Genomic DNA, 57,671 nt, shown 5'->3' on the forward strand with positions numbered 1-57,671 from the left:
CCAGTTGAGGATGTATTGTTGAAAGTTCCAGTAACACTGGCATTAAGCACTTATGACCAAAACCAACAGGCGCTGCGATACGAACACGCCCTTGTAATTCATTACCCGAGTTAGGGGCGCTTGTTTGAAACAATTCATCTACAGCGCGCAGGCGTTCTTTTGCTATCAAAGCAAATTTTTCTCCAACTAGGGTCACTTGTATGTGTCGAGTATTTCGATGAAATAAAAGCTCCCCTTGCAATCGCTCTAACTCCTTCACTGCTCGCGTCACTGCCTGAGGAGAAATTCCCAGACGGTTAGCCGCTTCTTTAAAGCTGCTAGACTCAGCAGCAGTACAAAATATCCGGAGCATTTCCAATCTGTTAAGCATCACAGTCACATTCAGGTTTGAAATGAATACATAAATATTATTCCAAAATATGGAATTGTGAAATTAAAATATTTCCATTTATTGATTTTTGAAGGTAAGAGATACTTTGCTTGTTATTTAGACAACGTCATTCAACTGATTTGAGGATATTAACTATGAGTAGTGTTTTAGCAAACAACATCAGCGGTAAGGTCGTTGTTATCACTGGTGGTAGCAGCGGTTTAGGCGAGACCACAGCAAGACATTTAGCCAGTCTTGGCGCATCTGTTGTTTTGGGTGCCCGACGCATCGACAAGCTTGAAGCTATTGCTGCTGACATACGCACAGCGGGTGGAAAAGTTGCGGTTCAAGCGACAGATGTGACTAGCCAGGACGAAGTGAAGGCCCTTGTAAATCTTGCACAAGAGCGCTTCGGTAAAGTTGATGTGGTTATCAATAATGCAGGGTTAATGGCGATTGCACCGTTAGCTGAGACTCGAGTTGACGAATGGGATCGCATGATTGACATCAACGTTAAAGGTCTGCTGTATGGAGTAGCCGCAGCGCTTCCGATCTTTCAGGCTCAGGGAACAGGCCACTTTATCAATATTTCTTCCGTAGCGGGTATCAAAGTATTCAGTCCCGGCGGCACGGTTTACAGCGGAACCAAATTCGCTGTTCGCGCTATTGCCGAAGGCTTACGCCATGAAGTTGGGGGTAAAATTCGTTCAACAATCATTTCACCGGGGGCAATCGAATCTGAATTAAAACATGGAAGTTCAGATACTCAGGGTGCAGCCTTTGTAAAAGATTTTTATCAGCAAAATGAAATTCCATCTGAATCTGTTGCTCGTGCTATCGCATACGCAATTGAGCAGCCTGCGGATGTGGATATCAACGAGATTGTTCTGCGCCCAACTGTTCAAGAGTTTTAATTCGTTTAATAAAAGACCGATTAACCAGCGGGTGATTTAACCACCCGCTGAATATTCAGTTTGTGAGGTTATTGATGACAACGTTAAACAGACAAATGCGTGCTTTGGTATTAGATAGCTATGAAGAGGGTACAGTATTCCGGGATGCCCTGATTAACTTACCCTCTCCATCAGCAGGTCAGGTGCAAGTAAAAATATTTGCAAGTGGAGTCAATCCTATTGATTACAAGATCCGCCAAGGTATCGCTCCTTATGCCATGCCGGAATTACCCGCAGTACTTGGCACCGATTTAGCTGGAGAAATTGTTGCTATCGGCGACGGCGTCACCGACTTTTCAGTAGGCGATGAAGTTTATGGTCTGACTGGCGGAGTGCGAGGATTGCAAGGATCATTGGCTGAATATGCCAACGTAGATGCTGAGTTACTTGCTCTCAAACCGAAAAAATTGTCCATGCGTGAAGCTGCGGCTTTACCTCTGGTTGCACTTACTGCTTGGGAAGGTTTGGTTGACAAGGCGAATGTTAAAGCGGGCCAGAAAATCCTTATCCAAGGTGGAGCTGGCGGAGTTGGGCATTTAGCCGTGCAAATTGCTAAGGCTTTAGGTGCCGACGTTTATGCCACTGCATCGACTGGAAAACAACAGCTGCTCAAGGCGCTTGGTGCCACGCCAATTGATTATCACACTGCAAGCCCTGCTGACTACATGGACGCATACACCCAAGGCAAAGGATTCGATATCATTTACGACACTGTCGGTGGCTCTGCACTCGATGCCTCATTAGGTATCATTGCACATTACGGCCATATTTTAAGCTGTGCTGCATTCAGCTCACATAACCTCGCACCGTCGTCAATACGTTCTGCAACATTGTCAGGGATTTTTGTGTTACACCCACAGCTCAGCGGAGAGGGACGCAAACATCATGGTGACATTCTGCGGCAAATTACGGCTCTTGTTGAAGCTGGGCAAATTAAGCCACTACTCGATCCGTTACGCTTTTCCCTAGACACGGCAATGGATGCACATAATGCCGTAGAGTTGGGGTCCATGGGTAAAGTCGTTATTGATGTAATTGCTTAAAAAGTCATTATTGAGGATGCATATGAGCCCAAGAAAACTAATTCGAACTGTTCGTTTCCATGAATTAGGTGGTCCCGAGGTATTAACTATTGACTCGCTGGCGAGTCCAAGTTTGCAGGCCACTGATGTACGTATTGCGGTCAAAGTTGTTGGGCTCAATCGTGCTGATGCCATGTTTAGGCGAGGCCGCTATATAGAAAAGGCTGCCTTCCCTTCGCGAATCGGCTATGAAGCATCCGGGATAGTCATTGAAGTCGGGGAAGAGGTAAATCATTTACGCCTTGGAGAAGAGGTTTGTATTGTCCCTCAGATGGGGCTTTCTCAGAATGGCTGCTACGCAGAAGAGATTGTCGTACCAAGTGAATATGTGGCACTCAAACCAGCAGGGCTAACCTTTGCTGATGGCGCAGCAGCTTGGATGCAGTACCTGACAGCTTATGGCGCTTTGGTCGAAATTGCTAACGTGCAAAAAGGCGATGCAGTACTGATAACCGCCGCATCGAGCAGTGTTGGATTGGCTGCGATTCAAATTGTGAATTCTCTAGGGGGTATCCCTATCGCTACAACTCAAACACGAGCTAAAAAGGCTGCTGTGCTCATGGCAGGCGCGGCCCATGTGATTGCAACTCAAGAAGAGCCGCTGCTGGATAGCTTGAGAAGCATCTTGGGAGAAAACAATTTAAAAATCGCATTTGATGCTGTCTGTGGGCCGCAGATAACTGAAATTGCTGAAGCAATGAGCCCTGAAGGAACAATAATAGTACACGGAGCATTAAGTCCCGAAACAACTCCTTTTCCCTTAAAAATAGCACTTCGTAAAAGTCTGACAGTTAGGGGGTATGTGTTTACTGAAGTTGTAAAAGACATCGAGCGCTTTCGCAGAGCAAAGCAATTTATCCACTCGGGTTTATCCGAAGGAACACTCAAGCCTGTCATTGATCGAAGCTTTAAATTTGAAGAGATAGTGGCAGCGCACCACTATCTGGAGTCAAATCAGCAGATTGGTAAAATAGTGGTCGAACTTGATTAACAGTTCGTGGCTTCCGCTAGTCTCTCAACTCAGTCAGTGACTGATAATAATTAGCGTGGGCTTTGTTGCGGAAATCGAATGAACTAAATCAGAATCTTACGATCAGATCAGGGACATTCATTCACTGACTTTGATTACATGCCGAAGCCTCGCTACAAAACCACTAACTGGCGCAAGTACAATATTTCAGGCGTGACAGATGCGGAAGTACTCCCAAATTTACTCAAACAAACACGCCGATCCATCAAGGAAATTTCGAGAGATGGCGCATACGATACAAGGGAGTGCCACAGGGCGATTAGGGTTAAGAAAGCGATACCTCTAATCCCTCCACGTGAAGGAGCCGCCTTCTGGGAAAAAGGTCATCCACGTAATCTGGCGGTTGGTTGCCAAAAGCTCTATGGTTCGAACAAAAAGTGGAAACGAAAATATGGTTACCACAGGCGTTCATTGTCGGAGACCGCTAAGTATCGCGCAAAACAACTACTAGGCGCTTCACTCACGCTTCGAAATTACAATGCACAAGTTGGGGAGACATACGCCATGATCAAAGCACTCAACAAGCTAACAGGGATAGGTATGCCCGAAACTCAGTATATCGTTTAAAATACAAACGATTTTGCTAGTATTCGCTCTCAAGTTGAATTCCGCAACAAAGCCGGTTGATTGCACGTGTTACGGAGATGCATCCCCATTATTACACGACAGTGGCTGATTTTGGTCGGGAATTTGCATGTTCAGTGGCGAGTAGCATGGCGGAATTTATTGGAAGGCTAGATAACCCAAGCAATGAGATTTGGACGATCAAACGGGACGATAAAATCCATCTGTTGCCATTGATGGTGAAGATCTTGGTCATAATCGAGCACATTTACGATGGTTCATTGCGGACGACTCTTTGAGAGGTTTCGGACTAGGTAAACAGCTTCTCAATTCTGCATTAGCTTTTGCCGATGCTCAGGGTTTCGTCCAAATCAACTTATGGACTTTCTCAGGGCTTAATGCAGCTCGATATCTTTACGAAAGTCAGGGCTTTGCATTGGTGGAAGAGAAACTAGGCTCAAAATGGGGTATAGAAGTCTTGGAGCAACGCTTCACCAGGTGCATATAAATGTGAATAAATATTTAAGGAGTCTCAATGACAGCTACAAAAGAAGAAGTTATCGCTTTCATGAAATCGGAGTTTCCACAAAGTAAATGCGTTGTGGAAGCAGTGAGCAACGGTAGAGCGACTGTATCTCATCATGTAGGTCAGGATGAATTACGTCCTGGCGGAACGGTTTCGGGGCCTGTTTTAATGAGTGTGGCTGATGTGGCACTTTATGTGGCGATACTTGGTAAAATTGGCATCGTGCCATTGGCAGTAACAACTAGCCTTAACATCAACTTCTTACGTAAGCCATCGGCAAATGAGCGAATCATTGCGGAATGTTCTCTGATAAAAGTCGGCCGTACTCTCGTGGTTGGGGAGGTTTCTCTGTACTCTGAGGGGGTGAGTGATTTAGTAGCACATGTTGTGGGTACATACTCTATACCGCCCTATACATCGAAACGAAGTGAGAATATTAAAACAATTAACTCTCTGAAAGCTTGACTCCGTTTAAAAGAAAAAAGGCAGTTATTTGAGGGGAAGATTAGTGGTTACCAATTGCCATCTTATATAAACGCCTACTTCAGGCCTGCAGCGGAGGCATTGCAGCAATTCGAGGCTAACAAACAAAGTCAGTCGGACAGCTAACGCTGTCGCTGCTTTGGGCGTAGAACGTTCGCCCCTTGTCTGAAGCGGACTTGCGCAAAAGTTATGTCCAACGTCCGCTAATCGCTCTTAGCTGCCTATTAAATGAAGTCCTAAGCTTTTATTTACGTCTTCTATTCGGCGCTCTTTGGCCTGTAATACGTTTTTTATCGCGATCTTTACGCGCTTTGTTGGTGTTTTTGCGGTTATCTTTAGGCGGCTTATTTAAGTCGGGTTCATAGCCTTCAAGCCATTGTGGGGCTAAACGCGTATCAAGCAGTACTTCAATTTCTTCAAGCAGCCATTGCTCATCTAAACTCACTAGCGACATAGCAAGGCCTTGCTCGCCAGCTCGTCCTGTACGGCCAATACGATGCACATAATCTTCAGCTATGTATGGCAATTCAAAGTTAATTACGTATTTAAGTGCCGGTATGTCTAAACCGCGCGCCGCTACATCGGTGGCCACTAATACACGCGTACTGCCTTCTTTGAAGTTATGAAGAGCTCGGTCGCGAGCTCCTTGCGATTTATCACCATGAATAGATTCGGTTTTTAAACCATCTTTACACATTTCTTTGGCAAGCTTATCGGCCATTTGTTTAGTGCGGGTGAATATAAGCACTTGGCGCCAGTTTTTCATGCCAATCATGTGCGATACCAGTTCGCGCTTTCTGTCTTCATCTACTGCGTAAATAACTTGTTCAACCTCTACAGCAGCAGAGTTGCGCTTATCAACTTCAATAAGTTCAGGGTCTTTGAGCAATTTTTTACTCAGCTCAAATACACTGTCATCAAAGGTGGCGGAAAACAGTAAGGTTTGACGATCGCCTGGGATATGACGCAGTATTCGTTTAATTTCGTCAATAAAACCCATATCAAGCATACGGTCTGCTTCATCAAATACTAACGAATCAACACTTGAAAGCACCACACTGCCCTTCACTATGTGATCAAGTAAGCGCCCTGGCGTTGCCACTATTACTTGCGCTGTTTTAAGTGCTTTGATTTGTGGGCCAATGCTTGCGCCACCATAGGCAAGTGCACCCTGAATATCACTACCAAGAGCATACTTTTCAAAGCTTGCAAATACTTGCTGAGCAAGTTCACGGGTGGGCGTTAAAATAACCACACGAGCAATGCCTGGTTCGTCTTTTTTAGAGCTGTTTAAAAGCTTATGTAATAGCGGCAAAACAAAAGCGGCTGTTTTACCGGTGCCAGTTTGAGCGCTGCCCATCACGTCTTTGCCCGCTAAAATTGGCGGTATCGTTTTGTGCTGAATGGCGGTAGGCGTAGTGTAATTATTTTGCTCTATTGCCGTTAATAGTAACGGGTCTAGGGCGAGTGATGAGAACGATGTGGCAGACATAAGCTTGGCTTTAAAATAACAAAGAACGCTATTATACCTGAGCTTAAGTAATAAAAAAGGCGCTAAATAGCGCCTAAGTAAAATGAAGTATTTAAACCGGTTTTAATGTGGCTTTACGTTCATTATAAAATGCAATTAAATCATCTACGGTGCTTTGACAGTATTCACGAATACCCGATACCACCATGTGTTTTTCACCAAAACCCACCTTTTCGCCGTTTTCTAATAAATTAAAGCGCAAGGTTATTTTGCCGCGTTTACCAGCGTATTCAAAGCTTGGCTCTGCAAACTCAAGGGTCGGTGATTTAATATCAATGTTATTAAGATTAATTATCATTGATTCATAAATAATCATAGGCCGCGCAGGATTTATCATTACCTCTTGCTTGCCCATTAAAGGAATAATTACATGCGGGAACGCAGCACCTGAGAACTCAACATAATTTTTTATTAAACTGTTTGTAAGTGTTGGGCATTTACTGGTTTTACCGTCGCGTTTAACCTTTAAAATTACTTTTTCACCATGGTTTACATCAAACTCTTCTCCAGGTTGTTCTGGAAAATTTAGCTTGGTGTTTTCATCAACCATACCGGCAAAGGTAAACTCCATTCGCTCACTAATGCCATAGCGGTCTAACACTAAAGAAAAAAGTAAGTCTCCTGGTGCGCAAAACTTTTTAGCGTCTTTATCATGAAGCGGGTTGTAGTCGTCGGCTACACATTTAGCAAAGCGACAACCTTGCTCACGAGAAATTGAAACATAATCAGCATGCTGCTGATAGTAAGGACTTAACATAGTGTGTTCACTGCTTAAACTGCTTATAACCTAGCTATACTACCAGAAAAAAAATCTTGAGAGGTCGAATCTGTTTAATAAAGGCGAAAAATGATAATTTGCAACTCGCTAATTAACTAAGTAAATTAGGCAAATACGAGTTTAAGGGATTAACTAATGAAGTATTTTTCTTTATTAATATGCGCGGTTTCATTTTTAACTGGCTGTAATAACGTTACTTACACAACCAATATCGACGACGAGGTTTTATCAGAACACGTTTCAAGCCACATTAAAAAACGTGGCCTAGAGCAGTTTTACAGTGTTCAGGACGCTCTCGATAGAGGTGCAAGCCCCCTTGGTGGAATAAAAGGCGAAAGCTGCGATGTTTCAGATGATACGCGAACATCCTCAATTAGCTATAACCGTTTGAAATCACAAGCTATAGAATCCCTTAAAAACAATGTGCTTTATTTAGGTGGCAATGCATTTACACTAGAGCAGTGCCAATCAGTATCCCGCTACAATTGTGATTTAGCCGTTATTTGTACCGGACAAGCCTATAATTATTAATAGCTCAAAATTATCTAATTGAGACTATAACGCTATGTAATTCGTTTTCTCTCATTTCCTCTATCAAACAACAAGCTGTATTTGCCAATGACTTTTTACTTTTTAGCTGCCGCTATTTTATGTGTTTTCCCGCAGTGTAAACTCACTGTATTTCGCCAACCATTATGGCAATACTTATTACTGCTAAGTGTTATTACTGCCTATTATCAACAATATATAAATTTAAACGCAGTTGCTGTTATAGCTGTTTATGTGGGATTGTTTCACTTTACGTTATTGGCAACCTCAGCGTTAAAACGTAATGTTCTAACGTCTTTATTTATAACAGCCTCACTCGGGTTAGCCTTACATTGGTTTGCGGGGTTTAATAACCTGCCTATCGTTGTTAATGAACAAGTCACCAGTAACGCAATTGCATTTACCCTGTATGCTAATTTTGATAAAGCATTTGCGGGTTTAATGCTGAGCGCTTATTTTTTTGAAAAAAATAAAACGGCAAAGCCAGTGACTATCGGCTACCCTGCTTTAATCATAATTATCACTATTTTAGCGGCGCTTATAACTGCTTTAACGTTAAACCTTGTTGAATTTGCGCCAAAAGTACCTGAATTTTGGTTACTATTTATAGCTATCAACCTACTTTTTACCTGCGTTGCAGAAGAGGCATTATTTAGGGGGGTGATACAAACTAAGCTTTCAAAACTAATAACCCCGAGCAGATTTGCATTACTGGCACCGGCTGTCAGTACTTGTGTATTTTCACTGGCACACTTTTCAGCGGGTACTCATTATATGCTTGTGACGGCCGTTGCAGGATTTGGTTATGGCTATATTTACTACAAAACAAGCCGATTAGAATGGGCCATTTTATGTCATTGGCTCGTTAACGTGTTTCATTTTTTCTTATTTACTTACCCTATGCTGGCAACTCCATCTTAAAACTACGGGTACAAAAAAGCCGCTTAAATAAAGCGGCTTTTGAATCTATATACGCGATTACGCACTTGGGTAATCGCGGTATGCGCGCTCTATTTTTTTAGCCTGCTTTTTAGAAATACCTAAATGGGCAAGCGCAACACGTAAACGTGCACGCGATAGGTCAGATCCTAAAATTTCCATTGCATCTAATACCGAGGTAGATGATGTTTTGCCGGTAATAGCCACAAATATAGGCTCTAAAAAATCTTTAATTTTAAGCTCGTGGAAGGTGGCTACTTCTTTTGCAATTGCAAAAATAGCTGGTTTTTCAAAGCTACGTAAGCCTTCTAGCTGCCATACAAAAAATTGTAATGCTTGGCGAATAACATCTTCGTCAGCTTTACCGGCTGTTAATAGCGCAGGATCGTAAGTCGGGATGCCGCCTACAAAGTGCCCTGCTAAATCAACCATGTCAGAGAGTGTATTTATACGCGTTTTAGCTTCTGGTAATACTTTAGCCAGCATGTCGCCATTAAATTTCCAGTCAACAAAACGCTGCATTAGCTCTGCATCAGTTAAGTTTTCACGGATCCACATACCGTTTAACCAGCTTAACTTGTCTACGTCGAATACTGGGCCACCTAGCGATACACGCTTCATGTCAAAGTGCTCAATCATCTCATTAAGGGTGAACTTTTCACGCTCATCAGGCATTGACCAACCCATACGGCCTAAGTAGTTAAGTACCGCTTCTGGTAAGTAACCCATTTCTTTATAGTAATTAATAGACGTTGGGTTTTTACGCTTAGACAGTTTTGATTTATCTGGATTACGCAGTAATGGTAAGTGACCTAGTACCGGTGCTTCCCAACCAAAATCTTCATATAGTTTTAATAACTTAGGCGCTGAGTTTATCCACTCTTCACCACGGAAAATATGGCTAATTTGCATATGGTGATCATCCACCACGTTAGCTAAAAAGTACGTTGGAAAACCATCCGCTTTTAATAGCACTTGCATGTCTACGTTTTCCCACGGGATCTCAATTTCGTCGCGTAGGTAATCGTTAAACTTAAAGGTACCTTCGCTTGGGATTTTCATACGTATAACGTACGGTTTACCAGCAGCTAGGTTTGCTTTAATTTCGTCTTCTGTATGGTTTAAGCCACGACCATCGTATTTAGGACGCAGACCTTCGGCCATTTGCTCTTCACGCATTTGGTCCAGCTCTTCGCTGGTTGCGAAACAGTAGAATGCTTTGCCGTCTTCAACTAACTGATGAGCGTATTTTTTATATAAATCACTGCGCTCAGATTGACGGTATGGACCAAACTCACCACCTACATCAGGACCATGATCCCACTCAAGGCCTAACCAGCGTAAGCTATCCATGATGGCTTGTTCAGATTCTGGTGTGCTGCGAACTTGGTCAGTATCTTCAATACGAAGTACAAATTCACCGCCTTGCTGTTTAGCAAAACAGTAGTTAAATAAGGCAATGTAAGCGGTGCCAAGATGCGGGTCACCAGTTGGCGACGGAGCAACACGGGTACGAATTGTCATGGTAATGTCTCTTTTAATAAGTGAGATGGTATGAAATACCAATAAATATTTTAAGCGGCTACTTTGTTTAAGTAAGCAATAATATCGTTTGATTCATAAAGCCATTTTACTTGGCCATCTTGCTCAATACGTAAACAAGGTACTTTAACTTTTCCGCCTTGCTCTAATAGCTCTTGGCGGTATTGCTCATCATTTTTTGCATCGCGTGTTTCAATTTTTAAGCCTTCACGCTTAATTGAACGGCGCACTTTTACACAAAAAGGGCATGCTTTGAATTGATAGAGCTTAAATTGTGCGGTTTGCTGATCAAGCTTAGTTTGCTCTTGCGGATCACGTTTTTTGCTACGCGGCGTAAAAACAAAATTAAAAAATAAGATGATACAACCTAAAACCCAGCGAACTAATTTCATCTTCAATACTCTTTACAACAAATTTAAGGTGCAAGATTTTAACACAAAAAAGCGCAACACTATAAGCGGATTATACGTTGCGCTATATCGTTAAAAAAGTGCTTAATTACAACACCACCATATCATCTCTGTGTAGCACTTCCACGCCGCTATCGTAATCAAGTAAATGGCTGATTTGATTAGAGTGTGCGCCTTTTATTTTATCGATTTCAAGATGACTAAAGCGAGTTAACCCCCGTGCAATAATTTGCTGGTTTACATCAATTAAGTTAATTAAATCTCCACGTTCAAACTCACCAATGGCGCGCGTAATGCCTTTAGCAAGTAAACTAGCCCCCTTAGATTGCAATGCATGCACGGCACCGGCATCAATTAAAATTTGGCCGCTACTTTTAGGCCCTGCTAATAACCATTTTTTTCGGCCATCTTTAGGGGCGGTAAGTTTTAAAAAACGGGTGCCTGGCAGTTGCTCGCTCATGCATTTTAAAATCACGTTTTCATCAGCGCCTTTGGCAATAATCACCTCAACTCCAGCTCTTCTGGCAATATCTGCTGCCTGTAGTTTGGTTGCCATACCCCCTGTGCCTAGATTTGTACCGCTGCCACCCGCAAGTTGGCGTAACTCATCATTAATATGAGTCACTTCGTCAATCAAGGTGGCGTTAATGTCGGTGCGCGGATCGCTGGTAAATAACCCTTGTTGGTCGGTCAGTAGCAGTAATTTGTCGGCATTGGCTAAAATAGCCACTAATGCCGACAAGTTATCGTTGTCACCTACTTTTATTTCGCTAGTAGCAACCGCGTCGTTTTCATTAATGATCGGCACTACATCATAATTTAATAAGGCATTGAGGGTATCGCGGGCATTTAAATAACGCTCTCTGTCGTCAACATCCGCGCGCGTTAGTAGCATTTGCCCCACGTTAACACCATACAACGCAAATAAACTTTGCCAAATATGAATGAGTTGCCCCTGTCCAATGGCGGCCAACATTTGTTTGTCTATTAATGTGCGCCCACAGGGTTTTAATAGCTGTTCGCGACCTGCGGCAACCGCACCGCTTGATACTAAAATAACGTGATGACCTTGCTTTTTTAGCTCACTGCATTGGCGAACAAGTTCCACCATATGTGCTTTGTCTAACTTATCGGTACCGCCAGTGAGTACGCTTGTACCTAGCTTTACAACTACGACCTGATCCCTTTGCATGTTTTTTACTTAGCGCAATAAATGATGCATTTATTTATACCAGTTCGGTATTTTTGAACAAGTAAAAAATATTCAATCACCCCCTCTGCATGCTAGGATCGCACTATATTCAACCGATTAAATTACACCTTATGCCTGCCAGTTTATGTTTAATTATTGCCACCTTTTTGTGGGGTAGCTCCTTTATTGCACTTAAATATGCGATTGCGATTTATGACCCTGCCTTGGTGATATTTTTACGTATGCTCACCACTTTACTGATTTCGTTATGTTTATGGCGTTACGTAATTCGCTTTGAATATTTAAAAGGCGATTGGAAGTATTTATTAGGTATGTCGCTGGCAGAGCCTTGCTTGTACTTTTTATTTGAAGGCCACGCAATGGAGTACACCTCAGCCTCTCAGGCGGGGGTTATTGTGTCTTGCTTACCTATTATTGTGGCATTTTTAGCGTTTTTCATGCTCAAAGAGCATATTAGTAAAGCTATTGTGGTGGGTTTTACGCTGTGTATTGGCGGCAGTATTTTATTGACCTTGCTCTCACCCAGCTCAAGCCAAGCCCCAAACCCATTACTGGGGAATTTTTTAGAATTAATGGCCATGGTGTGCGCGGCATTTTATACCGTGTGTATAAAACATTTAGCTAACCGCTATTCCCCTCTCACATTAATTGCTCTGCAAGGCGTGAGTGGTAGTTTGTTTTTTGCTCCGTTTTTATTATTTATTGACCTACCAAGCGAAAACCAACACGATTTAACCGCACTAATGAGCATTTTGTACTTAGGCTCTTGTGTTACTTTGGGTGGGTACGGCATGTACAACTACGCGATTAGTAAAGTGTCGGTGTTAACCGCAGCAGCTTATTCTAATTTAATCCCAATTTTCACTTTAATTTTGTCAGCCATTATTCTTAACGAAGTACTGACACTTGGCCAGTGGATCAGCATATTTGTGGTGTTTATAGGCGTAATGATAAGCCAACGCCATCAAGAACTAGTGGTCGATATTCCTAACGCTACCTCGGGTGAGGATATTTCAGCCGACACTAACCATCTTAAATCGGTACCCGAGGCCAGCGAATCAAAAGGGTAACAGGTCAGTAAATACAGCCCTGCTTGATGCAAAAAATCGGTGTTGTACTGATTAATCACCTCAACGTGTGTTACTGAATAATGCTGCACTTTGCCATTTTTAAGTTGTAGAGAAAATTGCTCCCCCACTTTAGCGTTTTTTAAAAACGCAAAGTGGGTATCGTTGTGGCCAGCAATAAGTGCTCCTTGCGAATTACCAACATCAGCCCCACCTAATTCCCCCGCAGCTAAAAAATGACTGGGCGCAAACGCTAAATTTCTACCACTTGCGCCATCGAGCACGGTTAGTCGTTTATTATGCTTTGGCCATATTATTTGTGCCACTGGGTAACTATCAGCATAAAACCACGGCTTAATTTTTTTATTGGGCGATTTAAGGGTCGTTTGCCAAGCTTGCTCTATTAACACTTGTGCAAGCCACGCCTTTGCCTGCATGTATACACCATGGCCAAACAAGCTCAGCCCCAAGGCTAGTAAACCTATGCTTAGCCACTTTTTCATTTACAGCGCCTCACTAACAAAAGACCACCTAGAAGCAATAATACTCCAAACACAATATGCACTTTGCTTTGCCCATCAGTTTGCGGCAAGCGCATGGTCATTCCTTGTGGCATAGCATTAGCCACTTGTGTGCTTTGTTTAGCAACTTCTTTTATGGTCGTCTCTTCTATAGCAATAAACGCAGTAAATAGGCTAAGTAATTGATGCTCAAGCGCGAGCTGCTGCACTTGCTGTTTTACAACACTTTGTTGGTTGTATAACAATAACGACTTTATTTTTTGACGTGCCCAAAGCTTATCAATTCCAGTGGCCTTTGAACTTGCTTGCGGATTAAGCTTAACCTTAAACTCCCCATGCGCCGTTTGCCCCGTAAAAGTAATTGCATCGGTATTATCTAATTTAATGGCCACCATAATGGGCTCAGCAAAATATAGGTCAGGCAAAGGTGAGGGCCAAAAATCTAAGCTGTCTCCATTTGTATTTGTCAACGCCAAATTAGTCATAGCCGGGTGAGCAAGTTTATCAAACAACTGCTGCATTTTCGGCTGCACATCATGAGCACTGCTTATAAAGGTGTAAGTTCCCTTGCCTATATCAGCGGCACGACGCATAAAATAACGGTTAGGCGCACTACCAATGCCCACAGTAAATAAACGGCTATCACCTAAGGTGTGCGCAATATGTTTAAATAATTGATCTTCGTTACTTACGCTACCATCGGTTAAAAATACAACTTGGCGTACAAACCCTTCAAATTGCATCCCATCGAGTACTGCATCAAGTGCGCCTTTTATTTCAGTTCCGCCATCGGCTTGTAAGTTATAAATAAAACGCTCTGCGCGACGTAAATTAAAGTCACTGGCAATTAATGGGGTTTCACTCATAGCTGCAACCTCATTATTAAAACTGACAATATTGAAGCTATCATCACTATCTAATAATGATAATGCGTAAAACAGCGCTTTTTTAGCTTGTTCAATAGACTGCCCATGCATAGATCCCGAAGTATCAACTACAAACACCATTTCACGCGGTAAACGCTGAGATTGAGTAAAACTATCGCTTGGCGGCATTAACATTGCTAACGCATACTGCTCACCATTTTGTGCTTGCTGAGTAAAAAGTGCAGCTTGCGCTTGCGCTATTTGTAGTGGCTTAAACTCAAGTACAAAGTCTCTATTTATGGCTTGCTGTGGTTTTAGCACAATGCTGTATTGCCCAAATGCAGGGTTTTCAATATTAACTTGATGGTACTTAGCGTTTATATCAACCAATTCTAAGCCTATATCCATGTTAATTGTTAAGCTTAAATCGCTGGCATTTGCCGCCTCATTGGTTTGTTTTGTGTAAACAGGGCTTAACCAACCCTGTGGAGTGAACGAAGGTGCATTAGCGTTTTTTATCGCATGCTTATCTTGATCATCGTTAACTTCCCCTGTTATTGCATGATAGCGTGGCGTAATTGTAGTTGGAAAATGAATCGCAAAGGTTCCGTGTTGGTAATCAATAATCTCTTGATACTCAAGCGTTATAACTATTTCTTCTCCTGGCCCTACATTTGCCACATTTGTAATAAACATATTTGCACGCTGCTGTCGCAACAATGAAGCTTGTTTGCCTGCTTTTTTGGCAGCTTGGTACTGTTTTTCAGCTTGGCGTTTTTTTGCTATTTTACCTTTAATAACTCGCTCGCCAATACGCATAGTCATTGCTTGCACGGCGCTTTCATCGGGTAAAGGAAATACATAACGTGCATTTACTGCAAAAGGATTTTCATTTATGTAGTGCTGCGTTACTACAACATGATTAATTAGCCCTGTTAGGGTCATTTTTGCATCGCTTTTTAAAATAACCCCAGGGTTAACCGCCACTCCTTGGCTATCAAACAAAGATAGTTTTGGCGACTGTGCATGGCTTTTAAAGCTGGCCAAAAGCACGATAATAATAAAAATAAAAAGGCTTACCTTGGTAAGCACTTTGGTGGGTTTACTCAACATAAATCACTCCATCGAACGCCTTGCGATTAATTGCTTGCTGTTTGATCAGTCGTTTGATTAAGCGCACGGGTAGTGAGAGTAACGCGCCTGTCAAAAAAGTTATCTTCAAGGGTGTTACTGTTTGCTATGCTTTGTTGCTCGCCAAACGCTTGTGTGCTCAAACGTGTATGGCTTACTCCCTGTTTAATTAAGTAACTTTGTACGGCGTTTACTCTGGCTTTTGAAAGTAATAAGTTCGCTTGCTCTGCACCGCGCTGATCGGCAAAGCCACTTAAATCGAGTGCGAGTTGCGGTTGGCTTTTTAATAACGCTACCAATTGATCAAGCTGCTTGGCAAAATGTGGAGCAATATCGCTAGAGCCTGTTTTAAATTGCACCGTCATCGCCAATAAATTATTAAGCTGCGATTGAGTTAATTGCTCATTTTGTTGCGCCAGTAGTTCAAGTTGCGCCTCTAGGTGACTGTTATGATTAAGTACGTGCTGGTAGTCGTTGGTTTTCTCTGCCATTACAGTTAAAGCTTGCTGCTGCTCAGCAATGGTTTGCTCAGCCACCTTGGCATCGCCAATCAAACCACCAGCAAATGCGCCTACAAACGCGCCGATTGGCCCACCAACAACACCACCAATAATGGCACCGGTGCTCAGGCCAACAATTGTTTCTTTTTTTGCTTCTTTTGATGGGGTATCCGCAGCAAATACTGGCGTACAAAAAGTGCTAACAAGTGTGAGTGCGATTAATGTTTTCTTCATGGTCTATTCCTTACTATTAATAATGGTTGGCAAGCTATTGGTTGGCACTTGCGTTGTATTGGTAATTTCAATAGCTGTATTAAAACACCATGAAGTGGCAATAAAGGGGAGTAAAAATGGCAAACTGCTGAGCAATTGTGGCAAAAAAATGGCAATTGTGTTTTTAACCGTACTTAGCGCAAAAACTTCGCTATAGTGCGCCTAAGTCAATATGAGTAATTAAAAAATGAAAAAAATAGCTATCGTTGAAGATGAAACTGCCATTCGCGAAAACTACATAGAAATGCTAAGCGCTCAAGGCTATCAGGTAAGTGGTTATGAAAACCGCCCTCAAGCAGAAGTAGCTTTTAAAGAAGCACTCCCCGATTTAGCCATTGTTGATATTGGCTTAGGCCATGAAATAGATGGCGGCTTTTTACTGTGCCAAACACTGCGTTCACTTTCTAAAACCTTACCAATTATTTTTTTAACCGCTCGCGACAGCGAAATAGACACCGTATGCGGCCTGCGCATGGGCGCCGATGACTACTTAACCAAAGATATTAGCTTAGCGCATTTAGCCGCGCGTATTGGTGCGCTATTTCGCCGCATGGAAGCATTAGAGCAACCCGCCGATGCCAACGCATTAATAATTCGCGGTCAACTAACACTCGACACGCAACGCATGCAGGTGCTTTGGCAGCAACAGTTGGTTGATTTAACCGTAACTGAGTTTTGGATGCTGCATTCACTCGCCCAACGACCTGGCCACGTTAAAAGCCGTAATGAGTTAATGAGCGATGCTAAAATTTATGTAGACGACAGTACCATTACCTCTCATGTAAAACGCATTCGTAAAAAGTTTATAGCACTCGATAGCCAGTTTGACTGCATTGATACCGTGTATGGCATGGGTTACAGGTGGGAGCAACCCACATGCTGAGATTTGGCCTACGCAGTAAATTTATTTTACTTTCGTGCTTTTTGTTTTTGTTGCCATGGTTAGGCTACGAGTACGTATGGGAAATGGAAAAGTTTTTACGCCAAGGCCAAGAAAAAACGCTAGTAGGTACTACACGCGCACTGGCAACGGCCCTGCACGAACGCCCCGCTTTATTTGACGAACAAACCAACTTTTTAGATCAAGTGGTAAAAGGTCGCGATCTCTATGCTTATAATTTAAAAAGCCCGATTCAGCTCGATGGCAAACTCAACGACTGGGACGCTTATCAATCGCTGTTTTGGCTTTATGACAAACGCTACTTACAAACAGCCAATGATAACCATCAACTAAACAACTTATCATTTAGCCACATGGTAGGTAAGTTTGATAATTACTTATATGCTGTATTTAAAGTCACAGATGACACTGTAATTTACCGTGCTAAAAATAGCCTCAGCATTACCAATAACGATTACATAAAAATTGGCCTAAAAAACCCTGATGGGCAATTTAATACTTATATTATTGCTCCGCGCCAAGATGGCTGGGTCAACGCATTTGATGCCAATAGTAAAATGCCTTTTACTAAAATTCAGGGTTTCTTTAAACAAACTGAAACAGGTTACAACCTTGAGCTGCGCTTTCCTTTGAGTATGCTTGGCAATAAACTAGGATTTGCCATTGCCGATGTTGATAGTAAACAACCAAACCAACCCCCTAGTATTATGTCTACATCGAACTTAAATAACCCGAATGATTTAGGCTCGGTACTGGTGCCCTCCCCTGAGATAAACCGTATATTAAAAGGCATGGGCCACAGCGGCAGTCGCATTTGGGTGGTCGATAATCATCACCGTGTTTTAGCGCAATCGGGCAGTATTCAAAATGCCGATGGCGTATGGGCTGATGGGCTAAAAAATCAAGCGCCAAAAACCGCATGGCAACGCTTTGAACAAACCTATTTGCATCCTTTGTACTATAAAATTTTAACCCGTCCCGAAGATGAGTTTATAGACACCCTACACGATGTCGCCTCAATGCAAGGCACTCATTTAGCCAAAGCACTCAAAGGCCAACCCGCATCGTCGTGGCGACTCACCCCCGACAATAAAGCGGTGATTTTATCGGCCGCGTATCCTATTTGGATTGAGGATAAAGTTATTGGGGCAGTTATAGCTGAAGAAACCACCAATGGCGTGCGTACACTGCGTAATAAATCGCTGGAAAAGCTATTTAATGTAATTTTAGCGGTCATGTTAATTGGCACAGTCACTTTGTTCTTTTTTGCTTCGCGTATATCGAGCCGTATTAGGCGACTACGAGATACAGCAGAGCAAGCCATTGATGCGCAAGGACGAGTAACGGGCCATATAAATTACAGCGATGCCAATGACGAAATTGGCGATCTGTCGCGTAGCTTTTCAAATATAGTGAGCCGACTTGGTGGCTATACCGATTATTTAGAAAATATGTCGTCGCGCTTATCTCACGAGCTGCGCACACCGGTTGCGGTTGTCCGTTCATCTCTTGAAAACTTACAAAGCTTGCAGCAAAGTGAACTGAGTCAAAAATACCTTGAACGTGCCAGCGAAGGGGTTGAGCGCTTAGGAAAAATAATTACCACCATGAGCGAGGCTACCCGCCTTGAGCAAAGTATTCAAAGTAATGAGCCAGAGCAGTTTGATTTACAAAAAGTAATTAGTGGCTGTATGCAGGGCTACCAGCTTACTTATCCTAACCAGTTATTTACACTCAACATTTGCCAAAGCACACTGTTGATGCAAGGTGCCCCTGAATTTATAGCGCAACTGCTCGATAAGCTAATTAATAATGCCTTGGAATTTAGTGAAGCTAACACTGCAATTGAAGTCAGCCTTAAGCAAAATGAAAGCAAAGCAACATTAACGGTAAGTAATACAGGTACTTTATTGCCTGAGGGACTTACTGAACATATTTTTGATTCTATGGTATCGGTGCGCAGCCAACAAATGCAGCAACAACCGCATTTAGGTTTAGGGCTTTATATTGTAAGACTGGTGTGTGATTACCACAAAGGCACAGTAACGGCGCACAATAATGAGCAAGGTAATGGGGTGGTATTTACTGTGAGCTTGCCTTTGAGTAATTAAATAAAGCGGTTTAGCTATAAATCGCTTGCTCGTAAAGTCTGTCAGTTACAATTTAAGTTATGCACAAATGTAACTATTCACTTTTAATTCATTCGTTCAATCTTAAGGTAACGGTTATTCTCTAGGAGGAAAAACTATGAACGAATTATTAGAACGTGAAGAAATAGAATTTATTCTTGATTTATATCGCCCAAATACAGCGAATGAACAATCACCAGCAAGCGCTCTAAAAAGAGCAAAAGCTTCTACAAAGCATGCGATGCAGGCAAGGGCTTAACCCCCGCCCCATTAGTTAAGCTGTAAAAACGCTTTAATGCAATCTATTTCAGCTTGTTTTACTGTCTCGCCTATTTCAGGGCCTTTTTTGCCGCTTTTAAGCGCGTCTTGCACTATCTGTTTTTTATCCATTTTTTGTAGTTCGTTGTGAATAGCACGTAATTTAGCGGCTTGTGGATAGGGCTTATCCACCAGCGTTTCGCCTCGTCCTTGTGCATCACACTGGCAGGCTTGAGTAAAAGCAATAAAACGCTCTGGATGCACTAGCGCATTTAAATTAGTGACGATTAATTTATGAATAGTTTGCGGTCTTAACTGTTCAAGCGTGTGACAAAGGGTATGGTTATCACTGGTAAGCACGCCTATATCACGAAAGCGATTAGGCACTTTTAAACGTTCACAAAAGGCCTCAACTACAGCAACCCCTTCACGTTCATGGCCGCGTAAATTACCGCGTTTTTTATAGCTTAGCGCTTTACCAAAGTCATGGGTTAAAGCAGCAAAACGTGTTTCTAGGTTGAAGCCTAAATCGGCTGCTCGTCTAAGCACTAGCATAGTATGGACAAACACATCGCCCTCGGGATGATGATTTGCCGGCTGCGGGGTATTTTTCATCTGTTCTATTTCAGGAAAAATACCTAACCCATCTAATGCTTGAAAATAAAGCTCGGGGTGTTTTTCGCCAAGCGCTTTTTCTGTTTCAAGCCAAACTCGCTCAGGCACTAAATGTTCCAGCTCGCCTTTATTTTTAAGCTCATGCATTAATGCAGTAGTACTTGGATGAATAGACCAGTCGCTACCATAACGCGCTAAAAAGCGAGCAATACGCAATACCCGAACAGGGTCTTCTACAAATGCGTGGGTGGTGTGACGCAGTATTTTATTTTTTAAATCAGCTTGACCATTAAATGGATCAATAATAGTGCCGTTTTCGTCAAGTGCCATAGAGTTTATGGTTAAATCTCGGCGTGCTAAGTCTTCTTCAAGGGTTACGTTTGGGCTCGCATCCACCACAAAGCCGGTATAACCTTTACCACTTTTACGCTCAGTACGCCCTAGTGCATATTCTTCTTTAGTGTTTGGGTGCAAGTAAACCGGAAAATCGCTGCCAATGGGTAAAAACCCAAGCGCTTCCATAACCTCTGGCGTTTCACCAATAACAACGTAATCGTTATCTTTTGATTGTATGTTTAGCAGTTTATCTCGCACTGCTCCGCCAACTAGGTAAACTTGCTTTAAGCTTTGTTGCACTTTATCCCCAACCACTACTTTTAAGGTTTTCTTTGATGTTAATCATACCTAATAGTCATTAAAAAATCTGTGTTGTTTGCCAAGCTTTATTAAGCTCATTACAATGACGCATTATTTTTTAATACCTAAACAACAAATGAAAAACCACTCAGCAAAAAAAGAACTTATGTTACTGCCCATCCTTTTGGTGGTTATTATTATGTGTGTTGCAGGGCATTTCTTGCTGCAGGCTAATTTTCAAGACAGCCATTTGGTTGAGTATTTGTTAGCTGCAATCCCATTTGCTATGTTTGGCTTAGTAATAGTAGCTTTTAAAATGGCCGCCAAAAGTGAACAACAAGAGCAGGAATAAAAGACTTAACTTTTAGCTATAATACATGATAACCAAACCAGTCAGGTTTAATTGTTTGTGCTTGACCACTTGGGGTTAGTTTAATATTAAGCTGGCTATCGAGTAAATCTATAGCAAAGCAATCATCAACATCATGTAAATCATCTTTATGTAGATGGCTCAGCCCTGCGAGTAAATCATTTTTAGCACGCTGTTTTGCTTCTTCACTACTGCAGGCAACATACAAAGCAAAGTCGTGTTGCTCTGCTAGTGAGTCGCTTCTGTAAGCACCTAAGTTAACAAAATAAAGCTGCTTATTTTGCTCTACATAACCATCAACTACCTCAACTTTATAACCATCAATGTGATTAACCGCCATGTAGCTATCCATGTGTACGCTATTTTTGTCGCCTACCCACTGACTTTTAAGCTTGCTATAAGTTTGCTCAATGTTTTGGCCTACCACAAAACGTACATCGTGCATTTCTATGTGGCAGCCTTGAATACGTCCACCTAAATACACCATAAATAACTGCATGCTCACTTCCTTTTTTAAAACTAAATTAAATTAAACTATCTACGTCAATTTCATGCTTTTTAATCAGCTTATAAAAATCAGAACGATTACGCTTGGCAAGCTTGGCACCTTCGGCCACATTACCCCCTGCCATTTTCAGGGTATTGATAACGTAATCTCGCTCAAACTCTTTTTTAGCGTCGTTAAGCGAAAGTGGCTCAACGTTATTTTCATTGCTATTTAACGCACTAAGCACTAAATGTTCAGATATAACGTCACTTGGTGTTAAGGCAACCACCTGCTCCACCACATTTTGTAATTGACGAATATTACCAGGCCAATCATATCTTACCAGTGCATGCATGGCATCGTTTGCAAAACGTTTTTCTTTTTGTTCCATACGTTTTGCAATATTGGCGCTAAAAAAGTTAGCTAATAAGCTAATATCTTCACGGCGCTCTCGCAGCGGAGGAAGTTTGAGGTTTACTACGTTTAAACGATAATATAAATCTTCTCTAAACTCTTGATTGCTAATAGCTTCAGGCAGGTTTTTATGGGTCGCTGAAACAATTCGCACATTAATGGGAATTTCTTCTTGAAAACCGACTGGGCGAATGGTTTTTTCTTGCAGCACGCGTAATAACTTAACTTGTAAATTTAGCGGCATATCCCCAATTTCATCTAAAAATAAGGTCCCCCCTTGCGCTTGCTGAAACAGGCCTTGGTGATCTTTTACCGCCCCTGTAAATGCGCCTTTTTTGTGACCAAATAACTCCGACTCTAATAACTCACCAGGGACTGCACCACAGTTAATAGCCACAAACGGGCCATCATTAACATGGCTGTGCTGATGAATTGCCTGTGCGAGCAGTTCTTTACCTGTACCACTGGCACCAGAGATAAGTACATTTACCTGAGTAGGACCTAGTAATTTAACTTGCTCTAGCAAATGCAACATAGCGCCACTTCGAGTAACAATATTGCTTTGCGGAGTAATATCATCATTATTCACTCCATGTATTTCTATAGCTTTTGCTAAGCTATCGAATAGCTCGTCTTTATCAACTGGCTTAGTAATAAAGGCAAATATGCCTTGCTTAGTCGCCTCTACCGCATCAGGAATTGAACCATGAGCCGTCATCATAATTACAGGTAGTGCTGGGTAGCGGCTTTGCAATTGTCGGTGCAGTGCCATTCCATCCATTTCATCCATTCTTAAATCGGTGATCACCGCATCAAATACTTGGCTTTTGAGTAGTTGTAAGGCGTTCATGCCACTATCACAGGTTGTTACTTCATAACCTTTTGATTGAATTCGAATTGCCAGTAACTGCAGCAAGCTGGCATCGTCATCAACGAGTAAAACTTTAGCGCTTGATGGAAGTGTGACTGACATAGCTACTGCTCCTTGGTTTCTTCACGTAATAAAAGTTGCTGTTCAATTGCAGCTAATGACGATAAGGTTTTTTGCATTTCAGCGTTTAATGCTTGCTGTTGTTTTTTTGCATTTATTTGCATTAATACCTGCTGTTTTTGCAGCCATAAATAGTGCTTTATATCATCTGGCCAATAGTACGCCTGATCTAGCTTAAGTAATTGACTCATAACAGTATCAGGGTCGCGACTAAGGTTAACGCATGCAGTATTAAAAAATGCCTTCAGTGCTTGCTCCCCTAAGTAAGCTTTATTGTTAGGCGTTAATTTAAAGCCACCACACTGATGGGCATGCCATGCAATCACTTGCGCTGCGGGCGGATACATAAGAGCTACTTTTGGCCGCGGCTTTGGATTGGGCTGGTTGCTTTTATTATCGGGCTGAGTTTGAGCTATTAACTCAGGTTTAGCTGGTGTTTGAGTGTTGGTTAATTCACACCCAGATAAAAAAACGAGACTGCTGGTTAGCCATAAAATAGCCATTAAACGCGCAGACATATTATTTAACTCCTTTATTTTTATAGGGAATGACAATGTTAAATCGACAACCTTGCGGCTCATTATGCTCAATAGTTAACTTCCCCTGTAACTGCTCAACCGACTCTTTGACTATGGTAAGGCCTAATCCACTGCCTTGCAGACTAATCTCTTTACTGTGTTTACCTTGATAAAAAGCGCCAAAAACGTGCTCTTTTTCATGTTCTTTAATACCACAGCCCTCATCAGCGACCTGTATAATTAAGCCATTACTTTCTAAACTTAAGCTAATTGACACTTCTTGGTTTGACTGTGAAAACTTTAAACCATTAGAGATTAACTGAATTAAAATCATTTCAATTAATTCTCGCGGTAACTTCAGTGCAACTGTCGGTAAGCTATTGTGCCAAAGAAGCGACTGCTCTCGGGCATTTAACCTATGTTCAAAGTGATTATTTACTTTTTTAATCAGCTGGTTAAATTCCACTTCACTAACATTATCTTTACTGGTTCGAATGGCGTTATAACTTAATAAACTGTCTATCATAGTGCGTAATCGCACCATAGATTGACTGATCAATCCAAGCACCGCTTTTTGCTCATTATTAATTGGCCCAACAATTTCATCGGCTAATAATTCAGTGCCCTCAACCATAGAGGCCAAAGGCGTTTTTAATTCGTGAGTAACATGGCGTAAAAACGTATCTTTTTGCTGCTCTAGCATATGCAATTGCGCTTGCACCCACTGCAACTTGTTACCTAGTTCAATGAGTTCAGCTGATCCCTGCACTGATATTTTTTGCTGCCAATCTCCTTGGCCTAATTTATCAATAACAGAGGTTAAGCCCTTTAAACGGCCACTTATACGCCATAAAAACCCACCGCCAACAAGTAAGGTTAAAGGCGTAAGTGCCACTAACCAGTGTATAAAGGAGGCTTGTAAATTTGTCAGTTTAACTTGGTTTTGAGTGATTTTGGCTTCATTGTTTTCGCGCAGCCATACCGTTAGCTCTGCCAGTATTTCACTAATTGGCACAAACAATTCTGCTTGCTGACGAGCTTCAACCACCAGTTTGGTATGCGCTGTTTTTAGCGTATCTGTTAACCGTTGCCATTGTTGAGTATTTTTTTGGTTGCTAGAAAGCTGTTTAAGCTCATTTATATTATCCAGCGATGACTGCCATTTATCCACGATAAGCTCATCGAGTGAATCGCTTTTTAAAACCCAGTTTTGCCTTGTTGCCCTTTCTAAACTGTTGAGCTCTTGCTTAAGTGCATTAAATGACTTAGTCACTTGGTAGTTATTACTGACAATTTGCTGCGTGACCGCTAATTGTTTATTTAGTACATTTAAAAAAACAATAACTACAATAGACAAAGGCAATAGTGACAACAGCATGCTCATTATAAACTGGCCAATCAAATTAGGACGCCAATTTACCAATGCTTTATATTTTTCAGCCATGATTGCAGGCATACACTAATCCTTTACTACTTTTAAGCGCTCTATTATTAAGCGCTCAACTTATACACTCGCTGAACCAAGTACTTATTTGAGAATAAAATTGCCATAACGTCTCTAAATTGCGACAAGTTAAACACTTGATTTAAAAACAATAAAAAAACCTAACTGAGAAAATGTTGCATAAAACACACAACCGTCGGTAAATATTACCCATTAAAAACACAGAATAAATTTAACCATATGATTTTTAATGAAAATAAAAACTGGCACCATAATTGTAATACGCTTATAAATATTAATTTTTAAAGGCCAAGGAATGACTAAAGGTTATCTAAAATCTACTGTATTAATAGCGTTATGTTTCACAAGTAGTCATTTATTTGCGCTTGATGTGAACACAGCATTTTACAGCTTAGATAAGGACAGCAACGGCACATTAAGTGAAGCGGAAGCTGGCGAAGATGCATTACTGCATGAGAATTTTGCACAAATAGATAAAAATGAAGACGGACAATTATCGTTCGATGAATTTAAACAGTTTGTAAAATAAAGGAGTATATTTATGAAACAATTGATTGGTGCTTTTTCACTGCTATTTTTAGCTATTAGTGCAACGGCATTGGCATCGTCGTTAAACGTACGTTTTATGCATTTAGATAAAAATATGGACGGCCAAATATCGCTCACAGAAGCAAAACAAGATAAACAGTTACTCAAGCAGTTTACTGATTTAGACAAAGACAATAACGAGATGATTTCTAAAAAAGAGTTCGAAAACTTTAAACCTTAAGTTTAGATTCAAGTTAAGTTTTATATTATAGAGTTAAAAGCATTTGCCATAATCCCTGAGGGAGTGTGTAAACGGATTTAATGTTGGGAGTTAAATTATGGCAAGTGCTTTCTTTCAATACTGCCAGCAATTAAAATACACCTTGGAACGCCAACTATGAGAATACTGCTTCCTTTTATTGGTGCTTTACTTTTTATCAGCCAAAGTGCATTCGCACTTGATGTAAAGCAACGCTTTGAGCATTTAGATACAAATAATGACGGGTATTTAACCCATAGCGAGCTTGCTGCTCAGCCTCAGCTATTAAACTCATTCTCAAATTGGGATGAAAATCAAGATAACAGAATTTCTTTAACTGAGTTTAAAAACTACCTAACCAATAACCTGTACTGAGTATTTAGATGAAACCTATCCACTATATTATTTTACTAACACTCACTGTTTTTAGCTGTATGAGTTTTGCGACAAGCAGCTATATTGACGAAAAGTTTGAAAAACTTGACCGCAATCAGGATGGCTTTTTGACTCGCTCTGAAACCGCCAGTGATCCTGCTTTGTGGTCACGCTTTAGCAGTTACGACCGTGATAAAGACACACAATTGTCATTAAGCGAATACAGTTTGTACGCCAGTAAATAAATAGCCCCCTCAAGTAAAGCTTGGTTAAGTTTCTCAAGCTTGAGAAAGTTAAACCTCTCCTTGTTAACCCACAGCCTATTTACCCTTAACTTGTTACTTGCTCTAGCTAAAAGCTGGGCTTATTCGACTATTAATAAATTATGCTATTGGTATTCTAAATTTGAGTTTGCTACTGTGATAGTACAAAAAATAACAACATGTCTCTTATGCAACTGAAAAAACTAATAAAACCGATATTGCTAGTAAGCCTTTGCGGCTTATCTAGCGTGGCAATAGCACAAACTAAAGTCATTTATAATGCCAATGGCTACTCACCTTTGTATAAAGGAAAAATGCGCCATGGCGAAGTAAACACATTTACAACCTTAGTCATAAAAGATGGCAAAGTAGTTAAAACCGGTCCAGACAACTTAAAAAATAGCTTTCCCGGCGCAACCCTAATTGACGCAGAAGGTAAAACTTTACTCCCAGGGCTCATTGATGCGCATGGACATGTCATCGGACTGGGTAATAACTTGTCGCAACTTGATGTGCGCGGTGCTAAGTCGGTAGATGAAATAACCGCTAAGCTCAGCGAATTTGCTAAAGATAAAGAAGGTTGGATCATTGGTCGGGGCTGGAATCAAGAACTATGGTCAAACACCCGCTTTCCTACAGCCGCTGATTTAGACAAAGTCGTTAACGATCGCCCTGTTATTTTATCGCGAGTAGATAGCCACGCTATTTGGGTTAATTCAAAAGCATTAGAACTTGCCAATATTAACGCTGATACATTATCGCCTACGGGTGGAGAAATTATAAAAGATGAGTTTGGTAAACCCACCGGTATTTTTATTGATAAAGCAGAAACCTTGGTTACCCAGCATATGCCTGCAACGTCTGCACAATCGGTCAGTAATGCATTAGATGCCGCAGGTAAACACTTACTAAGCCTAGGCATTACCTCAACTCATGATGCAGGTATTGATAAAACCACTTGGCAAGTTTATAAACAACGCGCCGAGCTAGGTACGTTGCCGCTTAGAATTGTAGCGATGTTAAGTGCAGCAAGCCCAGATTTAAACATGATGCTTAAAGCGGGTCGCTATCAAGATGCACACGACTTTTTATCTATTCGCAGTGTGAAAATTTATGCCGATGGCGCATTAGGGTCTCGCGGTGCTGCGCTTATCGATGAATACGCTGATAGAGCCAACCACTTTGGCCTGATGCTTGAAACCCAAGAAAAATTAGAGCAATTATTTACACTCACCTTTAAAAACGGGTTTAGCGCAAATACCCACGCCATTGGCGATAGAGCCAATAAAATTGTGCTCGATGCTTATCAAAATGTATTTAAGCAAACCGGTGGCATACTGCTGCGTAACCGCATGGAACATGCGCAAATAGTTTCTCCCGCAGACATTCCACGCTTTAAAACCCTGAAAATAATCCCATCAATGCAACCGGTGCACGCCACATCAGACATGCATATGGCAGAGCAACGCTTAACTGATAAACAACTTCAAGGCGCTTATGCTTGGCAAACGTTCTTGGATCAGGGATCGACTATTGCAGCCGGTTCTGATTATCCCGTAGAGCTGGCGAACCCGTTTGATGGTTTATATTCAGCTATCACCCGCATGGATCATAATCAACTGCCTGAAAACGGTTGGCGTGCCAGTGAAGTATTAAGCAGAGAAGATGCATTACGTGCATTTACCCTTGGTGGCGCCTATGCAGCGCATCAAGAGTTTAAAGTAGGTAGTTTAGAGCAAGGTAAGTGGGCTGACTTTATACTGGTTGATCAAGACTATTTTAAAGTACCTATTGAGCAGCTTTACAAAACTCAGGTATTGCAAACGTGGATAGCGGGTAAGTTACGTTACCAAAAAGACGCAGCGAAGGCTGAGTAAAAAAACATAAAAAAGGTGAAAATTTACTAAAGTAATCAAAAGTTGTGTCGATAAAATAAGAACTTATAGTAATTATTATGTTTCAGGATGAACACATGTTTTCAAAAAAAATACCTCTAGTTTTATCGGCACTTTTCACCATATCACTTTCAGCATGTTCTACACACCCAATTTACAACGGTCATTCAGGTCATGACAATGTTAGCAATAATCACTCTTATAACAATCGGTATGCCAGAAATTACCAACCTCGAGTTAATAATTGGCAATTCCCTGAAAATAACTTTCGCCCTGTTAATAGTAGTAAGTTATTAAGTGATTACACTGAACAGCTAGCCATGAAGTTAATTCAAAATATGAATTATGTTAACAGTCGAACTCCTATCGCGGTTACCTCGTTTGTAAATTTAGATGACAACCTTCAAACAACTAATATTTTTGGTAACCACCTAGCTGAAAGTTTTATAACCGAAATGCAAGAATTTGGTTTATCTATCGTTGACTACAAACACACTGGAGATGTTCATGTCACACCTTTAGGAGACTTTTCATTTAGTCGTAATGGTAAAGAAATTAAAGGTTACCCACATATCGACTACACTTTAACGGGAACTCTAACATACACTAACAAAGGCGTTATTGTGAATGCTCGTATAATAGGAGCTAAATCTAAGATAGTTGTATCAACAGCCAAAGGATTTATCCCTAGCTTTATTGTTGAGTCTTTATATCCAACTCGAAGAGTTGATGGAATTATATTAGACGAAATTCAATAAAACAAAAAAGGGTTAACTTAAAAGTTAACCCTTTTTGTATCAGCTTTAGACTGACGATATAACTTAATAATGTGATAAATATTGACCAGAGCTAATAAGCCATTAGTAAATGCCACCGGTACAGAACCGATTGCTGCACCGTAAAAAGTAAACGCAATACAGCCCAATAAATTAAACCAACGTAGTTTGGTTACATCGGTCATGGTCAAGGATATAACTAATAAAGCGGATGCTAAATAACCTAAATATTCCCAACTCAATTGTTCTCTCCTAGGCTTTAGGTTAATATTACTAGCTAAACTTTAGTACATTATTAAAATATGCTGCACAGCAGTTTAAATAAAAAAGCTAACTTACCAATAAAACCTTAAAATATGCTGGTTTTACCCACAATTTTTTAATCATTACACGGTAGAATGAAGGCCATTTAACGCCATTAAATAAATAACAACGTGGGCAAGTTAGCGTAAATTCTTAATCTTAATGCTATCGTCATTAAGGTGTAATAAATAGGACAATTGTCCGAAGAGCATGATTGATGTTTCAATACCATTTTTCCAGTTACCTTGTTGAACAGCTGCTGACATTTGCCGGCAGTAGTTATCAGCAATCAAAAAAAGAAATATTAATACAGCAAGACCAACCACTCACTAAGTTGGTATTGGTGCGAAGTGGTACTGTATCGTTTAGTTATGATGTGGGGAATGGCCGACGCCTGCTTCTTGGTCAGCTCGACTGTAACAACACCTTAATTGGTGAAATTGAAGCACTGAATAATAACCCGTGCATTTACACGGTAACCTGCTTCAGTGATGTAACGTATAATCTTATTGAGCTAAAGCATTGGCGCTCATTATTGCTCGATAAACCAGAACTGAGTCTTTACACAGCGCAAACCATTGCCGCTAAGTTCCAAGAAAATCAAAAGATTAACTTAGATAAACTGTTACTTCCCTTAAGCTACAACATTGCTAAAGATTGCTTATTACGTGCGGAGAATAACAACCCCACTTTATTGCGTGCTTATCCTACGGTAAATGCAGAAGCAGAGCGCTTTGCAACCACTGAACGTGCATACCGACGGGTAGTGAGTGAGTTAGTAGAAAAAAACCTAGTGCAACGAAGCACTCAAGGGCTGCAAGCTGTCGATATTCCTAAACTCAGTGACTATGTAGACAGCTTTGCACAGCTTTAAAGACAATAAAAAAGGCCATTAAGGCCTTTTTTATTGAGCAAAATCACGTTTATTTTTCAAGTAAAATATCGTGGATTTTAGCTAAATCAGATTTACCTTCAATAATTTCATCCGGCGTTAACCCTGATAATTCATGCGGGAATACTAACCATTCTTCAGATTCATGAATGTAGTAATCAGGCACTGTATCAACTTTTGAATTTTTTGGCTTGTAGTATGGACAAGCAATACGAATATCACGTGGTAAGTTTAAACGCATTAGCTCAGAAAGCTTCTCTTTTAACGCTACAATGCTACGACCTGAGTCAAACACATCATCCACAATTAACAATGAATCACCCGCATTCGCGTTTTCAACAATGTAGTGTAAACCATGTACTTTGATTTCTTTTGATTGCTTGCCAATACCGTAATAAGACGACGTACGCACCGCAATATGATCGGTTTCTATACCTTTGTAATCATAATATTCTTGAACTGCAATCCCAATTGGAGCACCACCGCGCCATATACCAATAATAAAATCTGGACGAAAGCCATCTTTATACACTTGTGCCGCTACGCGGAATGAATCTTCAAGTAATTGTTGAGCCGTGATATAGCACTTTTCTGACATAGTAAGGATCCCAGTGGTATGTATAATATTTGAGCGAGGTTTAAATGAAATAGATGCCCAAACACGTATTGGCGAAGGATTTTACCGTAAATAAAACAAAATTGCTTGTATGGCGGATAAAAAAATAGGCACCCTAAGATACCTATTTTTTAACTAATTGCTTAATCTTGGTTGATTAAGCCTTTTCAAGCAAGGTACGCGCGACTGTACGCATACCTTGAGTAGTTGCGCCTGAAGCCCACTGGCTAGTGCCGCCACCCATATTAAATGCAGCCGCTAAATCAATATGTACCCAACCTTTACCATCGTTTGGCACAAAGCGAGATAAGAAACCTGCTGCATTTGAAGCACCACCATAGCCACCGCCTTTTTGTGCACGGCTGTTTGCTGTATCTGCATACGGTGATGGGCAGTTTTGTTGATGCCACTTTTCAAGCGGTAATGGCCAAGCGGCTTCCATTTCTTGTGATGCAAAGTCTTCTACTTCACGCACTAGCTCTTTATCAAGGGCAAATAACGCGTTGTATTCTTGACCAACGGCAACAAGGGCTGCGCCCGTTAATGTTGCTGCATCAATAATAAGTGGTGCGCCTGTCTCACCTGCCGCCATTAGGCCATCAGCTAATACTAAACGGCCTTCAGCATCTGTGTTTACAATTTCAACGGTTGTGCCATTTTTGTAGGTAAGAATATCACCTAGTTTGTATGCATGGCCGGAAATTAAGTTCTCTGCACAACATAAAAACAGCTTAATACGCTTTTCTACGCCACGATTAATGGCCAGCGCTAAACCTGCAGTTACCGTTGCAGCTCCACCCATGTCGCACTTCATGCCTAACATGTCTTCGCTAGATTTAATTGAGTAACCACCTGAGTCAAATGTAATACCTTTACCTACAAGTGCTGCGCTTACTGGTGCGTTATCATCGCCAGTTGGGTTGTAATCAAGCTCAAGTAATACAGGTGGGCGTTCACTACCACGACCTACAGCATGAATACCAATCCATTGCTGCTCTAATAGCGCATCGCCTTTTATTATTTGGTAACTAACATGCTCTGGTGCCAGTGATTGAATAAATTCAGCTGCTTTTTCTGCTAGGCTCTCTGGGTAAATGTCATCGGCGGTGCCGTTAACCATTTCACGTGCCCACGTTGCTGAAGCTTTTAAATCAGCAAGTTCTTTTAAATCAGATTGTGCATTATCAACAAACTCAACACCGTGCAGTACTTTTGGTGATACAAAGCCTTGGTAAAATGCCCATTGACTCTCTGTACACCAAACATCGCCTTCAAGCACAACACTTTTAATGCCTTGGCTTGCAATAGTACGACCTGCTTTTTGCACGTTTTTTAATGTTTCTTGCTCAGATAAATGAACCGTTGCGCCGTGTTCGTTAAAAGATAGTGACGCATTTTCGCCCCAGTGTCCTGGTGCCGACTGCTCGCTTAATTGAACAACAAATTTTTCACTCATGTTAGAATATCCTTGCACTTAAATGTATGGTTGAGTTTACTATAGCGCGCCTAAGTTCCCAACAGCTTGCGGTAAATAACCTTAAATAGTCCGCAAAGTCTTATTTTACTTAACCTGAATTCTGGTTATATAAGGAAGTCATTAATGAAGTACACCCCACCATTACAATCTGCTACGTTATTAAAACGTTACAAACGCTTTTTAGCTGATTTAGAGCTCAGTGATGGCAGCACTTTTACCGCTCACTGTGCTAATACGGGGAAAATGACGGGCTGTGCTGACTCTGGTTTTAATGCCTTTTATTCCACCAGCAGTAACACCAAACGAAAGTACCCACAGTCTTTAGAGCTGACGCAAAATAACTTATCACAGCTTATTTGTGTAAATACAGCCGTTGCTAATAAAGTAGTAGAAGAGGCGATTAATGCTGAAGTAATTAAAGAGCTGACAGGCTATCAGCAAGTCCAAAGTGAAGTGAAATATGGCAGTGAAAACAGTCGCATCGACTTTTTACTTACCCACAGCAGTAACGCCAATTGCTATGTTGAAGTTAAATCAGTCACGCTGCTGAGTGAAGAGCATCCACAAAGCGGCCAAGGTTACTTCCCAGACGCGCAAACAGTTCGTGGGCAAAAGCATATTCGTGAATTAATCGAAATGGTAAAACAAGGGCATCGTGCGGTATTACTATTTGCGGTGCTACATCAAGGGATCACACAAGTGAGTGCGGCGGCGCATATAGATTCAACCTATGCACAATTACTAAGCGAAGCGATTGAGCAAGGCGTAGAAGTATTAGCTTATAAAGCCCATATTTCTGCCAGTGAGGTAACTTTAGTTGAGAAAGTGGCGTTTGTTGAGTAAAAAGAGCGCATTTAAGCGTTGGTATTTCGCCACGCCCAAAAAATACTTAACCAAAAAGTAAAAATAAGTTGTTTTTATTGTTATTGCCCATATAACTACGCCAGTTTATAAACCAATACTGTGATAACAAAGTATAAGTAGTGCTTTTACTACTTTTATATCGCCAAACAGGGTTAAGCTAATTCGATTATTTAAAAATAAATTTGCCTAGGGTATGAGTTTCTGTTATTTATACCGCCGGCTAATGCTGAGGCATTAAATTAAGGATTTAGGAGAGAGTTATGCCAGACCAAAAAAGACATGGTTTATTGGCTCAAGCCGGTTTAGAACCATACCAAGAAAAACCGGGTGAAGAGTACATGAATGATGCACAACGTGCTCATTTTAAAACAATTTTAGAAACTTGGCGTAATGATTTACGTAACGAAGTTGATCGTACAAAATCACACATGCAAGACGAAGCAGCTAACTTTCCTGATCCCGTTGACCGCGCAGCACAAGAAGAAGAGTTCTCATTAGAGCTTCGTACTCGTGACCGCGAACGTAAGTTGATTAAGAAAATTGAAAAAACAATTATATTAATTAAAGAAGACGAATTTGGCTTTTGTGAGTCTTGTGGCATTGAAATTGGCATTCGCCGCTTAGAAGCGCGCCCTACTGCTGATCTATGTGTAGACTGTAAAACACTTGCTGAAATCAAAGAAAAGCAATCTGGACGCGGCTAATTAAGTATAGCCATGTCTTCTACAGCCGTTACTGCGCAAGTACCTAACTATCGCGGCCGATTTGCACCGTCCCCTTCCGGACCGTTACATTTTGGCTCACTTGTGGCGGCTGTAGGTAGCTACCTAGATGCAAAAGCAAACCAAGGAAAATGGTTAGTTCGCATCGAAGACATAGACACCACTCGCGTTGTAAAAGGCGCCGCCACCGATATCCTAAATACCTTAGACGCCTACAACCTCAATTGGGATGAAAACGTTGTGTACCAAACACAGCGTCTTACTATCTACCAAGATGCCGTGCACTCTTTATCACAGCAACAGCTTGTGTATGCCTGCCAATGCTCCCGTAAGCAAATAAAAGCCCTCGGCGGCATTTATCAAGGGCAGTGTAAACACAGTCAACTAAATGGACAGGGGCATGCCCTGCGCTTAAGCCAATGCCATGCAACTGTTGATTATAACGACCTTATTCAAGGGCATATTGACGTTGACCCTGCCCTCGCTCATGAAGATTACATAATAAAACGCAGCGACGGTTTATTTGCCTATCAACTGGTGGTGGTTATTGATGACATTGAGCAAGGGATTAATCGTATTGTACGAGGCGCTGATTTAATTGAACCGACTGCGCGTCAAATCAGTTTATTTAAACAACTTAATTGCCCTATTCCAGAATTTGCTCATTTACCTTTAGCGGTAGCAAAACCAGGATTTAAACTCTCTAAGCAAAATTATGCCCCTGCAATTTGCAAACAAAATCCAAAACCTACTTTAATAGCTGTATTTAAATTTTTAGGCCTGCCAATACATGAGCAATTAATGGATTTAACCTGCGAACAATTACTCGCTTGGGGCGTGGCACATTTTAACCTAAGCCTTGTTCCTGCTAAGCGCGAAATACAGATTTAACCTCCCATTACGTATTACGTGTAATTAATTCAAATAAAATCGTTAAAAATGGCTTAATTTCAGTGCTGCAACTTAATTTTTTTACCTTGCTGGTATATGATAGCCGCCTAAATATATGCTAATTACATTAAACGGTAAAAATAACGCTTTAAGCGAATACTTGCTGTGATTTTGATTGCAATGGCGAGCAAATCAACCGCTTCTCTAGGAGACAGACTATTATTTCCAAGCTTTTTCAATTTTGTCGACAAATTATCGGCCCAAGTGCCAATAACGAAAATGTCGCAATCAGTAGTGAGCCGTTAGTGATCCCTAGAGGTGAGCATGGTATTTCTCGCAAACAATTTAGCCCAAATGCAATCAAAGTACTCTACCGCCTGAAAGATGGTGGCTATGATGCTTACTTAGTTGGTGGTTGCATTCGCGATGTATTGTTAGGTCAACAACCTAAAGATTTTGATGTTGTAACCAATGCCACCCCTGAGCAAGTAAAAAAACTGTTTCGTAACTGTCGCTTAATTGGTCGCCGCTTTCGTTTAGCGCACATTGTTTTTGGCCGTGAGATTATTGAAGTGGCAACAATGCGCGGCCATCACGAAGCACAAGAAGATAAAAATCAAATTAGTCAGTCAAGTGAACACGGGCAACTTCTTCGCGATAACGTATTTGGTAGCATTGAAGAAGATGCAGAACGCCGTGATTTTTCAATCAACGCTTTGTACTACTCAATTAATGATTTTTGTGTTTACGATTACGCAAATGGCTTAGCCGCTATCAAAGCAAAACAAATTGAGTTGATTGGCGATCCTGAAACACGCTACCGTGAAGATCCGGTACGTATGCTTCGCGCAGTGCGCTTTGCTACCAAGTTAGATATGCAAATAGCGCCATCAAGCGAAAAACCGATTACCGAATTAGCAAGCTTGCTTGATAATATTCCGCCAGCGCGGTTATTTGAAGAAATACTCAAGCTATTTTTAAACGGCAAAGCACAGCAAAACTTTATAATGCTGCGTCAGTACGGTTTATTTAAATCGTTATTTCCTGAGCTAGACCGCATTTTAGATAAAAACCCAGGCGGACTTGAAGAAACCTTCATAAAGCAAATGTTTGCCAACACTGATATCCGTATTAATGCTGATAAAAAAGTCACTCCTGCATTCGTATTTGCAGCGTTACTGTGGTTCCCGCTAATTGAACGTACTGAAAAAATTAGACGCCAAGAGCAACTATCTGAATACGATGCATTTGCTCAGGCAATTAATAAAGTACTGAGTGAGAATGCCCAACACATTGCCGTGCCAAAACGCTTTACGTTAGGTGCTCGTGATATTTGGCATATTCAACAGCGCTTAGATAAACGTGCTGGCCAACGTGCCTACCGCTTAACACAGCAGCCACGCTTTAAAGCCGCTTATGATTTTTTACTATTGCGTGTTGATGCTGGTGAAACTGAGCATACAGAACTGGCACAGTGGTGGACACAATACTTAGGCCAAGATATTAATGGCCAAAAAGAAATGGTGCGAGAGCTTGGTCATCAAGGCGGTCCAAAACCACGTAAGCGACCTCGCCGTCGTACTACTAAAAAGCCAGCTGAGTAAATAATGCAACGTGTCTACTTGGGGTTAGGTGCAAACCTTAACAGCCCTAAAAAACAACTTGATAACGCTGTTATTGCACTTAAAAGCTTGCCAAACAGCGAATTTATAGCCTGCTCGCATTATTATGCGAGCAAGCCTATGGGACCACAAGATCAACCTGATTATGTGAATGCGGTCGCCTGTATCAACACTTCACTTGAGCCAGAGCAACTACTTGATTTAACCCAAGCCATAGAGCTGGAACATGGTCGAGTTAGAAAGGCTGAGCGCTGGGGCGCACGCACACTGGATATTGATATTTTATTATTTGGTGAACACATTTTAAATACCGAACGTTTAACCGTACCTCATTATGGATTAACTGAGCGAGAATTTGTTGTTTACCCATTGCAAGAAATTGCACCGGAACTGATTTTACCTAGCGGCGCATCTATCCAACAGATAGCAAATACTTTACCGCTTAACGACTTACAACAATTACCACGGTAATTAATTAAGGCCATTGTCTGCGAGAATATTATGTCTAAAATAACCGTTTCAACTTTGAATAAAATGAAGGCTGAAAGTAATAAAATCACTGCGTTAACAGCTTACGATGCTAGTTTTGCTAAGTTATTTCATGATAACGGCGTTGATGTTGTTTTAGTTGGTGATTCTTTGGGTATGGTATTACAAGGTGGCGATGATACCTTAGCGGTTACAAACCAAGAAATTGCCTACCATACTCGCTGTGTGCGCGCAGGAAGCCGTGATTTATTTGTTATTGCTGATTTACCATTTATGACCTACGCAAACCCAAATGATGCGTGTAAAAATGCTGCAGAGCTGATGCGCGCGGGTGCTAATATGGTCAAACTTGAAGGCGGTGAATGGCTGCATGACAGCATTAAATCACTCACCCAACAAGGTATCCCGGTATGTGGCCATTTGGGGCTTACACCGCAATCAGTGCATGTATTCGGTGGTTTTAAAATCCAAGGCCGTGAAGAAGCTCAAGCACAAAAAATTATTGCCGATGCAAAAGCATTAGAAGCGGCAGGCGCACAACTACTGGTGCTTGAATGTATTCCAAGTGCCTTAGCAAAACGCGTTACTGAGTCATTGAGTATTCCTACAATCGGGATTGGTGCCGGTAATGTAACCGATGGCCAAATTTTGGTTATGCACGATTTAGTGGGTATTTCTGCAGGTTACATTCCTAAATTTTCAAAAAACTTTTTACTCGAAACAGGCAATATGCCTGCTGCGGTTAAAAAGTATTGTAACGATGTCAAAAGCGGCGTATTCCCAAGCGCTGAACACGAGTTTAAATAATGCAGTCAATCACTGAAATTAAATCATTACGCAGTCAAATTAGAGCCTGGCGCCAAGCCGGTTTAAGCGTCGCATTTGTACCTACTATGGGCAATTTGCATCGTGGTCATTTTTCACTGGTAGAAAAAGCAAAAACACTGGCCGATAAAGTCGTCGTCAGTATTTTTGTTAACCCAATGCAATTTGGCGCTAACGAAGATTTAGACAGTTACCCGCGCACCTTGGATGCTGATAAACAAGGTTTAGCCGATCTTGAAACAGATATTTTGTTTATTCCCAGTGTAGAAACTATTTACCCTAATGGGTTAGGTGCACAAAGCTTTGTTGATGTACCTGGTATTTCAATGGGATATTGTGGCGGTTCACGCCCAGGTCACTTTAAAGGCGTAGCGACTGTTGTTACTAAGCTATTTAATTTAGTACAGCCTGATTACGCTTGTTTTGGTGAAAAAGATTTTCAGCAGCTACAAGTGGTTAAAACCATGGCCACTGATTTATCAATACCAGTAGAAATTATTGGCGTACCTACCATGCGTGAAGTTAGCGGCCTCGCTATGAGCTCGCGTAATGGGTATTTATCAGCTGATGAAAAACACACCGCTCCCGCTTTATTTAACACCTTAAAACACTGTGCTCAGCAACTTAAAAGCGGTAATAAAGACTTTGCCACACTGGAAAATGAAGCGAAGAGTGCATTAGAAAACGCAGGTCTAAAACCAGATTATTTTTCGATAGCTCAACGAGATACATTAAAAGCTGCTACACTCGAAGATACACGATTTGTAATTTTAGCTGCCGCCTTTTTAGGTAGTGTTAGATTAATCGACAACCTACAAGTTGAAGTTTAATCTTGGTAGCTACACTTTAAGGACAAGCATGAAAACTTTTATAAAAACTAGCTGTGTGGCTTTTTCGTTTGCAGTTCTCGCTGGCTGTCAGAGCCAGGCGGGTAATCCGGCACTTAATCAATGTGCTCAACAAAGTTATCAATGTGAAACCAGCTGCGAGCAGCAAACAACGACCGATAGTCTTAAATCGCAAGTTTGCTCATCAAAGTGTATTGAGGCGTACAATCAATGCAAAGTACAAGCTGAAAACTTAGGTAAAGCTGACTAATAGCAATCGTCGGCATAAATTGTAAAACAAAAAAACCGCTCAATGAGCGGTTTTTTATTAATTGCTTCAGTTGCTTATTTCAAGCCTAGCTTTTTCAGTTCTAATTCAACTAACTTTGCAGAAAGAGGTACATACCCATCTTTTTCTACAATTTTTTGACCTTCTTGAGAAAGTACCATCTTTAAGAACTCAGCTTCAACTGGGCCAAGTGGCTTATTTGGGTGTTTATTTACATAAACATATAAGAAACGTGACAGTGGGTATTTACCTTGCGCTACGTTTTCAAGCGTGGCATCAACAAAGTTAGTGCCTTTTTTCGATAACGGAACAGTACGTACACCCGATGTTTTATAACCAATACCAGAGTAACCAATCGCATTTAATGACGCTGAAATTGATTGTACAACAGAAGCTGAACCCGGTTGCTCGTTCACGTTATTACGAAAATCGCCTTTACATAACGCTTTCTTTTTAAAGTAACCGTAAGTACCTGATACTGAGTTACGTCCGTATAATTGCACGTCTTTTGCAGCCCAATCACCTTCTAGACCAACATCACTCCAGCGATTTACTTGCTCTGGTGCACCACATTTACGAGTTGATGAGAAAATAGCATCGATTTGATCAATGCGTAGTCCTTCGATTGGGTTATCTTTGTGTACAAATACGGCCAACGCATCAATTGCTACACGCACTTGTGTTGGTTTGTAGCCATGACGCTTTTCAAATGCTTCAATCTCTTTTGACTTCATTGCACGGCTCATTGGACCTAAGTTAGCCGTACCTTCAGTTAGTGCTGGTGGCGCAGTAGACGAACCTGCCGCTTGAATTTGAATATTTACATTTGGGTAAATACGTTTATATTCTTCAGCCCAAAAGGTCATCATGTTGGCTAATGTGTCAGACCCTACCGATGAAAAGTTACCTGATACACCGCTAATTTTTTGATACTCAGGAATACCGTCTTCTAATGCAACCGCTTGTGCAGATACAAATGTTGTAACAGCCACACCCATTGCGGCAACTAAGTTTTTAAATTTCATTTTGGGGTTCTCCAGTTTGTTCGTCCCATTTCCTAACTGCGGTTCACTCTAAAGTGAGTACATGACAATGGTGTGACTCTTAAATGACACTTTTATGACCACTCTAATTACGCCACTGATGGCGCAATTGCGATAAGTCTATCGCTTGAGAATGCGAAAGAAAAACAGGAACCTTTACCCAGTTCACTGTGGATTTTTAATTGACTACCATGGCGAGTAAGTACATGTTTAGTAATTGCCAAACCAAGTCCAGAGCCACCTGTAGTACGACTTCTGGCTTTATCTACTCGATAAAAACGCTCAGTTAAGCGGTTAATATGTTCAGGTGCAATACCATCACCATTATCGGTAACACTAAAACATGCTTGTTGGTTGTTGCGCTGCCAAAGCACCTCTATTTTACCGCCTGGTTTAGTATAATGAATGGCATTAAATACTAAATTTGAAAATGCACTTCTAAGTTCATCCTCAGCACCGGTAATATCAAGTGATGTATCAATATTAAAAGTAAGTTGATGGCCTTTGTCTTGATTAATAGATTTCGCTTCTGTTTCAATTAACTTTAATAATCGTGGCACATTCACCGCTTTGTCATTACTGTGTTGCTTTGCTCCTTCGATGCGCGATAACGACAACAACTGATTGACTAAGCTATCCATACGCTTGCATTGCTCTAGCATAGTAGTTTGTGCTTTATTCCACATTGCAGGCGGGGGCAGTGAATCACTATCGAGCATTTCAAGGTAGCCGGTAACAACCGTTAAAGGTGTTCTGAGCTCATGAGAGACGTTTGCTACAAAGTCTTTACGCATTTGCTCAAGTTGCTTTAAGCGAGTGACATCGCGTACCACTACCAACAACTGTGTATTGGCATAGGGCATCACCCTAAATTCAAGAACTTGCTCAACACTGTGGCCACTTTCAAGCTCCAATGCATCGCTAAACTCTTTACGGCGCATATATTTAGCAAATTTAGGATCGCGAATTAAGTTATCTAAGCGCTGACCATGATCAACCGGCCACTGTAACCCTAGCACTTTGAGTGCAAGCTGATTACACCACACAATTGATAAATCGTTTTGTAGTACAACAACGGCATCAGGTACGGCCTCAGCGCCGTCGCGAAAACGCCGTATCAGTTCTGCCAACTCATTACGCTTTTTACGATTGCGGTGTTGCAGCTGATAAATACCTTCAAATACTTGCTCCCACGACCCTTCCCCTTCAGGCGGGTTAAAGCTGCGTTGATTATGCAGCCAGTCACTTAAGCGATAAAGCTGATGGTAATGCCACATAAGTAGCGAAAAAGCGCCCAAAAACAACATCAAAAATGGGGCACCAATAAGCACCCCAATTAAAAGCAAAGGTATAAAATAGACAAACAGCCGTTTGGTTAACGCCTGCTTGTTAATAACTCGATACATACACGCTCTTTACCTTATAAACGCTAGCAGAAGTTTGACTGTGCTAGGTTAATAGATTGTGACTTACGAAGTAAACTTATAATTTACTCGAAAAGCGATAACCAGCACCGCGAACTGTTTGTACTAAGCGGTCGTGTCCAAGGGTTGCAATTGCTTTACGCAGGCGACGAATATGAACATCTACAGTTCTATCTTCAACATAGACGTTAGTACCCCATACATGATCAAGTAATTGCTCTCGGCTATATACACGCTCTGGATGGGTCATAAAAAAGTGTAACAGTCGAAATTCCGTTGGTCCCATATCAAGCTCACTGCCACCTGATGTCACACGATGCGAAATAGGATCTAAACGCAAACCATGTACTTCAATGGCCTCTTCAAGTGAGGTAGGAGCAACACGACGAATAACTGCTTTAATACGCGCCATTAACTCTTTAGGTGAAAACGGCTTAGTAACGTAATCATCAGCACCGACCTCTAAACCGCGTATTTTATCTTCTTCTTCGCCGCGGGCTGTCAGCATAATGATAGGAATTTGGCGTGTGTGTTCATTTTGTTTGAATTTTTTAGCGATTTGAATTCCACTACCGCCAGGTAGCATCCAATCAAGTAACACCATATCTGGATAAGGTTCAACCATTGCAGATATTGCAGAATCATAATCTTCTGCCTCAATGGCTTGAAACCCATTTTGTTCTAAAACAAAAACCAACATTTCCCTGATAGGTGCTTCGTCATCAACGACTAATACTTTACGTGACATTCCAATTTATCTCTTAGGCTATTGAGTAGGTTTCATTATTATGACTAAGTATGACATTTTTATTAAAGTGTAACGTGGAAATCAAAATGAGCGTAAAAAAAACACAAAATAGTGACAAAAATTAAATATGTCATCTTTGTATCATCATAAGCTGTAAATAATAAAGCGGTTTGAGGTGTTAATCGCTTAATAATTGCGCGTAGTTTTAATATTATTTATGAGATCATCAAATTACTAAGCGACGAGTTTTAACAGCTATATTTTTAGTCTGATCATAAAAGCTGACTGTGCCACGACACTATTTAGATCAGCTTTATTAAGATCTTAAATATCAGGATCAGAGTTTTATCAAGCAGATCCCTTTACGGATCACTATTTTACCCACTACTAAAGCTAAACCAATGATTTTTTGTATAATTTTCATTCTATCATTGCGCTTTACGATGCCTAAATGAGTAAAACATGCCCATTTTAGCGCTTTAGTTAGTAAAGTAATGATCCCAGATATGACCAGTTAGTAATCGAGTGATCCCAAATTAATAACTAGGTAAAATACTGATCCCCCACAGATCAAAAAAGCCAGTGCATAGGCAACTGGCTTTTATAATGAGTGCGAGAGTATCGCTATTATTGGCTCACTATTTTATTTTTGGGTTTAGCTCACCGCTTAAGTATTTAAGGTGCATTTCATCCAATGAAATTGGCTTAATTTTACTTGCTTGACCTGCAGTACCAAACGCTTCGTAACGGGCAATACAAATGTCAGTCATTGCTTGCGTTGCAGCGGCTAAGAACTTACGTGGGTCGAAGTTAGACGGGTTCATTGCTAAATGACGACGGATTGCACCGGTAGACGCTAAACGTAAGTCAGTATCAATGTTTACTTTACGCACACCGTATTTAATACCTTCAACAATTTGCTCAACTGGCACGCCGTAAGTTTCTGGGATCTCACCACCGTATTGGTTGATCACCTCTAACCACTCTTGTGGTACTGAAGACGAACCATGCATTACTAAATGCGTGTTTGGTATACGCGCATGAATTTCTTTAATACGATCAATTGCTAAAATGTCGTCGGTTGGTGGACGAGTAAATTTGTAGGCACCGTGTGATGTACCACAAGCAATAGCCAGCGCATCAACATGGGTTTTATTTACAAAGTCTGCCGCTTCTTCTGGATTTGTTAGCATTTGCTCAGTGGTAAGTTTACCCTCAGCGCCAACACCATCTTCTTCACCCGCTTCACCAGTTTCAAGTGAACCTAATACACCTAGCTCACCCTCTACAGATACGCCACACGCATGCGCCATTTCAACTGTTTTACGTGTTACATCAACGTTGTAATCATAGCTTGAAGGTGTTTTACCATCGCTCATTAATGAGCCATCCATCATTACTGATGAAAATCCTAGCTGAATTGAACGCTGACATACACCCGGTGATGTACCGTGATCCTGATGCATAACCACTGGAATATGTGGCCATTCTTCAACTGCCGCTAAAATCATATGACGAATAAAAGGTGCACCGGCATACGCACGTGCGCCCGCAGAACCTTGCACAATAACAGGGCTGTTTGTTTTATCAGCCGCTTCCATAATTGCACGCATTTGCTCTTGGTTATTTACATTAAACGCGGGTACACCGTAACCATGCTCTGCGGCATGATCAAGAAGTTGTCGCATACTGATTAAAGCCATTGGGTATTCTCCAATTTATCGGTAGTTATTTTACTACCTAGTTTGAACGGATTTGTTAGTTTGGCGCAATCACTGCGCCATGAATTAAAAGGCAAATGGCCTAAAATTCATATTATTAACGACTAAATAAAAGTGAGAGGTATTTACTCGTTAATTGTAGCAGATGTGGGATAAGCACATCTGCTTTACGGCTAGCTAATACCCAAAGGTATTATTTAGCGCGTGATTCTAGCATTGCAACTGCAGGTAATTTTTTGCCTTCTAAAAACTCTAAGAACGCACCACCACCTGTAGAGATATACGATACTTTATCACTAATGCCGTACTTATCAATTGCCGCTAGGGTGTCACCACCGCCTGCAATAGAAAATGCGTTCGAATCAGCAATCGCTTTTGCAATGGCACGTGTACCATTACCAAATTGATCAAACTCAAACACACCCACTGGGCCATTCCATACAACCGTGCCCGCATTAGCAATAATTTTTGCAAGTTGATTTGCGGTATCGGGGCCAATATCAAAAATCATATCGTCGCTGGTGACTTCACTTACATCTTTAAGTGTTGCTACAGCTGACTCTGAAAACTCATTACCTACAACAACGTCTGTGGGTACCGGTATTTCGCCATCGTTAGCTTTCGCCGCAGCGCATAAACGATTTGCTTCATCCATTAAATCAGCTTCATAAAGTGACTTACCTACAGGATGGCCAGCAGCAGCAATAAAGGTATTGGCAATACCACCACCGGTAACCAGCTGATCAACAATTTTAGACAATGAATCAAGTACCGTTAATTTAGTGGATACTTTAGAGCCACCCACAATTGCCACTAACGGACGAGCGGGGTTATCAAGTGCTTTACCTAATGCTTCTAGTTCAGCCGATAATAATGGACCGGCACACGCGACATCAGCAAACAAACCCACACCATGGGTTGACGCTTGAGCGCGATGCGCAGTACCAAAGGCATCCATTACGTAAACGTCACATAATGCAGCTAATTGCTTTGATAAGGCTTCGTCGTCTTTTTTCTCGCCTTTATTAAAACGCACGTTTTCAAAAACAACCACTTCGTTATCTGCAACATCAACGCCGTTTAAGTAATCTTTTTCTAGGCGAACAGTTTGCTCAAGTGCATCATTTAAGTAATCAACAACGGGTGCTAATGAAAACTCGTCTTCGTATTGCCCTTCCGTAGGACGGCCTAGGTGTGACATAACCATCACTTTCGCGCCTTTTTCTAACGCAAGTTTGATAGTAGGTAGTGCTGCACGAATACGTGCGTCTGACGTCACTTTACCTGCTTTAACGGGTACATTTAAATCTTCACGAATTAATACACGCTTGCCGTTTAAATCTAAATCTGCCATTTTTATGACCGACATGAACATCTCCTTAGTTAACGATACTAAACCAATAAATACGTTTTAAATATTACTTAAATGCCATCATAGCACGAGCGGTATCAAGCATGCGATTCGCAAACCCCCACTCGTTATCACACCAAACTAGTAATTTTATCAGCCGTTTATGACTAACACGTGTCTGTGTGCCATCAATAATACAAGAATGGGGATCGTGGTTAAAATCAACCGATACCAGCGGCTCTTCGGTGTAACTTAAAATACCTTCAAGCCTGTCTTTAGCTTGTGCTTTAAGCGCACTATTAACCGCGTTTAAATCAACATCGGTATTTACCGTGACACTTAAATCCATGGCAGTCACATTAATGGTCGGTACACGAACGGCAATGGCCTCAAAACGACCTTTAAATTTAGGTAAAATACGGTCGATACCACGGGCTAATTTTGTGTCTACCGGAATAATAGATTGGCTAGCGGCACGAGTTCGGCGTAAATCATGGTGATACGCATCAATCACTTGCTGATCGTTCATTGACGCATGAATCGTTGTAATGGCGCCAGATTCAATACCAAAGGCATCATCGAGTACTTTAATAACAGGAACAACGCAGTTGGTGGTACACGAACCATTAGAGACAATAGTATGCTCGTTTTTCAGCTCATCGTCGTTTATGCCATACACAATGGTCGCATCTACATCATTATCAGCAGGATGGGAAAACAACACTTTTTTAGCGCCTGCGGCAATATGTAACTGCGCGTGCTCACGTGAGTGGTACACGCCTGTACATTCAAGTACCACGTCAACATCTAGCGTTTGCCATGGTAATTCAACTGGGTTTTCTTCACAAAATAATGCAATGGTATCATCAGCAACGCTGATAGTGTCTTCACCTAGTTTAACTGGGAAGGTAAAGCGACCATGAGAGGTGTCGTATTTTAATAAATGGGCAATAGCTTCAGGGTCGGCTAATTCGTTAATCGCAACAATTTTAATCTCGTCGCTTAAGCCTGATTCGTATAGTGCGCGGACAATATTTCGACCAATACGACCAAAACCATTAATTGCAAGTTTGATTGCCATGAAAGATAAAATCCACTCTAGTTACGTACAGAGAAAGGCAGCGTCGCCTTTTAGATGGCGGTATTGTAATCGACCTTGCCTGTGATTATAAGAGCCAAGCATTAGAAACTTTAAATTAACGTCAGAATCAACACGCAATGCGCTTTTACTTTTAGCTCGGCTAATAGGTATTTGCGGTATTTGCTATTTTAGTTTTAAATCAAACACCACGTTTATAGATGCTTTAACGCTTATTGTTGCACCTAAATATTGCTGTTGCGTAAATGGGCTCTCGTTATTTCTAGCAGCCATGCTATTTCTGTGGCTAGATAAAATAATGTGCTTAACACCGCTCGCGTCATAATCTGAGCTGCTGGAATTTGCACTAATACTATAAACGTTGCCAAGTTCAGCACCAAAAGACTGAGCGAGCTTATTTCCCTTCGCTTTTGCGTTATCGATTGCTAGTTGTGTCGCCTCTGCCTCTAACTGCTTAGCCTTGGAGGATAAACCATTAATTTTTTTGATATTGTCTATTTTTAAGCGTTGGGCAAAATCAATAAATTCATCGACTTTTTTAATATCTTTCAATGTGACTTTAACTGTTTTCAGTGCTAAATACTTATCGCCTGAAACAGTTCCAGATTCTGTACCAACCCTAGTGTATACCTTGCTTTTTAAACCCGATATATGAACATCACCTTGCCCAAAGGCGTATTTGTCTAATTCTTCGAGTAACACGCTAACCCGGCCATCAAGCTCACGTTTAGCCTCAAGTAATGTATCTTCAATGCTTTTTACTTCAAATATAATTTGAGCCATATCTGGCTCAACTAATACCTCAGCTGTGCCATGCACAGAGATATGACGATTAGCTGGCACGCCTGAATTAGCAAAAGCAATAAGAGGGAATAAGGTAATAAAAATAGCGATGATAAGTTTCATATTCGTTCCTTGAATTTTTAATTAAACATGCGTTCCCATAATTATACAAACAAGAAGAAAAGTAAACTGAATAAAACTAAGCCATTGTGCCTACTTTAAAGTTGGGTTTCGCTTCGCTCTTCAGAACCTACGTTAGATCGCCTACTTTAAGTTCTTTACCGGCGCCTATTTGGTGGCATTGGGCTAATAACAATTCGGCAGTGGCTTGTGCATCGGTAAGAGCGTGATGACAATGATAGCTTGGTAAATCGTAGCGATTACGGCATTCATTTAAGGTTAAATCATCTAATTTTATATCGCTTGCGTGTTGCAGTAAGCGCTTTTTTTCTATTTGTAAGGTATCGATGATCAGCTTAGGCCGCTGGGTGATCCCTGCATTTTTTAGTGCTAACTTTAAAAAGCCCCAGTCGAGCATGGCATTATGAAATACTAAAATGCAGTCACTAAAGTGAGCGCTTAGAGACATTAAAATACTCTGTAGGCTTTGCCCTTGTGCCACCGAGTCAGTACTAATGCCATGAAAAACAGGGCTTTGCTCTAGACTTTTAACCTCTTTATTAACGATATGCTGCGACTGACTGTTTTTAATACATTGATTATCAATCAGTACCCAAGCAACCGAGACAATTTCATGTTGTTTAGGATCAAGCCCTGTTAATTCCAAATCAATCACTAAATAACGTTGCTTTAAAGCACTTTGCGCAAGCAAATGACGACGCTTTAAGTATCGCGTAATAAGCAGCTTAACCATTATTGTTACAAACTCCCACGCGCAAATTTAAACGCCGCGCCTTGCTGCGCTTGTTTTACTAGGTAGAACGCTTCTTTAAGCTGATGACGTTCTAACGAATTGAGTTTGTCTGGGTTAATGCAATTACTAGGTAACCCTTCTTCATTTATTTGCGTGCGCAGCCGAAGCTGAGTTAAAAATCGCCAACAATCTTTTAAATTATAAATATCTTCTTTGCTTAATAGTGAATACTTTAATAAAGCATCCAACCTCTCTTGGGTGTTAGCACGGCGAATGCCTACTTTTAATGCATAAAGTCGCGCTAGATCGTTAATGATCACCACCCCGCGCTTTTTAAGATCGATGTATTTATGGTGTTGCTCTGTTTTTTCGGTTTTAAAGTTATTAAATAAACCAATCGGCGCACTATTAGCGTTAACATCGCTGGCCATTGCCGCATAAAAAAGATCGTTGCGAGAAATATGAGTTAATTCTTCACAAAACTGACTATAAAGTGTGGTGGATCCTTCAATAAAACGCAGATCAAAAAAGATTTTACAGTTTAACATTGCTTGGGGTGTGGGACTGGTGATCCACTTTAAAAACTTCGCCCGCCAATCACTAACACTCATTCGACACGCATCACTGCTAGCCATTATGTTACCGGGGCAACGACGAATGCCGCACTCAACTAAGTTTTCACATACAAATTCGCCCATCTGTTTAAAATATGCGTGCTGCTCATCATTTAAACCATCAGGTAATAACAAGCCATTATCTTGATCTGAATGCAGTGTTTGCTCTTCGCGCGCTTGAGAGCCAAAACAAATAAAACTAAAACTGGTAGGCGCGGCGCCATGGTGTTGTTGAAATAAAAAAATGAGTCGCGAGGTCAACGCATCGGTTAAACCGCTGAGTAACTTTCCGATCAGCGAAATATCATCAATATTATTTGAAAACCCTTTTAATAACTCAGGAATTTCTTTCGCGTAACGTTTTAAATCAGCCACATTATGGGCCTTGTAAATACGACCAATTAGCTGCACTGGGTCGCTTTTTTGTTGGCGTAGTAAGTCTGTACTGGTGATCATTCCTAGCGGTTTGTGGTTTTCGTCAAGCACAGGTAAATGATGAATATTATGCTTAAGCATTAAGTGCAGCGCTGAAAATACGCGGTTATTTTCAAATATAAACTTAGGCTTATTGGTCATAATACTATTGATAGCTTGCGCGGGATCTACTTCATCAGCAAGCACTCGGTTACGTAAATCCCGATCTGTAACTACTCCAACAAGATGCGAATTTTCGGTGATCATCATTGATGAAATCCCATGCTCTTGCATTTTTTTAGCACTATTACGGATGCTGGCATCGGGGGGCAGCGTAATCGCTTTGCGAGTCATGATCTCTGATATTTTACGCTCAGACCAGCTGTCGTTGTTACTTTTATAATGTGATGACAGCAATCGATTAGCATGAGCACGAACAAAGTATTGCTCGAATGCTTTATATTCTCGACGTAAGTAATCAAAATCCGTTTGCTCGAGCATATAGACAATGCCCTCTTTTTGTACTTCTAAACTGTTTTGTATTGAATCTCCCGTCAGTAACGAGGGGTAACCAAAGTAATCACCTTGAGTTAAACGCGTTACCGTATCGCCTTGAGCATCCACTAAATCGTATAACCCGGAACGAATTAAAAATAATTTAGGCTGTTCACTGTTAAGCCATTGCGTTTGGTTTTCTCGGGTCAAATAAATACTATCGAGATGGTTAACAAAATAACTGCAGGCGCTGTCCTGTAACATTGAAAATGGTGCTTGCTTGTTAATAAACTGCGCGACTTCCTGTTGCTCACTACTCATAAATCATCCTCAATAAAAAGCGACTTAACCTGAAATATGGTTATTTAATATAGCGATTATTTAATGTAGCCATTATTTAAACAAATAAAAAGCCCGACTTAAGTCGGGCTTTGATGCGTTATATCATTAGATATATGGATTAGTGAGCATGCGCTTCACTAGACCCTTTAGGATTACGAATACCTTCAACCATTTCTTGAATTTCAACTGGTGTCGGTTGAGTCATTTTCATAACACCTGCAGCTACTGCAAAGTTAATGATCATGCCTACTAAACCAATCCCTTCAGGTGAAATACCTAAGAACCAATTTTCTGGGCTATTAAGCTCTGGACTCACAAACTTGAAGTAGATGATGTATGCAGCAGTAAAGGTGATACCCGTTACCATGCCTGCAATTGCACCATGTTTATTCATAGATTTAGAGAAAATACCCATAATAATTGCAGGGAAGAAGCTCGCCGCCGCTAAGCCGAAGGCAAAGGCTACAACCGAGGCCACAAATCCTGGCGGGTTAATCCCAAAGTAGGCGGATATTACAATAGCAATCATCGCTGCCAACCTCGCTGCAAGTAACTCTTGCTTGTCGGTTATATCCGGTTTGAGTGTCCGTTTAAGTAAATCATGCGATACCGAGGTCGAAATTACCAATAGTAAGCCCGCTGTAGTAGATAGTGCCGCGGCAATACCACCAGCAGCAACGAGTGCAATAACCCAGGCTGGTAAATCTGCAATTTCAGGGTTCGCTAGTACCATAATATCGCGGTCAACGTTTACTTCGTTTGCGCTATTAGGGTCAGTGATTTTACCTGATGTGTAGAACATTTTGCCGTCACCATTTTTATCATTAAAGGTGATTAGGCCCGTACGTTCCCAGTTTTTGATCCATGCTGGCGCATCTGCATACGCTGTACCGCTTCCGTCTTTACCGTTAATTGTATCAATCATGTTTACACGGGCAAACGAAGCTACTGCGGGTGCTGTTGTGTATACAATAGCAATAAACACCAGTGTCCACGCAGCTGAAATACGCGTGTCTTTAACGCGAGGTACAGTGAAAAAGCGAACAATTACGTGTGGTAAACCGGCTGTACCCACCATAAGAGCACCTGTGATTGCAAATACATCAATCATACTCTTAGAGCCTTCAGTGTACTGACCAAACCCAAGCTCAGCACTTAAACCGTCTAGTTTATCCAATACATACATGCCTGACCCATCACTTAGCGTGGCACCAAACCCTGTTTGTGGGAAGAAATGACCGGTTGCCATCATAGAGATGAAAATAGCCGGTACTAAATAAGCAAATACTAGTACACAGTACTGCGCAACTTGCGTGTAAGTAATACCTTTCATACCGCCAAGTACGGCATAAAAGAAAACAATAATCATGCCGATGTAAACGCCGGTTTCAATTTCAACTTCTAAGAAACGCGAGAACACCACACCAACACCACGCATTTGACCCGCAATGTAAGTAAAACAAATAAAGATGGCACATAAAATAGCCACTAAACGCGCAGTACGTGAGTAGTAACGGTCACCGATAAAGTCTGGCACGGTAAACTTGCCGAATTTACGTAAGTAAGGCGCTAAACACATAGCCAGTAGTACATAACCACCGGTCCACCCCATTAAGTAAACACTTCCGTCGTAACCCGCAAACGAGATGATACCCGCCATTGAAATAAATGACGCAGCACTCATCCAATCCGCAGCAGTTGCCATACCATTAGCAAGTGGAGGTACACCACCACCAGCAACGTAGAATTCATTTGTTGACCCAGCACGAGCCCAAATTGCAATACCGATATAAAGCGCAAAGCTTAAACCGACGATTATAAATGTGAGTATTTGAACATCCATTGATTAGCTCCTATTCGTCTACGCCATATTTTTTATCTAACGTATTCATTTTGAAAACGTACACAAAAATCAAAGCCACAAAGGTATAAATCGCGCCTTGCTGGGCGAACCAGAAGCCAAGTTTAAACCCAAAAAAACGTACTTCGTTAAGTACATCAACCAGTAATATGCCAAAGCCGAAAGAGACTACAAACCATACTGCTAATAATTTAAACAGTAATGAAATGTTTTCTGCCCAATAAGCTTTTGCTTGTTCTTCATTTTTAAAAGCCTATTTTTATTTTCCCCTTTAAACATCACAAGATTGTGATGGGTGGTTTTTTATATTCGTTAACCAATTTAGCAATGCAATTCAAATATTGAATTGCGACAATAGTCGTAACAACATATTAACGTTTTCGTAAACTGCTAGCGATTGATTAATAAACAAACCATGAACTACTTTAGTTTCAGTAGCTTAATGAATTTTAATAACTGAGGTTTTTAGCCGAATTTAAACAAACCGTGGGAATAAGACATTAGTCTAACTAAATAGACAAATAAAAATTAAAGCATATAAATCAGTATGTTATTTTATTTATAGATAATATAAATAAAATGTATACCCCCTACTTTATCCACAACTAGGTATTGTAAATAAGCAAACTACTTCAAACTCCAACTGACGCTCGCATCTTGAGATAGTTTGGGTATAGTTATGGCAAATTATAAAAATATTCTATGAGGTTAAATAAACATGACGGCTGTACTACTGATCGTTGCCTTTGGCTACATAGGTCTGCTGTTTTGGCTGGCAAATTGGGGCGATAAGACCACGCCACTGGCCAAGCGTATTAGTCATCACCCATTTGTGTATTCATTTGCATTGGGGATTTATTGTACTTCGTGGACTTACTATGGTTCGGTAGGCACCGCAGCTACCAGTAGTTGGAGCTTTTTGCCTATTTTATTAGGGCCCGCTTTACTGTTTTTTTTCGGCCAAGGCTTTTTACGTAAACTGGTATTGGTGAGTAAAAAACAAAATATTACCACCATTGCCGACTTTATCTCAGCACGTTACGGCAAACGCCAAACCACCGCCATCATGGTGACCATTATCGCCTTATTGGCCACTATTCCTTATATTGCTCTGCAATTAAAAGCGCTCAGTTCTAGCTTTTTACTTTTGCAAAGCAGTAATCAGATATCTGGGGACATTTTGGCGTTATCGGCCACGTTAATGATGGCGCTATTTGCTATATTTTTTGGCACGCGTAAAGTTGATGTAACCGAGTATCGCTCAGGTTTAATGCTCGCAGTGGCGTTTGAATCGCTAATAAAGTTGTTTGCTCTAGCCGCTGTAGCAGGGCTTGCAATATATAGCTTATTTAATTTACCTGCAGAGAGTTCTAGCCAAGTTGCCGAGTCCATTTGGCTGCATTGGGCACAGTTTGACTTTTTTAGCTTTAACTTTGTAGGTCAGTCGCTGATGGCGGCAGCGGCTATTATTTGTTTGCCACGGCAATTTCATGTAACCGTGGTTGATAACCAAGATAAGCGCCATTTATTCACTGCTCGCTGGGCTTTTCCATTGTACTTGTTATTGACCGCAGCAATGATTTTACCTATTGCCACCGCTGCTATTCATCCAGAAATTGGCCGCAGCTTATCACCAGACAGCTTTGTACTGGCACTGCCTATGCTGCACGATAACGCTTTTTTAACCACCTTTGTATTTATAGGTGGGCTTTCAGCTGCCACGGCCATGATTGTTGTAGCCACGCTTACGCTAAGTACCATGATCTCCAACGATGTGGTGCTGCCCTTAATGTTACGCCGTAAATTTAAACGTAATTTAATCACTAGCAGCTACAAATCTCGTATTTTGTTGGTGCGTCGATTTACCATTGCCGGGGTGCTTATTTTAGCCTACTTCTATCAGCAATGGTTTGGTAATGGCAGCGCGCTGGCCAGTATGGGATTAGTGGCTTTCTCACTGGTGTCGCAGTTATTACCTGCTATTGTAGGTGGTTTATATTGGCGAAAAGGCCATGCTTATGGTGTTTATGCCGGGCTACTCGCTGGGGTCATTTGTTGGGTACTGTTTTTAATGCTGCCTATTTTAGAAGCCCCTAACCCACTAGACAGTGAGCTACAACAAACACTTATAACTCGAGGCACCTTAATCGCGTTGTTTGCTAATATTGGCTGTTACATTAGCTTTTCCTTGGGAGCTGAAGAGCGCTTAATTGATAAAATTCAAGCGGCGGCATTTGTTAATCCTAAAGATCAGGCCATTTTATCTCGTCGCTTAAATAAAAACGTAAAAGCCACGGTGTATGACTTTAAAATTTTACTGCAAACCTTTTTAGGTATTCAACGTAGCCAACAAATTTTATCGCATTACGCACTCCATCATGATTTAAACGACAACAACGCACACCCTCGCGCTGACTTTATTGCCTACTGCGAACGCGCACTGACAGGCGTATTAGGTGCCTCTTCTGCGCAAGCACTTATTCACACCGTATCGTCTGGCAAACGAATGGCGTTTGAAGAAGTAGTAAACTTTTTTGATGAAACCACACAAGCACTGCAGTTTAATCAGAACTTACTATTTACCTCACTAGAAAACTTAAGCCACGGACTCTCTGTGGTAGATAAAGATCTTAACCTCGTTGCTTGGAATAAGCGCTACAGCGAAATGTTTAACTACCCTGAAGGCTTTTTACAAGTTGGCCAGCCTATTGAAGAAATAATACGGTATAACGCAGAGCGCGGTGAATGCGGCCCAGGTGAAATTGACCGCCATGTTGATAAACGGGTTCAGCATTTAAAAAATGGCAGTTCACATCATTTTATTCGCCATCGTCGAAATGGCCAAGTGTACGAAATGATAGGTAACCCACTGCCTGACGGGGGGTTTGTAACGAGTTTTTCTGATATTACTAATCATATTAGTACGCAAAATGCGCTCGAAGAAATTAATATGGACTTAGAAAACCGTATTGAAGCGCGCACCCAAGAAGTACAAACCATTAATAGTAGCCTGCAAGCACAAATCGATAGCCGCGTACAAACAGAGCAAGCACTCACTTTAGCTAAACGTGAAGCTGAGCAAGCAAATGATAGTAAAACTCGCTTTTTAGCACTCGCCAGCCATGATATTTTACAGCCACTCAATGCGGCACGTTTATACCTTGCCGCCATTGATGAAACCCAGTTAGATAGCACCAATAAAAATAATTTTAATAAGTTAGGTGATAGCCTAGATTCCACCGTGCATTTAATGTCGGCTTTATTAGAAATTGCCAAGCTAGAGCAAGGGGCAATGACCCCAAATCCCCGTCACTTTTGCATTGATGATATTTTAGACCCTCTTAAAAGCGAATATGCGATTTTATCGAGCGATAAAGGACTTTCATTTAAAGTACGTTCAAATCAACAAATAGTACACAGCGATATTACTTACTTGCGTCGAATACTACAAAACTTGCTGTCAAATGCGATTAAATACACCGAAGATGGCCGTGTGTTAATTGCCTGCAGAAACAGAAAACACAGTTTACGGATTGAAGTATGGGATACCGGCCCAGGTATTAGCGATATTGAACAAGCAAAAATATTTAACGACTTTTACCGAATTGAAGCGGGCGACAATAAAGGCGTTGGCTTAGGTCTAGGGGTCGTTAAACGTATGGCTGATTTATTGAGCCTGCCGATTGATGTGGTTTCATTACCCAATAAAGGCAGCCGATTTAGTATTGAAGTGCCTTATGGTGATGCGCAATTAGTACAGCAAAAACAAACCAGTCAAAATATAGTCGACAACCGCGCCGCGATAAATATTATTGCCGTTGACGACGACCCTGAAAACCTTGCAGCCATGGCCAGCTTATTGAAACGCTGGCAAGCAAATTACACCCTATTCGATAAAGTAGAAGCGGTGTTAACTTATGCAAAAGAACAGGGGGCACCTGATGTTATTTTAATGGACTATCAATTAGGTAATGATTGGGATGGCATTACGTTAATTAAAGCGCTACGCGAGATTTGGCAAAGCGATATTCCGGCTATTTTAATTACCGCAGTGCGTGACACTGAGCTAAAACAAACCACCAAAGCTGAAAATATTCATTATCTGAGTAAACCAGTAAAACCAGGTAAACTTAAAGCACTGCTGAATCACAGTACTTAACGTTCAATAAACGTGTTAGCCCAGTAAATACTGGGCTAACACCTAACTATAATTGCGCTTTCTGAGTTTTTGGAACAACCAACTAAGCCCTACCAGCGACAGCCCTAAACCAATGAAGGATAATGCTTTTAAAAGCCCCGTTAAGTTTGCCATATCAATTAAAAACACCTTAACAATTACAGCGCCAAGAATACCTAAACCAACATTTTGCAGTAACCGTTGCTGCTTTAAATGCCCGGCTATCACGACCAGTGCACCCAGTAACAACCAAATGACCGAATAGCTATATAGTTCAGCGTCACTGGTTGCTTTATCAAGGTAAATGAAGCCGCCTTGCCAATATTGGCGGATCAAGGTGTTGATAGCTAATACCGCTAATAAACCAGACACACCGAGTGTAATTTGACTCAATTTAGCATTTAACGATTTAACTAAACTCGCTAACCATAACGCCAGTAGGCTCGGTACCAACCAAATTAAAATCACCCAGTTAAATATTGGCGTTTCACCAACATAAAGACGCATTAATAACGGATTATCACCCAACGTTGTTTTAATTAACAATAAGCCAGCTAATGCAGATAATATAAGACCTGCTGTACGGTATAACTGACCTAATTGCCCAGCACTTTGCGCACGGTATAAATAAACGCAGCCTAAGCCAAGTAAGTTACAGCTAAGTAATACTTGCTCATAAAAACTTAAAGAAAAAAGTTGTGGGTAATGCCCTACCAGTTGATAACTGGTTTCGGTTGTCACAAATAACGCTAAGCAATGCAGTGCTGCTCCTTCGAGCCATATTTTTAGTTGTGAAGCATTAAAACATTTAGCCGCTGTAAAAAATAACCCAATACAAAGCGGGTAAACAACTAAGCTCCAATGCAAATCAAATAGTGTTAGCTCTTCATAACTAGGCGTCCAAGGTGATAGGGTTAGACGTAAAAGTAATGCCGCCACCAGCGCCTTTATTGGCCAGTGTGGCATTGCCACATTGTATTTTTTTATTAATAAGCTCAACAGTAATACTTGAACAGCCAGAGCAATGGTAAGGCCGCTATCGCTGAGTAACATAGTAATTGCTAAGGTAATATTGGCGTTTGCCCCTACCCAATAACTAAAGCGCTGCCATAAGGTTGTTTGATGCTGAGTAAATTTTATTAACACCGCACTCATTAAACATAGCAACACCGCCCAAAGTGGGTAAGCGGTTGCTAAAGCCGTGTTTGGGATCATCGCATACAAGGCGCCAACTAATGCAAACATGCTTAATGAAGCAAGCAAATGAAAGGTTAATCTTTTTGGGTATATATTGCCAAAATAAAGTCCATAGCCACTCAAGCCCAGAGCAAGTAATAAGCCTAATCCGTATTCATTTTTAAAAATAAATAACGCATCATCAAAGGTATAAGTTTGTTCAGCACTGATCACTAATAACAGCGCAATCACTAAAGAGACCCCTTGCCATGCATCCCAACGACTATTTTTTAGCACTAAAAATAGGAGTAAAACGATGCTTAATAACGCCACTATTTGCCATTGTATATTAAACACACTCAACAGCATGGCAACCATTAAAGGCGCAATAAAGGCCAGTAACAAACCATGATCTGGAAATAAATTAACTAACCGTTTAAAGCTGTGCGGGCGTACTTCAAGGGTTTTAAAGGTTAACCCTAAGCGTGCAATAGCGATTAATCCTAAAATACTTAACAACGCAA

At 41.1% G+C, this 57,671-nt stretch carries 56 protein-coding genes and 2 pseudogenes (1 of these 58 running past the window's edge); 29 read left to right on the forward strand and 29 right to left on the reverse strand.

Annotated elements, in window-relative coordinates; genetic code table 11:
- A partial coding sequence (locus P20311_RS06970; protein WP_036984949.1) for a LysR family transcriptional regulator occupies positions 1-370 on the reverse strand: 370 nt, incomplete at its 3' end.
- A 155-nt stretch (positions 371-525) separates the two neighbouring features.
- Here P20311_RS06970 and P20311_RS06975 point away from each other — a divergent pair.
- The 6 genes and pseudogenes from P20311_RS06975 (at position 526) to P20311_RS07000 (ending at position 4,990) form a co-directional block, all read left to right on the forward strand.
- The gene (locus P20311_RS06975; RefSeq protein ID WP_008111098.1) at positions 526-1,284 is read left to right on the forward strand and encodes an SDR family oxidoreductase; all 759 of its coding nucleotides are present in this window, start codon (positions 526-528) and stop codon (positions 1,282-1,284) included.
- Positions 1,285-1,358: 74 nt separating this feature from the next.
- Entirely contained in the window at positions 1,359-2,366 is a 1,008-nt protein-coding gene (locus P20311_RS06980) for a zinc-dependent alcohol dehydrogenase family protein (RefSeq protein ID WP_008111099.1), read from the forward strand.
- 22 nt (positions 2,367-2,388) lie between these two features.
- Positions 2,389-3,396, forward strand: coding sequence for a zinc-dependent alcohol dehydrogenase family protein (locus P20311_RS06985; RefSeq protein ID WP_008111100.1), 1,008 nt, complete (start codon positions 2,389-2,391; stop codon positions 3,394-3,396).
- A gap of 180 nt (positions 3,397-3,576) precedes the next feature.
- Positions 3,577-4,002 (forward strand): annotated as a pseudogene (locus tag P20311_RS06990) (IS5 family transposase); the annotation flags it as partial.
- Positions 4,003-4,231: 229 nt separating this feature from the next.
- Positions 4,232-4,507, forward strand: a complete 276-nt coding sequence (locus P20311_RS19525) for a GNAT family N-acetyltransferase (protein WP_367318014.1) — start codon at positions 4,232-4,234, stop codon at positions 4,505-4,507.
- 27 nt (positions 4,508-4,534) lie between these two features.
- Entirely contained in the window at positions 4,535-4,990 is a 456-nt protein-coding gene (locus P20311_RS07000; RefSeq protein ID WP_008464865.1) for a PaaI family thioesterase, read from the forward strand.
- Positions 4,991-5,252: 262 nt separating this feature from the next.
- Here the strand turns inward: P20311_RS07000 and P20311_RS07005 are convergent, their stop codons facing one another.
- Positions 5,253-6,500, reverse strand: coding sequence for a DEAD/DEAH box helicase (locus tag P20311_RS07005; protein ID WP_008111103.1), 1,248 nt, complete (start codon positions 6,498-6,500; stop codon positions 5,253-5,255).
- A 91-nt stretch (positions 6,501-6,591) separates the two neighbouring features.
- Positions 6,592-7,296 (reverse strand): DUF3581 domain-containing protein, encoded by a 705-nt coding sequence (locus tag P20311_RS07010; protein WP_008111105.1) that lies wholly within the window; start codon positions 7,294-7,296, stop codon positions 6,592-6,594.
- A gap of 156 nt (positions 7,297-7,452) precedes the next feature.
- Here P20311_RS07010 and P20311_RS07015 point away from each other — a divergent pair, with 156 nt between their 5' ends.
- Together P20311_RS07015 and P20311_RS07020 are read left to right on the forward strand one after the other, a co-directional pair.
- The gene (locus P20311_RS07015) at positions 7,453-7,848 is read left to right on the forward strand and encodes a hypothetical protein (protein WP_008111107.1); all 396 of its coding nucleotides are present in this window, start codon (positions 7,453-7,455) and stop codon (positions 7,846-7,848) included.
- Between the two features lie 87 nt (positions 7,849-7,935).
- Positions 7,936-8,787, forward strand: a complete 852-nt coding sequence (locus tag P20311_RS07020) for a CPBP family intramembrane glutamic endopeptidase (RefSeq protein WP_008111108.1) — start codon at positions 7,936-7,938, stop codon at positions 8,785-8,787.
- A gap of 57 nt (positions 8,788-8,844) precedes the next feature.
- On the opposite strand, the gene gltX is transcribed toward P20311_RS07020, so the two are convergent.
- The 3 genes from gltX to proB all read right to left on the reverse strand — a co-directional run bounded on the left by gltX (position 8,845) and on the right by proB (position 11,949).
- Positions 8,845-10,329: a glutamate--tRNA ligase gene (gene gltX, locus P20311_RS07025; RefSeq protein WP_008111109.1), complete on the reverse strand. Its 1,485-nt coding sequence runs from the start codon at positions 10,327-10,329 to the stop codon at positions 8,845-8,847.
- 50 nt (positions 10,330-10,379) lie between these two features.
- Positions 10,380-10,739: a glutathione S-transferase N-terminal domain-containing protein gene (locus P20311_RS07030; RefSeq protein ID WP_008111110.1), complete on the reverse strand. Its 360-nt coding sequence runs from the start codon at positions 10,737-10,739 to the stop codon at positions 10,380-10,382.
- 106 nt (positions 10,740-10,845) lie between these two features.
- Positions 10,846-11,949, reverse strand: coding sequence for a glutamate 5-kinase (gene proB, locus P20311_RS07035; protein ID WP_008111111.1), 1,104 nt, complete (start codon positions 11,947-11,949; stop codon positions 10,846-10,848).
- A 131-nt stretch (positions 11,950-12,080) separates the two neighbouring features.
- Here proB and P20311_RS07040 point away from each other — a divergent pair, with 131 nt between their 5' ends.
- Positions 12,081-13,040: a DMT family transporter gene (locus tag P20311_RS07040; protein WP_008111112.1), complete on the forward strand. Its 960-nt coding sequence runs from the start codon at positions 12,081-12,083 to the stop codon at positions 13,038-13,040.
- On the opposite strand, the gene P20311_RS18645 is transcribed toward P20311_RS07040, so the two are convergent.
- The 3 genes from P20311_RS18645 to pdsO are packed head-to-tail and all read right to left on the reverse strand — an operon-like array spanning position 12,935 to position 16,289.
- Positions 12,935-13,540, reverse strand: coding sequence for a class GN sortase (locus P20311_RS18645; RefSeq protein ID WP_036932892.1), 606 nt, complete (start codon positions 13,538-13,540; stop codon positions 12,935-12,937). The two genes, P20311_RS07040 and P20311_RS18645, sit on opposite strands and share 106 nt — an antisense overlap.
- The gene (locus tag P20311_RS07045) at positions 13,537-15,537 is read right to left on the reverse strand and encodes a marine proteobacterial sortase target protein (protein WP_008111113.1); all 2,001 of its coding nucleotides are present in this window, start codon (positions 15,535-15,537) and stop codon (positions 13,537-13,539) included. The genes P20311_RS18645 and P20311_RS07045 overlap by 4 nt, the downstream gene beginning before the upstream one ends.
- Positions 15,538-15,563: 26 nt before the next feature.
- Positions 15,564-16,289: a sortase-associated OmpA-like protein PdsO gene (gene pdsO / locus P20311_RS07050; protein ID WP_008111114.1), complete on the reverse strand. Its 726-nt coding sequence runs from the start codon at positions 16,287-16,289 to the stop codon at positions 15,564-15,566.
- Between the two features lie 226 nt (positions 16,290-16,515).
- Here pdsO and pdsR point away from each other — a divergent pair, with 226 nt between their 5' ends.
- The 3 genes from pdsR (at position 16,516) to P20311_RS19115 (ending at position 19,617) form a co-directional block, all read left to right on the forward strand.
- Positions 16,516-17,211 carry a proteobacterial dedicated sortase system response regulator gene (pdsR, locus tag P20311_RS07060; RefSeq protein WP_008111124.1) on the forward strand — a complete coding sequence of 232 codons (696 nt, stop codon included), beginning with the start codon at positions 16,516-16,518 and terminating at the stop codon, positions 17,209-17,211.
- Positions 17,205-19,340 (forward strand): proteobacterial dedicated sortase system histidine kinase, encoded by a 2,136-nt coding sequence (gene pdsS, locus P20311_RS07065; protein WP_008111126.1) that lies wholly within the window; start codon positions 17,205-17,207, stop codon positions 19,338-19,340. The genes pdsR and pdsS overlap by 7 nt, the downstream gene beginning before the upstream one ends.
- A gap of 136 nt (positions 19,341-19,476) precedes the next feature.
- A complete protein-coding gene (locus tag P20311_RS19115) occupies positions 19,477-19,617 on the forward strand; it encodes a hypothetical protein (protein WP_008111127.1) in 141 nt (46 codons plus the stop codon).
- An 11-nt stretch (positions 19,618-19,628) separates the two neighbouring features.
- On the opposite strand, the gene P20311_RS07070 is transcribed toward P20311_RS19115, so the two are convergent.
- Entirely contained in the window at positions 19,629-20,867 is a 1,239-nt protein-coding gene (locus P20311_RS07070) for a multifunctional CCA addition/repair protein (protein ID WP_008111129.1), read from the reverse strand.
- A gap of 136 nt (positions 20,868-21,003) precedes the next feature.
- On the opposite strand from P20311_RS07070, the gene P20311_RS07075 reads away from it, so the two are divergent.
- Positions 21,004-21,219, forward strand: coding sequence for a hypothetical protein (locus tag P20311_RS07075; RefSeq protein WP_036932905.1), 216 nt, complete (start codon positions 21,004-21,006; stop codon positions 21,217-21,219).
- 16 nt (positions 21,220-21,235) lie between these two features.
- Here P20311_RS07075 and P20311_RS07080 read toward each other — a convergent pair whose 3' ends face one another.
- From P20311_RS07080 to P20311_RS07095, 4 genes are read right to left on the reverse strand one after another with little or no spacing between them, the layout of a single operon-like run.
- Entirely contained in the window at positions 21,236-21,736 is a 501-nt protein-coding gene (locus P20311_RS07080) for a DUF1543 domain-containing protein (protein WP_008111141.1), read from the reverse strand.
- A gap of 25 nt (positions 21,737-21,761) precedes the next feature.
- Positions 21,762-23,111: a sigma 54-interacting transcriptional regulator gene (locus P20311_RS07085; RefSeq protein WP_008111143.1), complete on the reverse strand. Its 1,350-nt coding sequence runs from the start codon at positions 23,109-23,111 to the stop codon at positions 21,762-21,764.
- Positions 23,112-23,113: 2 nt separating this feature from the next.
- On the reverse strand, positions 23,114-23,647 hold the full coding sequence (locus tag P20311_RS07090) for a hypothetical protein (protein ID WP_008111145.1): 534 nt from the start codon (positions 23,645-23,647) through the stop codon (positions 23,114-23,116).
- A 1-nt stretch (position 23,648) separates the two neighbouring features.
- Entirely contained in the window at positions 23,649-25,103 is a 1,455-nt protein-coding gene (locus P20311_RS07095; RefSeq protein WP_008111146.1) for a HAMP domain-containing sensor histidine kinase, read from the reverse strand.
- A gap of 304 nt (positions 25,104-25,407) precedes the next feature.
- Between P20311_RS07095 and P20311_RS07100 the strand changes: the two genes are divergently transcribed.
- From P20311_RS07100 to P20311_RS07125, 6 genes are all read left to right on the forward strand, one after another.
- Positions 25,408-25,641 (forward strand): EF-hand domain-containing protein, encoded by a 234-nt coding sequence (locus P20311_RS07100; RefSeq protein ID WP_008111148.1) that lies wholly within the window; start codon positions 25,408-25,410, stop codon positions 25,639-25,641.
- Between the two features lie 12 nt (positions 25,642-25,653).
- The gene (locus P20311_RS07105) at positions 25,654-25,881 is read left to right on the forward strand and encodes a hypothetical protein (protein WP_008111149.1); all 228 of its coding nucleotides are present in this window, start codon (positions 25,654-25,656) and stop codon (positions 25,879-25,881) included.
- Positions 25,882-26,037: 156 nt separating this feature from the next.
- Entirely contained in the window at positions 26,038-26,274 is a 237-nt protein-coding gene (locus P20311_RS07110) for an EF-hand domain-containing protein (RefSeq protein WP_008111150.1), read from the forward strand.
- 8 nt (positions 26,275-26,282) lie between these two features.
- A complete protein-coding gene (locus tag P20311_RS07115; protein ID WP_008111151.1) occupies positions 26,283-26,519 on the forward strand; it encodes a hypothetical protein in 237 nt (78 codons plus the stop codon).
- 206 nt (positions 26,520-26,725) lie between these two features.
- Positions 26,726-28,414 carry an amidohydrolase gene (locus P20311_RS07120; RefSeq protein ID WP_008111152.1) on the forward strand — a complete coding sequence of 563 codons (1,689 nt, stop codon included), beginning with the start codon at positions 26,726-26,728 and terminating at the stop codon, positions 28,412-28,414.
- 95 nt (positions 28,415-28,509) lie between these two features.
- Complete coding sequence (locus P20311_RS07125) at positions 28,510-29,190, forward strand: FlgO family outer membrane protein (RefSeq protein ID WP_008111153.1); 681 nt, start codon at positions 28,510-28,512, stop codon at positions 29,188-29,190.
- Between the two features lie 17 nt (positions 29,191-29,207).
- Here P20311_RS07125 and P20311_RS07130 read toward each other — a convergent pair whose 3' ends face one another.
- Entirely contained in the window at positions 29,208-29,450 is a 243-nt protein-coding gene (locus P20311_RS07130; RefSeq protein WP_008111157.1) for a YgjV family protein, read from the reverse strand.
- A 278-nt stretch (positions 29,451-29,728) separates the two neighbouring features.
- Between P20311_RS07130 and P20311_RS07135 the strand changes: the two genes are divergently transcribed.
- The gene (locus tag P20311_RS07135; RefSeq protein WP_008111159.1) at positions 29,729-30,385 is read left to right on the forward strand and encodes a Crp/Fnr family transcriptional regulator; all 657 of its coding nucleotides are present in this window, start codon (positions 29,729-29,731) and stop codon (positions 30,383-30,385) included.
- Between the two features lie 49 nt (positions 30,386-30,434).
- Here the strand turns inward: P20311_RS07135 and P20311_RS07140 are convergent, their stop codons facing one another.
- Together P20311_RS07140 and pepB are read right to left on the reverse strand one after the other, a co-directional pair.
- Positions 30,435-31,001, reverse strand: coding sequence for a phosphoribosyltransferase (locus P20311_RS07140; protein WP_008111161.1), 567 nt, complete (start codon positions 30,999-31,001; stop codon positions 30,435-30,437).
- A 175-nt stretch (positions 31,002-31,176) separates the two neighbouring features.
- Positions 31,177-32,475, reverse strand: coding sequence for an aminopeptidase PepB (gene pepB / locus P20311_RS07145; RefSeq protein WP_008111162.1), 1,299 nt, complete (start codon positions 32,473-32,475; stop codon positions 31,177-31,179).
- 144 nt (positions 32,476-32,619) lie between these two features.
- Between pepB and sfsA the strand changes: the two genes are divergently transcribed.
- The 8 genes from sfsA to P20311_RS07185 all read left to right on the forward strand — a co-directional run bounded on the left by sfsA (position 32,620) and on the right by P20311_RS07185 (position 39,007).
- Positions 32,620-33,339: a DNA/RNA nuclease SfsA gene (gene sfsA, locus P20311_RS07150; protein ID WP_008111168.1), complete on the forward strand. Its 720-nt coding sequence runs from the start codon at positions 32,620-32,622 to the stop codon at positions 33,337-33,339.
- A 281-nt stretch (positions 33,340-33,620) separates the two neighbouring features.
- Positions 33,621-34,064 (forward strand): RNA polymerase-binding protein DksA, encoded by a 444-nt coding sequence (dksA, locus tag P20311_RS07155; RefSeq protein ID WP_008111170.1) that lies wholly within the window; start codon positions 33,621-33,623, stop codon positions 34,062-34,064.
- Positions 34,065-34,076: 12 nt separating this feature from the next.
- Complete coding sequence (gene gluQRS / locus P20311_RS07160; protein ID WP_008111172.1) at positions 34,077-34,973, forward strand: tRNA glutamyl-Q(34) synthetase GluQRS; 897 nt, start codon at positions 34,077-34,079, stop codon at positions 34,971-34,973.
- A 305-nt stretch (positions 34,974-35,278) separates the two neighbouring features.
- Positions 35,279-36,577: a polynucleotide adenylyltransferase PcnB gene (gene pcnB, locus P20311_RS07165; RefSeq protein ID WP_008111177.1), complete on the forward strand. Its 1,299-nt coding sequence runs from the start codon at positions 35,279-35,281 to the stop codon at positions 36,575-36,577.
- A gap of 3 nt (positions 36,578-36,580) precedes the next feature.
- Complete coding sequence (gene folK / locus P20311_RS07170) at positions 36,581-37,066, forward strand: 2-amino-4-hydroxy-6-hydroxymethyldihydropteridine diphosphokinase (RefSeq protein ID WP_008111179.1); 486 nt, start codon at positions 36,581-36,583, stop codon at positions 37,064-37,066.
- Between the two features lie 30 nt (positions 37,067-37,096).
- The gene (gene panB / locus P20311_RS07175) at positions 37,097-37,891 is read left to right on the forward strand and encodes a 3-methyl-2-oxobutanoate hydroxymethyltransferase (RefSeq protein ID WP_008111181.1); all 795 of its coding nucleotides are present in this window, start codon (positions 37,097-37,099) and stop codon (positions 37,889-37,891) included.
- A complete protein-coding gene (gene panC / locus P20311_RS07180; protein ID WP_008111183.1) occupies positions 37,891-38,739 on the forward strand; it encodes a pantoate--beta-alanine ligase in 849 nt (282 codons plus the stop codon). Before panB ends, panC begins: the two co-directional genes overlap by 1 nt.
- A gap of 28 nt (positions 38,740-38,767) precedes the next feature.
- Positions 38,768-39,007 carry a hypothetical protein gene (locus P20311_RS07185; RefSeq protein ID WP_008111185.1) on the forward strand — a complete coding sequence of 80 codons (240 nt, stop codon included), beginning with the start codon at positions 38,768-38,770 and terminating at the stop codon, positions 39,005-39,007.
- Positions 39,008-39,081: 74 nt separating this feature from the next.
- Here the strand turns inward: P20311_RS07185 and P20311_RS07190 are convergent, their stop codons facing one another.
- The 11 genes and pseudogenes from P20311_RS07190 to P20311_RS18650 all read right to left on the reverse strand — a co-directional run.
- Positions 39,082-40,050, reverse strand: coding sequence for a PstS family phosphate ABC transporter substrate-binding protein (locus P20311_RS07190; protein ID WP_008111191.1), 969 nt, complete (start codon positions 40,048-40,050; stop codon positions 39,082-39,084).
- Positions 40,051-40,157: 107 nt separating this feature from the next.
- Complete coding sequence (gene phoR / locus P20311_RS07195) at positions 40,158-41,474, reverse strand: phosphate regulon sensor histidine kinase PhoR (RefSeq protein ID WP_008111193.1); 1,317 nt, start codon at positions 41,472-41,474, stop codon at positions 40,158-40,160.
- Positions 41,475-41,550: 76 nt separating this feature from the next.
- Positions 41,551-42,240, reverse strand: coding sequence for a phosphate regulon transcriptional regulator PhoB (phoB, locus tag P20311_RS07200; protein ID WP_008111196.1), 690 nt, complete (start codon positions 42,238-42,240; stop codon positions 41,551-41,553).
- A gap of 638 nt (positions 42,241-42,878) precedes the next feature.
- A complete protein-coding gene (fba, locus tag P20311_RS07205; RefSeq protein WP_008111197.1) occupies positions 42,879-43,943 on the reverse strand; it encodes a class II fructose-bisphosphate aldolase in 1,065 nt (354 codons plus the stop codon).
- Between the two features lie 211 nt (positions 43,944-44,154).
- A complete protein-coding gene (locus P20311_RS07210; RefSeq protein WP_008111199.1) occupies positions 44,155-45,330 on the reverse strand; it encodes a phosphoglycerate kinase in 1,176 nt (391 codons plus the stop codon).
- A 49-nt stretch (positions 45,331-45,379) separates the two neighbouring features.
- Positions 45,380-46,393, reverse strand: coding sequence for an erythrose-4-phosphate dehydrogenase (gene epd, locus P20311_RS07215; protein ID WP_008111201.1), 1,014 nt, complete (start codon positions 46,391-46,393; stop codon positions 45,380-45,382).
- A 183-nt stretch (positions 46,394-46,576) separates the two neighbouring features.
- Positions 46,577-47,317, reverse strand: a complete 741-nt coding sequence (locus P20311_RS07220) for an SIMPL domain-containing protein (protein ID WP_008111204.1) — start codon at positions 47,315-47,317, stop codon at positions 46,577-46,579.
- A gap of 127 nt (positions 47,318-47,444) precedes the next feature.
- Positions 47,445-48,068, reverse strand: coding sequence for a 3'-5' exonuclease (locus P20311_RS07225; RefSeq protein ID WP_008111206.1), 624 nt, complete (start codon positions 48,066-48,068; stop codon positions 47,445-47,447).
- A gap of 5 nt (positions 48,069-48,073) precedes the next feature.
- The gene (locus P20311_RS07230; protein WP_008111208.1) at positions 48,074-49,912 is read right to left on the reverse strand and encodes a DUF294 nucleotidyltransferase-like domain-containing protein; all 1,839 of its coding nucleotides are present in this window, start codon (positions 49,910-49,912) and stop codon (positions 48,074-48,076) included.
- Positions 49,913-50,051: 139 nt separating this feature from the next.
- Positions 50,052-51,776, reverse strand: coding sequence for a sodium:solute symporter family protein (locus tag P20311_RS07235; RefSeq protein WP_008111210.1), 1,725 nt, complete (start codon positions 51,774-51,776; stop codon positions 50,052-50,054).
- Positions 51,777-51,786: 10 nt separating this feature from the next.
- Positions 51,787-52,047, reverse strand: a pseudogene (locus tag P20311_RS18650) (DUF4212 domain-containing protein); the annotation flags it as partial.
- A 465-nt stretch (positions 52,048-52,512) separates the two neighbouring features.
- On the opposite strand from P20311_RS18650, the gene P20311_RS07240 reads away from it, so the two are divergent.
- The gene (locus P20311_RS07240) at positions 52,513-55,953 is read left to right on the forward strand and encodes a PAS-domain containing protein (protein WP_008111212.1); all 3,441 of its coding nucleotides are present in this window, start codon (positions 52,513-52,515) and stop codon (positions 55,951-55,953) included.
- Positions 55,954-55,995: 42 nt separating this feature from the next.
- Here the strand turns inward: P20311_RS07240 and P20311_RS07245 are convergent, their stop codons facing one another.
- A protein-coding gene (locus P20311_RS07245) for a DUF2339 domain-containing protein (RefSeq protein WP_008111215.1) crosses the window boundary here: on the reverse strand, positions 55,996-57,671 show its 3' portion. 928 nt of this gene lie beyond the right edge of the window; only the last 1,676 of its 2,604 coding nucleotides appear in the window; the start codon falls outside the window, past its right edge; it ends in the stop codon at positions 55,996-55,998.

The sequence above is a fragment of the Pseudoalteromonas sp. BSi20311 genome (genome assembly GCF_000239875.1).
Taxonomy (GTDB): Bacteria; Pseudomonadota; Gammaproteobacteria; order Enterobacterales; family Alteromonadaceae; genus Pseudoalteromonas.

What these genes read in the sequence shown, in the direction of transcription:
- P20311_RS06975 (WP_008111098.1), top strand. Translation starts at nt 526, where the DNA reads ATGAGTAGTGTTTTAGCAAACAACATCAGCGGTAAGGTCGTTGTTATC.
- P20311_RS06980 (WP_008111099.1), top strand. Translation starts at nt 1,359, where the DNA reads ATGACAACGTTAAACAGACAAATGCGTGCTTTGGTATTAGATAGCTAT.
- P20311_RS06985 (WP_008111100.1), top strand. Translation starts at nt 2,389, where the DNA reads ATGAGCCCAAGAAAACTAATTCGAACTGTTCGTTTCCATGAATTAGGT.
- P20311_RS07000 (WP_008464865.1), top strand. Translation starts at nt 4,535, where the DNA reads ATGACAGCTACAAAAGAAGAAGTTATCGCTTTCATGAAATCGGAGTTT.
- P20311_RS07005 (WP_008111103.1), bottom strand. Translation starts at nt 6,500, where the DNA reads ATGTCTGCCACATCGTTCTCATCACTCGCCCTAGACCCGTTACTATTA.
- P20311_RS07010 (WP_008111105.1), bottom strand. Translation starts at nt 7,296, where the DNA reads ATGTTAAGTCCTTACTATCAGCAGCATGCTGATTATGTTTCAATTTCT.
- P20311_RS07015 (WP_008111107.1), top strand. Translation starts at nt 7,453, where the DNA reads ATGAAGTATTTTTCTTTATTAATATGCGCGGTTTCATTTTTAACTGGC.
- P20311_RS07020 (WP_008111108.1), top strand. Translation starts at nt 7,936, where the DNA reads ATGACTTTTTACTTTTTAGCTGCCGCTATTTTATGTGTTTTCCCGCAG.
- gltX (WP_008111109.1), bottom strand. Translation starts at nt 10,329, where the DNA reads ATGACAATTCGTACCCGTGTTGCTCCGTCGCCAACTGGTGACCCGCAT.
- P20311_RS07030 (WP_008111110.1), bottom strand. Translation starts at nt 10,739, where the DNA reads ATGAAATTAGTTCGCTGGGTTTTAGGTTGTATCATCTTATTTTTTAAT.
- proB (WP_008111111.1), bottom strand. Translation starts at nt 11,949, where the DNA reads ATGCAAAGGGATCAGGTCGTAGTTGTAAAGCTAGGTACAAGCGTACTC.
- P20311_RS07040 (WP_008111112.1), top strand. Translation starts at nt 12,081, where the DNA reads ATGCCTGCCAGTTTATGTTTAATTATTGCCACCTTTTTGTGGGGTAGC.
- P20311_RS18645 (WP_036932892.1), bottom strand. Translation starts at nt 13,540, where the DNA reads ATGAAAAAGTGGCTAAGCATAGGTTTACTAGCCTTGGGGCTGAGCTTG.
- P20311_RS07045 (WP_008111113.1), bottom strand. Translation starts at nt 15,537, where the DNA reads ATGTTGAGTAAACCCACCAAAGTGCTTACCAAGGTAAGCCTTTTTATT.
- pdsO (WP_008111114.1), bottom strand. Translation starts at nt 16,289, where the DNA reads ATGAAGAAAACATTAATCGCACTCACACTTGTTAGCACTTTTTGTACG.
- pdsR (WP_008111124.1), top strand. Translation starts at nt 16,516, where the DNA reads ATGAAAAAAATAGCTATCGTTGAAGATGAAACTGCCATTCGCGAAAAC.
- pdsS (WP_008111126.1), top strand. Translation starts at nt 17,205, where the DNA reads ATGCTGAGATTTGGCCTACGCAGTAAATTTATTTTACTTTCGTGCTTT.
- P20311_RS19115 (WP_008111127.1), top strand. Translation starts at nt 19,477, where the DNA reads ATGAACGAATTATTAGAACGTGAAGAAATAGAATTTATTCTTGATTTA.
- P20311_RS07075 (WP_036932905.1), top strand. Translation starts at nt 21,004, where the DNA reads ATGAAAAACCACTCAGCAAAAAAAGAACTTATGTTACTGCCCATCCTT.
- P20311_RS07080 (WP_008111141.1), bottom strand. Translation starts at nt 21,736, where the DNA reads ATGCAGTTATTTATGGTGTATTTAGGTGGACGTATTCAAGGCTGCCAC.
- P20311_RS07085 (WP_008111143.1), bottom strand. Translation starts at nt 23,111, where the DNA reads ATGTCAGTCACACTTCCATCAAGCGCTAAAGTTTTACTCGTTGATGAC.
- P20311_RS07090 (WP_008111145.1), bottom strand. Translation starts at nt 23,647, where the DNA reads ATGTCTGCGCGTTTAATGGCTATTTTATGGCTAACCAGCAGTCTCGTT.
- P20311_RS07095 (WP_008111146.1), bottom strand. Translation starts at nt 25,103, where the DNA reads ATGCCTGCAATCATGGCTGAAAAATATAAAGCATTGGTAAATTGGCGT.
- P20311_RS07100 (WP_008111148.1), top strand. Translation starts at nt 25,408, where the DNA reads ATGACTAAAGGTTATCTAAAATCTACTGTATTAATAGCGTTATGTTTC.
- P20311_RS07105 (WP_008111149.1), top strand. Translation starts at nt 25,654, where the DNA reads ATGAAACAATTGATTGGTGCTTTTTCACTGCTATTTTTAGCTATTAGT.
- P20311_RS07110 (WP_008111150.1), top strand. Translation starts at nt 26,038, where the DNA reads ATGAGAATACTGCTTCCTTTTATTGGTGCTTTACTTTTTATCAGCCAA.
- P20311_RS07115 (WP_008111151.1), top strand. Translation starts at nt 26,283, where the DNA reads ATGAAACCTATCCACTATATTATTTTACTAACACTCACTGTTTTTAGC.
- P20311_RS07120 (WP_008111152.1), top strand. Translation starts at nt 26,726, where the DNA reads ATGCAACTGAAAAAACTAATAAAACCGATATTGCTAGTAAGCCTTTGC.
- P20311_RS07125 (WP_008111153.1), top strand. Translation starts at nt 28,510, where the DNA reads ATGTTTTCAAAAAAAATACCTCTAGTTTTATCGGCACTTTTCACCATA.
- P20311_RS07135 (WP_008111159.1), top strand. Translation starts at nt 29,729, where the DNA reads ATGTTTCAATACCATTTTTCCAGTTACCTTGTTGAACAGCTGCTGACA.
- P20311_RS07140 (WP_008111161.1), bottom strand. Translation starts at nt 31,001, where the DNA reads ATGTCAGAAAAGTGCTATATCACGGCTCAACAATTACTTGAAGATTCA.
- pepB (WP_008111162.1), bottom strand. Translation starts at nt 32,475, where the DNA reads ATGAGTGAAAAATTTGTTGTTCAATTAAGCGAGCAGTCGGCACCAGGA.
- sfsA (WP_008111168.1), top strand. Translation starts at nt 32,620, where the DNA reads ATGAAGTACACCCCACCATTACAATCTGCTACGTTATTAAAACGTTAC.
- dksA (WP_008111170.1), top strand. Translation starts at nt 33,621, where the DNA reads ATGCCAGACCAAAAAAGACATGGTTTATTGGCTCAAGCCGGTTTAGAA.
- gluQRS (WP_008111172.1), top strand. Translation starts at nt 34,077, where the DNA reads ATGTCTTCTACAGCCGTTACTGCGCAAGTACCTAACTATCGCGGCCGA.
- folK (WP_008111179.1), top strand. Translation starts at nt 36,581, where the DNA reads ATGCAACGTGTCTACTTGGGGTTAGGTGCAAACCTTAACAGCCCTAAA.
- panB (WP_008111181.1), top strand. Translation starts at nt 37,097, where the DNA reads ATGTCTAAAATAACCGTTTCAACTTTGAATAAAATGAAGGCTGAAAGT.
- panC (WP_008111183.1), top strand. Translation starts at nt 37,891, where the DNA reads ATGCAGTCAATCACTGAAATTAAATCATTACGCAGTCAAATTAGAGCC.
- P20311_RS07185 (WP_008111185.1), top strand. Translation starts at nt 38,768, where the DNA reads ATGAAAACTTTTATAAAAACTAGCTGTGTGGCTTTTTCGTTTGCAGTT.
- P20311_RS07190 (WP_008111191.1), bottom strand. Translation starts at nt 40,050, where the DNA reads ATGAAATTTAAAAACTTAGTTGCCGCAATGGGTGTGGCTGTTACAACA.
- phoR (WP_008111193.1), bottom strand. Translation starts at nt 41,474, where the DNA reads ATGTATCGAGTTATTAACAAGCAGGCGTTAACCAAACGGCTGTTTGTC.
- phoB (WP_008111196.1), bottom strand. Translation starts at nt 42,240, where the DNA reads ATGTCACGTAAAGTATTAGTCGTTGATGACGAAGCACCTATCAGGGAA.
- fba (WP_008111197.1), bottom strand. Translation starts at nt 43,943, where the DNA reads ATGGCTTTAATCAGTATGCGACAACTTCTTGATCATGCCGCAGAGCAT.
- P20311_RS07210 (WP_008111199.1), bottom strand. Translation starts at nt 45,330, where the DNA reads ATGTCGGTCATAAAAATGGCAGATTTAGATTTAAACGGCAAGCGTGTA.
- epd (WP_008111201.1), bottom strand. Translation starts at nt 46,393, where the DNA reads ATGGCAATCAAACTTGCAATTAATGGTTTTGGTCGTATTGGTCGAAAT.
- P20311_RS07220 (WP_008111204.1), bottom strand. Translation starts at nt 47,317, where the DNA reads ATGAAACTTATCATCGCTATTTTTATTACCTTATTCCCTCTTATTGCT.
- P20311_RS07225 (WP_008111206.1), bottom strand. Translation starts at nt 48,068, where the DNA reads ATGGTTAAGCTGCTTATTACGCGATACTTAAAGCGTCGTCATTTGCTT.
- P20311_RS07230 (WP_008111208.1), bottom strand. Translation starts at nt 49,912, where the DNA reads ATGAGTAGTGAGCAACAGGAAGTCGCGCAGTTTATTAACAAGCAAGCA.
- P20311_RS07235 (WP_008111210.1), bottom strand. Translation starts at nt 51,776, where the DNA reads ATGGATGTTCAAATACTCACATTTATAATCGTCGGTTTAAGCTTTGCG.
- P20311_RS07240 (WP_008111212.1), top strand. Translation starts at nt 52,513, where the DNA reads ATGACGGCTGTACTACTGATCGTTGCCTTTGGCTACATAGGTCTGCTG.